The 52,500-nt window shown below is 36.8% G+C and carries 50 protein-coding genes, 17 tRNA genes, 1 rRNA gene, 3 pseudogenes and 2 riboswitches (2 of these 73 only partly in view); of the genes and pseudogenes, 9 read left to right on the top strand and 62 right to left on the bottom strand.

Going from position 1 to position 52,500, the window contains the following annotated elements:
* The 15 genes and pseudogenes from Q5794_RS02525 to Q5794_RS02455 all read right to left on the bottom strand — a co-directional run.
* A protein-coding gene (locus Q5794_RS02525) for a C40 family peptidase (RefSeq protein WP_328246388.1) crosses the window boundary here: on the bottom strand, positions 1-535 show its 5' portion. It extends 479 nt beyond the left edge of the window; the window shows 535 of its 1,014 coding nt (coding positions 1-535); the start codon lies at positions 533-535; its stop codon lies beyond the left edge, outside the window.
* 32 nt (positions 536-567) lie between these two features.
* Positions 568-1,640, bottom strand: a pseudogene (locus Q5794_RS02520) (dipeptide epimerase).
* Positions 1,641-1,700: 60 nt separating this feature from the next.
* Positions 1,701-2,866 (bottom strand): annotated as a pseudogene (locus tag Q5794_RS02515) (DUF819 domain-containing protein).
* 93 nt (positions 2,867-2,959) lie between these two features.
* On the bottom strand, positions 2,960-3,283 hold the full coding sequence (locus Q5794_RS02510) for a DUF3870 domain-containing protein (protein ID WP_028410335.1): 324 nt from the start codon (positions 3,281-3,283) through the stop codon (positions 2,960-2,962).
* 263 nt (positions 3,284-3,546) lie between these two features.
* Complete coding sequence (locus Q5794_RS02505) at positions 3,547-3,681, bottom strand: hypothetical protein (protein WP_264295301.1); 135 nt, start codon at positions 3,679-3,681, stop codon at positions 3,547-3,549.
* Between the two features lie 130 nt (positions 3,682-3,811).
* Positions 3,812-4,549, bottom strand: coding sequence for a glycerophosphodiester phosphodiesterase (locus Q5794_RS02500; RefSeq protein ID WP_374988660.1), 738 nt, complete (start codon positions 4,547-4,549; stop codon positions 3,812-3,814).
* Positions 4,550-4,635: 86 nt separating this feature from the next.
* Entirely contained in the window at positions 4,636-5,976 is a 1,341-nt protein-coding gene (locus Q5794_RS02495; protein ID WP_374988659.1) for an ABC transporter substrate-binding protein, read from the bottom strand.
* Between the two features lie 13 nt (positions 5,977-5,989).
* On the bottom strand, positions 5,990-6,802 hold the full coding sequence (locus Q5794_RS02490; RefSeq protein WP_214987543.1) for a carbohydrate ABC transporter permease: 813 nt from the start codon (positions 6,800-6,802) through the stop codon (positions 5,990-5,992).
* Positions 6,799-7,734: a sugar ABC transporter permease gene (locus Q5794_RS02485; RefSeq protein ID WP_328246383.1), complete on the bottom strand. Its 936-nt coding sequence runs from the start codon at positions 7,732-7,734 to the stop codon at positions 6,799-6,801. Before Q5794_RS02485 ends, Q5794_RS02490 begins: the two co-directional genes overlap by 4 nt.
* Positions 7,731-8,846, bottom strand: a complete 1,116-nt coding sequence (locus Q5794_RS02480; protein WP_374988658.1) for an ABC transporter ATP-binding protein — start codon at positions 8,844-8,846, stop codon at positions 7,731-7,733. The genes Q5794_RS02485 and Q5794_RS02480 overlap by 4 nt, the downstream gene beginning before the upstream one ends.
* A 20-nt stretch (positions 8,847-8,866) precedes the next feature.
* Positions 8,867-9,445 carry a glycerol-3-phosphate responsive antiterminator gene (locus Q5794_RS02475; protein WP_214987546.1) on the bottom strand — a complete coding sequence of 193 codons (579 nt, stop codon included), beginning with the start codon at positions 9,443-9,445 and terminating at the stop codon, positions 8,867-8,869.
* A 242-nt stretch (positions 9,446-9,687) separates the two neighbouring features.
* Entirely contained in the window at positions 9,688-10,683 is a 996-nt protein-coding gene (bioB, locus tag Q5794_RS02470; RefSeq protein ID WP_082595722.1) for a biotin synthase BioB, read from the bottom strand.
* A 147-nt stretch (positions 10,684-10,830) separates the two neighbouring features.
* Positions 10,831-13,056, bottom strand: coding sequence for an alpha-galactosidase (locus Q5794_RS02465; protein ID WP_374988657.1), 2,226 nt, complete (start codon positions 13,054-13,056; stop codon positions 10,831-10,833).
* 19 nt (positions 13,057-13,075) lie between these two features.
* Positions 13,076-13,621, bottom strand: a complete 546-nt coding sequence (locus Q5794_RS02460) for a hypothetical protein (protein WP_235569124.1) — start codon at positions 13,619-13,621, stop codon at positions 13,076-13,078.
* A gap of 435 nt (positions 13,622-14,056) precedes the next feature.
* Positions 14,057-15,238 (bottom strand): IS256-like element ISBame1 family transposase, encoded by a 1,182-nt coding sequence (locus Q5794_RS02455; RefSeq protein WP_374988656.1) that lies wholly within the window; start codon positions 15,236-15,238, stop codon positions 14,057-14,059.
* Positions 15,239-15,302: 64 nt separating this feature from the next.
* Here Q5794_RS02455 and Q5794_RS02450 point away from each other — a divergent pair, with 64 nt between their 5' ends.
* Entirely contained in the window at positions 15,303-16,604 is a 1,302-nt protein-coding gene (locus Q5794_RS02450) for an APC family permease (RefSeq protein WP_374988655.1), read from the top strand.
* A 129-nt stretch (positions 16,605-16,733) separates the two neighbouring features.
* Here the strand turns inward: Q5794_RS02450 and Q5794_RS02445 are convergent, their stop codons facing one another.
* The 6 genes from Q5794_RS02445 to Q5794_RS02420 form a co-directional block, all read right to left on the bottom strand.
* Entirely contained in the window at positions 16,734-16,868 is a 135-nt protein-coding gene (locus tag Q5794_RS02445) for a hypothetical protein (RefSeq protein WP_268575901.1), read from the bottom strand.
* A gap of 136 nt (positions 16,869-17,004) precedes the next feature.
* On the bottom strand, positions 17,005-17,796 hold the full coding sequence (locus Q5794_RS02440; RefSeq protein ID WP_214987549.1) for an EcsC family protein: 792 nt from the start codon (positions 17,794-17,796) through the stop codon (positions 17,005-17,007).
* Positions 17,797-17,820: 24 nt separating this feature from the next.
* On the bottom strand, positions 17,821-18,426 hold the full coding sequence (locus tag Q5794_RS02435) for a DedA family protein (RefSeq protein WP_033580865.1): 606 nt from the start codon (positions 18,424-18,426) through the stop codon (positions 17,821-17,823).
* 160 nt (positions 18,427-18,586) lie between these two features.
* Positions 18,587-19,618 (bottom strand): sporulation integral membrane protein YtvI, encoded by a 1,032-nt coding sequence (ytvI, locus tag Q5794_RS02430; protein ID WP_013055188.1) that lies wholly within the window; start codon positions 19,616-19,618, stop codon positions 18,587-18,589.
* A 213-nt stretch (positions 19,619-19,831) separates the two neighbouring features.
* Positions 19,832-21,091, bottom strand: coding sequence for a cation:dicarboxylate symporter family transporter (locus tag Q5794_RS02425; RefSeq protein ID WP_025753247.1), 1,260 nt, complete (start codon positions 21,089-21,091; stop codon positions 19,832-19,834).
* Between the two features lie 106 nt (positions 21,092-21,197).
* Positions 21,198-21,337: riboswitch (cyclic di-AMP (ydaO/yuaA leader) on the bottom strand.
* Between the two features lie 273 nt (positions 21,338-21,610).
* Positions 21,611-22,435 carry an undecaprenyl-diphosphate phosphatase gene (locus Q5794_RS02420; RefSeq protein ID WP_013055186.1) on the bottom strand — a complete coding sequence of 275 codons (825 nt, stop codon included), beginning with the start codon at positions 22,433-22,435 and terminating at the stop codon, positions 21,611-21,613.
* Positions 22,436-22,892: 457 nt separating this feature from the next.
* Between Q5794_RS02420 and Q5794_RS02415 the strand changes: the two genes are divergently transcribed.
* The 4 genes from Q5794_RS02415 to Q5794_RS02400 all read left to right on the top strand — a co-directional run bounded on the left by Q5794_RS02415 (position 22,893) and on the right by Q5794_RS02400 (position 25,672).
* Entirely contained in the window at positions 22,893-23,183 is a 291-nt protein-coding gene (locus tag Q5794_RS02415) for a hypothetical protein (RefSeq protein ID WP_374988654.1), read from the top strand.
* A gap of 81 nt (positions 23,184-23,264) precedes the next feature.
* Positions 23,265-23,379: riboswitch (TPP riboswitch) on the top strand.
* Between the two features lie 113 nt (positions 23,380-23,492).
* Entirely contained in the window at positions 23,493-25,262 is a 1,770-nt protein-coding gene (gene thiC, locus Q5794_RS02410; protein ID WP_016762883.1) for a phosphomethylpyrimidine synthase ThiC, read from the top strand.
* Positions 25,240-25,428 (top strand): hypothetical protein, encoded by a 189-nt coding sequence (locus Q5794_RS02405; RefSeq protein ID WP_028410320.1) that lies wholly within the window; start codon positions 25,240-25,242, stop codon positions 25,426-25,428. The genes thiC and Q5794_RS02405 overlap by 23 nt, the downstream gene beginning before the upstream one ends.
* 109 nt (positions 25,429-25,537) lie before the next feature.
* Complete coding sequence (locus tag Q5794_RS02400) at positions 25,538-25,672, top strand: hypothetical protein (RefSeq protein ID WP_268575898.1); 135 nt, start codon at positions 25,538-25,540, stop codon at positions 25,670-25,672.
* 75 nt (positions 25,673-25,747) lie between these two features.
* Here Q5794_RS02400 and Q5794_RS02395 read toward each other — a convergent pair whose 3' ends face one another.
* The 8 genes from Q5794_RS02395 to queG all read right to left on the bottom strand — a co-directional run bounded on the left by Q5794_RS02395 (position 25,748) and on the right by queG (position 35,164).
* Positions 25,748-26,203, bottom strand: a complete 456-nt coding sequence (locus tag Q5794_RS02395; protein ID WP_235568873.1) for a VanZ family protein — start codon at positions 26,201-26,203, stop codon at positions 25,748-25,750.
* Positions 26,204-26,495: 292 nt separating this feature from the next.
* Positions 26,496-27,392, bottom strand: a complete 897-nt coding sequence (locus Q5794_RS02390) for a cation diffusion facilitator family transporter (RefSeq protein ID WP_057243342.1) — start codon at positions 27,390-27,392, stop codon at positions 26,496-26,498.
* 144 nt (positions 27,393-27,536) lie between these two features.
* Positions 27,537-28,568: a DUF3231 family protein gene (locus Q5794_RS02385; RefSeq protein ID WP_374988653.1), complete on the bottom strand. Its 1,032-nt coding sequence runs from the start codon at positions 28,566-28,568 to the stop codon at positions 27,537-27,539.
* Between the two features lie 104 nt (positions 28,569-28,672).
* Entirely contained in the window at positions 28,673-29,887 is a 1,215-nt protein-coding gene (gene yhbH / locus Q5794_RS02380) for a sporulation protein YhbH (RefSeq protein ID WP_374988652.1), read from the bottom strand.
* A gap of 288 nt (positions 29,888-30,175) precedes the next feature.
* Complete coding sequence (locus tag Q5794_RS02375) at positions 30,176-32,071, bottom strand: PrkA family serine protein kinase (protein ID WP_013055179.1); 1,896 nt, start codon at positions 32,069-32,071, stop codon at positions 30,176-30,178.
* A gap of 458 nt (positions 32,072-32,529) precedes the next feature.
* The gene (gene trmL / locus Q5794_RS02370; RefSeq protein ID WP_016762878.1) at positions 32,530-33,003 is read right to left on the bottom strand and encodes a tRNA (uridine(34)/cytosine(34)/5-carboxymethylaminomethyluridine(34)-2'-O)-methyltransferase TrmL; all 474 of its coding nucleotides are present in this window, start codon (positions 33,001-33,003) and stop codon (positions 32,530-32,532) included.
* Positions 33,004-33,067: 64 nt separating this feature from the next.
* On the bottom strand, positions 33,068-33,955 hold the full coding sequence (locus tag Q5794_RS02365; RefSeq protein ID WP_192998407.1) for an amidase domain-containing protein: 888 nt from the start codon (positions 33,953-33,955) through the stop codon (positions 33,068-33,070).
* A gap of 72 nt (positions 33,956-34,027) precedes the next feature.
* Complete coding sequence (queG, locus tag Q5794_RS02360) at positions 34,028-35,164, bottom strand: tRNA epoxyqueuosine(34) reductase QueG (protein ID WP_374988651.1); 1,137 nt, start codon at positions 35,162-35,164, stop codon at positions 34,028-34,030.
* Between the two features lie 129 nt (positions 35,165-35,293).
* Between queG and Q5794_RS02355 the strand changes: the two genes are divergently transcribed.
* A complete protein-coding gene (locus Q5794_RS02355; RefSeq protein ID WP_214987554.1) occupies positions 35,294-35,959 on the top strand; it encodes a B3/4 domain-containing protein in 666 nt (221 codons plus the stop codon).
* Between the two features lie 115 nt (positions 35,960-36,074).
* Here Q5794_RS02355 and Q5794_RS02350 read toward each other — a convergent pair.
* Positions 36,075-36,148: transfer RNA gene (locus Q5794_RS02350), tRNA-Gly, on the bottom strand.
* A 413-nt stretch (positions 36,149-36,561) separates the two neighbouring features.
* On the opposite strand from Q5794_RS02350, the gene Q5794_RS02345 reads away from it, so the two are divergent.
* Positions 36,562-37,368 (top strand): FRG domain-containing protein, encoded by an 807-nt coding sequence (locus Q5794_RS02345; protein WP_374988650.1) that lies wholly within the window; start codon positions 36,562-36,564, stop codon positions 37,366-37,368.
* Between the two features lie 115 nt (positions 37,369-37,483).
* Here the strand turns inward: Q5794_RS02345 and Q5794_RS02340 are convergent, their stop codons facing one another.
* The 4 genes from Q5794_RS02340 to Q5794_RS02325 all read right to left on the bottom strand — a co-directional run bounded on the left by Q5794_RS02340 (position 37,484) and on the right by Q5794_RS02325 (position 39,885).
* Entirely contained in the window at positions 37,484-38,068 is a 585-nt protein-coding gene (locus tag Q5794_RS02340) for a toll/interleukin-1 receptor domain-containing protein (protein ID WP_374988649.1), read from the bottom strand.
* A gap of 4 nt (positions 38,069-38,072) precedes the next feature.
* Positions 38,073-38,480, bottom strand: a complete 408-nt coding sequence (locus tag Q5794_RS02335) for a hypothetical protein (RefSeq protein WP_374988648.1) — start codon at positions 38,478-38,480, stop codon at positions 38,073-38,075.
* Positions 38,481-38,586: 106 nt separating this feature from the next.
* The gene (locus tag Q5794_RS02330) at positions 38,587-39,249 is read right to left on the bottom strand and encodes a sigma-70 family RNA polymerase sigma factor (protein ID WP_374988647.1); all 663 of its coding nucleotides are present in this window, start codon (positions 39,247-39,249) and stop codon (positions 38,587-38,589) included.
* Positions 39,250-39,465: 216 nt separating this feature from the next.
* Positions 39,466-39,885, bottom strand: coding sequence for a hypothetical protein (locus tag Q5794_RS02325; RefSeq protein ID WP_374988646.1), 420 nt, complete (start codon positions 39,883-39,885; stop codon positions 39,466-39,468).
* A gap of 492 nt (positions 39,886-40,377) precedes the next feature.
* On the opposite strand from Q5794_RS02325, the gene Q5794_RS02320 reads away from it, so the two are divergent.
* Both Q5794_RS02320 and Q5794_RS02315 read left to right on the top strand, forming a co-directional pair.
* Complete coding sequence (locus tag Q5794_RS02320) at positions 40,378-40,929, top strand: site-specific integrase (protein ID WP_102814059.1); 552 nt, start codon at positions 40,378-40,380, stop codon at positions 40,927-40,929.
* Between the two features lie 1,319 nt (positions 40,930-42,248).
* Positions 42,249-42,473 carry a hypothetical protein gene (locus Q5794_RS02315; protein WP_374988645.1) on the top strand — a complete coding sequence of 75 codons (225 nt, stop codon included), beginning with the start codon at positions 42,249-42,251 and terminating at the stop codon, positions 42,471-42,473.
* 740 nt (positions 42,474-43,213) lie between these two features.
* Here Q5794_RS02315 and Q5794_RS02310 read toward each other — a convergent pair.
* The 28 genes and pseudogenes from Q5794_RS02310 to rrf form a co-directional block, all read right to left on the bottom strand.
* Complete coding sequence (locus Q5794_RS02310; protein WP_374988644.1) at positions 43,214-43,591, bottom strand: hypothetical protein; 378 nt, start codon at positions 43,589-43,591, stop codon at positions 43,214-43,216.
* Entirely contained in the window at positions 43,591-43,734 is a 144-nt protein-coding gene (locus tag Q5794_RS02305) for a hypothetical protein (RefSeq protein WP_374988643.1), read from the bottom strand. Before Q5794_RS02305 ends, Q5794_RS02310 begins: the two co-directional genes overlap by 1 nt.
* Positions 43,735-43,757: 23 nt before the next feature.
* A complete protein-coding gene (locus tag Q5794_RS02300) occupies positions 43,758-44,396 on the bottom strand; it encodes a hypothetical protein (RefSeq protein WP_374988642.1) in 639 nt (212 codons plus the stop codon).
* Positions 44,397-44,511: 115 nt separating this feature from the next.
* On the bottom strand, positions 44,512-44,904 hold the full coding sequence (locus Q5794_RS02295) for a phBC6A51 family helix-turn-helix protein (protein ID WP_374988641.1): 393 nt from the start codon (positions 44,902-44,904) through the stop codon (positions 44,512-44,514).
* Complete coding sequence (locus tag Q5794_RS02290; protein ID WP_374988640.1) at positions 44,901-45,158, bottom strand: helix-turn-helix domain-containing protein; 258 nt, start codon at positions 45,156-45,158, stop codon at positions 44,901-44,903. The genes Q5794_RS02295 and Q5794_RS02290 overlap by 4 nt, the downstream gene beginning before the upstream one ends.
* A 682-nt stretch (positions 45,159-45,840) precedes the next feature.
* Entirely contained in the window at positions 45,841-46,221 is a 381-nt protein-coding gene (locus Q5794_RS02285) for a GIY-YIG nuclease family protein (protein WP_102814066.1), read from the bottom strand.
* An 83-nt stretch (positions 46,222-46,304) separates the two neighbouring features.
* Positions 46,305-47,132: an abortive infection family protein gene (locus Q5794_RS02280; RefSeq protein ID WP_374988639.1), complete on the bottom strand. Its 828-nt coding sequence runs from the start codon at positions 47,130-47,132 to the stop codon at positions 46,305-46,307.
* A 103-nt stretch (positions 47,133-47,235) separates the two neighbouring features.
* Positions 47,236-47,571: a hypothetical protein gene (locus Q5794_RS02275; RefSeq protein ID WP_374988638.1), complete on the bottom strand. Its 336-nt coding sequence runs from the start codon at positions 47,569-47,571 to the stop codon at positions 47,236-47,238.
* A 36-nt stretch (positions 47,572-47,607) separates the two neighbouring features.
* Complete coding sequence (locus Q5794_RS02270; protein WP_374988637.1) at positions 47,608-48,390, bottom strand: hypothetical protein; 783 nt, start codon at positions 48,388-48,390, stop codon at positions 47,608-47,610.
* Between the two features lie 15 nt (positions 48,391-48,405).
* Positions 48,406-49,047, bottom strand: a complete 642-nt coding sequence (locus Q5794_RS02265; RefSeq protein WP_374988636.1) for an HNH endonuclease — start codon at positions 49,045-49,047, stop codon at positions 48,406-48,408.
* A gap of 676 nt (positions 49,048-49,723) precedes the next feature.
* A pseudogene (locus Q5794_RS02260) lies at positions 49,724-50,712 on the bottom strand (tyrosine-type recombinase/integrase).
* Positions 50,713-50,887: 175 nt separating this feature from the next.
* Positions 50,888-50,969: transfer RNA gene (locus tag Q5794_RS02255), tRNA-Leu, on the bottom strand.
* 30 nt (positions 50,970-50,999) lie between these two features.
* Positions 51,000-51,088: transfer RNA gene (locus tag Q5794_RS02250), tRNA-Leu, on the bottom strand.
* Positions 51,089-51,102: 14 nt separating this feature from the next.
* Positions 51,103-51,176, bottom strand: a tRNA-Cys gene (locus Q5794_RS02245).
* A gap of 32 nt (positions 51,177-51,208) precedes the next feature.
* A tRNA-Gly gene (locus tag Q5794_RS02240) sits at positions 51,209-51,283 on the bottom strand.
* 5 nt (positions 51,284-51,288) lie between these two features.
* Positions 51,289-51,363, bottom strand: a tRNA-Gln gene (locus Q5794_RS02235).
* A gap of 28 nt (positions 51,364-51,391) precedes the next feature.
* Positions 51,392-51,467: transfer RNA gene (locus tag Q5794_RS02230), tRNA-His, on the bottom strand.
* 30 nt (positions 51,468-51,497) lie between these two features.
* Positions 51,498-51,571: transfer RNA gene (locus Q5794_RS02225), tRNA-Trp, on the bottom strand.
* 5 nt (positions 51,572-51,576) lie between these two features.
* Positions 51,577-51,660 (bottom strand) — tRNA-Tyr (locus Q5794_RS02220).
* Between the two features lie 10 nt (positions 51,661-51,670).
* Positions 51,671-51,746, bottom strand: a tRNA-Thr gene (locus tag Q5794_RS02215).
* Positions 51,747-51,771: 25 nt separating this feature from the next.
* Positions 51,772-51,847, bottom strand: a tRNA-Phe gene (locus tag Q5794_RS02210).
* A gap of 15 nt (positions 51,848-51,862) precedes the next feature.
* Positions 51,863-51,938: transfer RNA gene (locus Q5794_RS02205), tRNA-Asp, on the bottom strand.
* Between the two features lie 3 nt (positions 51,939-51,941).
* Positions 51,942-52,018, bottom strand: a tRNA-Met gene (locus Q5794_RS02200).
* Positions 52,019-52,029: 11 nt separating this feature from the next.
* Positions 52,030-52,105 (bottom strand) — tRNA-Val (locus Q5794_RS02195).
* Between the two features lie 23 nt (positions 52,106-52,128).
* Positions 52,129-52,203, bottom strand: a tRNA-Glu gene (locus tag Q5794_RS02190).
* A gap of 21 nt (positions 52,204-52,224) precedes the next feature.
* Positions 52,225-52,316: transfer RNA gene (locus Q5794_RS02185), tRNA-Ser, on the bottom strand.
* 3 nt (positions 52,317-52,319) lie between these two features.
* Positions 52,320-52,394, bottom strand: a tRNA-Asn gene (locus tag Q5794_RS02180).
* 9 nt (positions 52,395-52,403) lie between these two features.
* Positions 52,404-52,500, bottom strand: a 5S ribosomal RNA gene (gene rrf / locus Q5794_RS02175) (it continues 19 nt past the right edge of the window).

The following is a 52,500-nucleotide window of genomic DNA, read 5'->3' as shown; positions in this document are numbered from 1 at the left end:
TTGCCAAAAGAGGTAAGCGCGTATTATAGCTAACTTCAATACCTTTCTTTTTCAAAGAAGGCGAATGATATAAATAAGTAGTCGCAGCCGTCACCATTACAAAAGGCTTCTTTGCATACTGTTCGTACCTTTTGCTATAGGTTAATTGTTTAGTAGGCATCCATCCGGGATATCCTAATTCATTTCGAGAAGTAGGCTGTCCGTCTACAGCTACTTTGACCCAGTCTCCTTGTTCGTCTAAAACCGTTACTTTGTTTCCATATAACGCTTGTGTCTCAAGCATCCCATCGCTAGATAACTGCTGCTTCTGTTTCAAATTCATCGATGTGGTCCACTTTTTCATATCTACAGGATTAGTAGCTGACGGAGCGTCCACTTCACGCAAGATGTTTGGTGCTGTCCACAGAGTAGCTGCTGCGACATCTATATAAGCAGTTTCTTTTTCTTCAGAAGCATGAACAGAAGGAACTGCACTGACCCCAAATGTAGCTAAAATAACTGTTGTTGCCGTCAAAAGCCAACGTTTTATATTCATCGTCTCTCTCCTTCTACTATATTACTATCCTTTTATTTTGAGATAGGAACGGTGATTTCTCCTATTCCAGGAAGATCTGATAAGAAAACCTCTTGACCGCTGTACTTTAACACATCCAGTTCAGTTGAAAGCCAAAGAGGAGCATCTAAGTCAAAATACGTGATATTCGGATGAGCGGCTGCCAGATGAGCAGCTGCTCCCACAGAAAGTGATGGTTCCATCATGCTTCCAATCATACATGCAACACCGTTCGCCTCAGCAATACTTGCGATTTTTCTTGCTTCATTAATTCCTCCGCACTTCATTAGCTTAATATTCAAAAGATCCACGTACCGCCCGCTTACAAGCCTTAATGCATCTTTGGCAGAAAATAGACTCTCATCTGCCATAACGGGTACGTTTACTCGTTCAGTCACAAACTTTAACCCTTCCCAATCATGAGCAGGGACAGGTTGTTCTACCAATTCAATACCAAAGTTGAGAGTTTCCATTTTATTAATTAATTGCACTGCTTGTTTTGGAGTCCATCCTTGATTTGCATCCAAACGAAGTTTTACATGATCCGGAATGACAGATCGAATATGTTTAATACGCTCAAGGTCTAGCTCAGGAATTGAACCTACCTTTACTTTTAAAATGTCAAATCCGTCCGCTGCACTTTTTTGTGCGTCTTCAGCCATTTTCTCAGGTGTATCAACACTTATCGTCATACACGTAGAGATAGGCTGCTTATCGCCCAAGAAAGCATATAAAGGAATGTTGAGAAACTTTGTATAAGCATCATGCAAAGCGATATCAGCAGCTGCTTTAGCACTTGAATTGTGAATACAGCAGCTTTGAATTTTTTTAAGAGTTTTTGAAACTGACGTATATCCTCCCCTATTAGCGCTAGTTTAATAGGTCCTTGAAGTGCAGCTTGCATGCCTTCTAAAGAATCTCCTGTAATAACATATGTTGGCGAAGCCGCTCCTTTTCCTTTTATTCCGTTTTCTAACTGAATCTCTACACTTATGCTGTCTATCTCTGTTGCTGTTCGAAGCGCTGTTTTAAACGGAACGAGCAGTGGAACGGTTTGATGCTTTACAGTTATGTCTTTAATTATCATTTCAATCGCTTCCTTTCGATTCAGCACAAATATTCTTTCATACGTACTTTTGGTTTATTCTTAGATCGCCCCTAAAATTTTGGCGATCATCATACCAAAATAAGTACCTAAGAAGGAACCCATCAGAGCCATAATAACTCCTACCGGAATCAGTGCACGGTTATAAGCAGCTGCAAGCATTGGAGCAGACGCCATTCCACCAATATTAGCTAAACTTGCTACTCCGAGCGTAAATAAATCATACTTAAATAGTTTAGCTAGCAACAGCATGATCACTAAGTGCACGAACATAATGAGAAAACCAGATACTAAGTAAATAGGAGCCTGAGCTAAATTTGAAAAATCTGATTGAGAAGCAATTAACGCTACAACGATGTATAACATAACGTTTGATACATCGAGCGTACCTGGAATTTTTGCCGCTGGGGTTACAGCAAGCACTAGACCCACCACAGAAGCAATCATAATCGTCCAGCTCGTTGCATTAATAACCGCTCCCACTTCAGGCAAACACCCTCCGATAAATGTAGAAAATGCCGAAACGAACAAACCTAGACCAAGTAAATAAAGAAGATGCTGAAACTGAGGGCCTTCTTTTTCGCTTTCAGAAGTTGCTGCGACTTCATCTATACTATTCTCAATAAAGCTGACGTCTGCTTTTGTCCATTTATTAAATTTAGATGCAAATGGTACAAGCCAAAACATAAACATAACCCATACGGCATAGTTAATCGTATCCATCATAAGAGCGTAGCCAAATATATTTTCTGGAACATCCAAAATCCCTTGAGAGCAACCATGTTAGCTGATCCTCCGGTCCAACTTCCTGATAAAGCACCAAAAGCTTTCCACGTATCCTCTACATAGAAATTCTTAAAGATGGCATAGACGAGGATAAAACCTACCATTATGCTAAAAACCGCAACGATGAATCCTCCCAGCATTCTTGGACCAAGTTTAATTACACTTCGAACATCACACTTTAACAGCATAAGCATCAGCATGGCCGGAAGCAGTGCATTTTTAACACCCGTATACATGGCGACATTTGATTCGCTATCCCCAAATAACCCAGCCGTTTGCATAAGAGCAGCTCCTATATAAATAAGTACAATACCCGGGATAAATTTAAAAAATCGATTGGCTTTAAATCTTTTTTCAATCCCTACCATGAGCGCAGCAAAGGCAGTTAACACACTCACATACATAAATCCATCTTGAATCATTTATTCTTCCCCCTTCATCTCCACGAAAATATTTTTATACAAAACAAAATCCAGCCCAACGTTTGAAAACGTCAGGCTGGATTTCGTCTAGGTCTATGTAGACAAAGCAGCTGTTATTTGCTGATATTTTTTCTGTGCATCATGAAACGCTACCACCAGCGCTTTTTGGGAAGACCCGAAATAGCGGCTGTTAATTTCGTCTATAAGGGTGGGATCACTTATGTGACGTCCAATAAAAATCGATTGAACAAATCGAACGGTCAACTCAATCGTCGCTGAGCATTCCACATCAATAATTTTCCCATTTGTTTTATCAACTACCAACCCTAAAAAATACTGATTGAATTTTTTAGTAATCGGATTGCTTTGAGGAGCTTTGGCATCTCCAATAATATAGATAGTATCTTGATCATACATGATTTTTTATTCCTCCTAAAAGAGATAACAGACGATGCTAGGGACCGGCAAATGAACGTTTGCGGAGCTACGCAACATGTATTCGCTTTCATAAGGAACATTATAATCTATTCTCAATATATCATCTATAAAACAATTTCACAATATAAATTTTATACTATTCAGAATACAATAATATTTTTTGTAAAAAAAAGAGATTGAGACATAACGAACTTAATCCAACCTAAAGACGAACAAATGGGATACATGAGCTGAACCGCTTGTTACACCGCAGTTGATTTCCATGCAAGACTTCGCTTTCCGCGGGCGGCCGCTGAGCCTCCTCGTCGCTTCCGCTCCTGCGGGATCTCACCTGTTCCGCTTTTTCCGCAGGAGTCTTCGCCTTGCTCTCCAATCAACTGCTAGAAGGAACGAAACAGATGAAACTCACGTTCACCGCAACAAAAAACGAACCACTAATCAAACATGTTGATCAAGGGTTCGTTTTTCACTGTGGGTCAAGTACTTTTGTCCCGGCTTCTTTCTACGTCATCCTTTGAACATGGTAGAGGAAAAACGGTTAGGGTAATCTGTCATCACTACTTTTACTGAAGCCTGCTGGAGCTTCAAAAAGTCATTCATTTCATTAATTGTATATACCCGTAAGTCTAATCCCTCTTGCTTTGCTTTTTTCCCGTATGAAGAAAGAGCAAACGACATATCACAGTGTAGGTGCGCTCCTATCGATTTTGCTTTTCCAATCGCATCTTCGCTCACCCCTTCAAATAAAAAACCTGTTGGTATATATGAATGGAGAGATCTCACTTTAGCCAAGCTATCATAGTTAAAAGATGACAAAATAACTTGATCTTCTAAATCAAACTCATCGATTAGACGAAGAACTTTTTCTTCAAGTTTTGGATAGTAAATTCGGTCATTTTTTAATTCAATATTCACCGTTAATTTTGTCTTTTTGTCCATCATCCACTCAAACACTTCTACTAATGTCGGAATCGATTGTTTAGAAAAACGAGAGTCATACCAACTGCCAGCATCGAATAAACGCAGCTGTTTGTATGAAAATTCTTGAACATACCCCATTCCATTCGTCGTTCTGTCAATTCGTTCATCGTGAATAACTACTATTTCCCCGTCTTTTGTTAATTGTACATCTAATTCAATACCTGCAACTTGCATTTTCCTAGCTTCTTCAAATGCAATCATTGTATTTTCAGGATATCGTCCGCTAAAGCCGCGATGTGCATAAAGATCAATTGAAGTATTCATTGTCCTCTATCTCCCCTAACTAGTCATTCACTAAGTAAAAAGCTCGTCCTCAAAATAACTTGAAAGACGAGCTTCGTAATCATACGTTATTTTTGATTGGCTACTTCTAATGCTCTATTTGTTTCTTTTGCTGCTTGATCAAGCGCTTTTTTTGGCTTTACTCCTTGATATAGGCTTTCCATCCCTGTTACTACTTTTTGACGCGATTCAGGAAACACAGAAATTAAAGCACCTTGCGTAGCTGGAGTAGGCTTTGTTTCACGAAGCTGATCAACCGTTACTTTTAACTGCGGATATTTCTCCCACTCTTTTTTCACAATATCTTGTTCATACGCTTTTGGGTTAACTGCAAAGTATCCACTTTCTACGTGCCATTTTGCTTGAACTTCTGGTGTTGCTAAATATTTCATGAAGTCCCAGGCTGCTTTTGATGTTTCATCACTGATTCCTTTAGACATCCATAAAGATGCTCCGCCAATAGCTACTCCTTGGCGATCCTCTTCTTTTGGGACAGGAATATAAGATACGCCTACATCAAATGAAGCATTGTCTACTAGTGTTTTAATACCTGCTGATGAGTCCAGGAACATTGCAATTTTTTTAGATTGAAATGCTGCGCGCATATCATCCCAGTTTTGTCCTACATTGTAGAATGTACCTTCTTTATACATATCATTGATTAAATTAAATGCGTTTTGTCCTTCTTTTCCATTAAATACTGCCTTCTCAGCATCACCTTTACGGCCGTTTTCTTGATCTACATACAAGCCGCCTTGAGAAGCAACTAGCTCTTCAAAGAACCATCCGTAATTTAGAATTGAAAAACCGTATTGCAATGTTTTATTTCCTTGTTTTTCCGTTAATTTCTTTGCAGCTGCCTTTAATTCATCATACGTTTTTGGAGGATTTTCAGGATCTAACCCTGCTTTTTTTAAAGCATCTTTATTATAAACAAGAACAGGTGTTGAAGAGTTGAACGGCATTGAATATTGCTTTCCATCTACTTGGTAATAGCTCGAAATGTTTTTCTCCCACTGTGAAGTATCATAGTGGTCTTCATCAATAAATTTTTGAACAGGCTGAACCTTGCCACTGTCTATCATGAATTTTGTTCCTACTTCGAACGTTTGCATAATAGCAGGTGCATCCTTTGTTCCTGCTACCGTATTAAACTTTGTTTGTGCTTCCTCATACGTTCCTTGGAAAACAGGCTTTACTTCAACTTTATCCTGAGATTTATTGTACTCATCGACAATTTTATTGAGTGATTTTTCAAGGTCACCGCTCATAGCGTGCCAAAATACGACTTCTGTTTTACCTGATGCTGTTTTTTTTGTTTCTTGCGCTTCCGAAGAACCAGTTGAATTTGAGCAAGCACCTAGAATAACTAGCAAGCATGCCGTTACGATAGCCAATATCTTTTTCATCACATTCACTCTCCTATTTAATTGCACCTTGGGTTAATCCTTTTTGAAGACGTTTTTGACCTAGGAATAATAGTAATAATGTCGGTAAGATTACAACAACGACAGCGGCCATAACCACTCCCCAATCAGTTGAAATCTCCTGTGTTTGCATTTGCTTTAAACCAATCTGAACGGTACGAATATCCTCTGTATTTGTCACTAATAGTGGCCATAAATACATATTCCATGTTGTTAAAAAGCTATATACACCAAGCGTAACTAGACTTGTTTTAGACACAGGGAGCACGACGTTCCAAAAGAAACGAAAGCGGCTGATCCCTGCAACTTGAGAAGCTTCATATAACTCATTCGGAATGGTTTTAAACTGTTGACGCAATAAAAATGTCCCAAACGCTAAAGCAAAAAAAGGAATCGTTAATCCTAAATAATTGTTAATCCATCCTAGCTTTTGTGCTGTTAAAAAGTTAGGAACCATCGTTGCTTCCCATGGAATCATCATCGTAGAAATAAAGAGAAAGAAAATAGCATCTCTTCCTTTAAATTTAATAAATACAAATGCAAAAGCGGCCAAACTCGAAACTAACAGCTGCCCGGCCATGACAAAGATAGATACAGCAAAACTGTTAATTAAATAATGAAGCAACGGAACTTTTTCAAAAGCGTCCCGATAGTTTTCAAATGAAAAAGATGACGGCCAAATCTTCCCTTCTAACACTTCCGCTCCACTCATAAAACTAATGGAAAAAGCGTATAGGATAGGAAACATCAATACTAAAGTAGCTGCAATGAGTAGCAAGTAAGTTGTCCATTTTCTCGTGAAGCTCATTGATAATGTACCTTCCTTTCTCCAAGCTTAAATTGAAGAGCCGTAACCAGTAGAATACAGAAAAACAAAATTGTAGCTTGAGCGCTTGCAGAACCAACATTGTAGTTTACAAATGCATCTTTGTAGATTGAATAAACAATGACGTTCGTAGAATCTGTAGGTCCGCCTTTTGTTAAAATATCAATTTGTCCAAACGTTTGAAACGCGTTAATAAACGAAACGGTGATAATAAAAAACAGCGTTGGCGAAAGCATAGGAAGCGTAATTTTACGGAGCTGATACCAATAGCTAACTCCAGCAATACGCGCATTCTCATACAGCTTTTCATCAATATTTTGTAACCCGCCAAGTAAAATTAAAAAGGTAAACCCAATGTTCATCCAAATTGTAGAGATAGACACAGCAACCAATGCATACTTGGGATCTAATAACCACTGCACGTCATGAATCCCTACAAGGTTTAATACTTTATTGATAACCCCGATTGTCGGATTATACATAAACATCCAAATCACAGAAGAAGCCGCTACGCTCATTCCCATCGTAGATGAAAACATTGTTCTGAAAAAACCAATTCCTTTCAGCTTTTCATTTGCGATTAGCGCTAGGAATAAGGCAATAATTAAGCCAATAGGCACTGTGTAGAGTACAAATAGAAAAGTAGCTTTCATACTTTGTAAAAAGTTCGGATCTGTAAATAGATATAAGAAATTTTGCAGTCCTACAAAATTTAAGGGATTTCCCTGTGTGTCCGTAATAAAAAGACTTAAATACAATGTCTTAATCATTGGGTAGAAAAGAAATACACTAAATAACAGTAATGATGGCAGTAAATAAAATAGTCCAACAATGATAGTAGGCATTGATTTTTTTTCTTTTGGGTTTGCTGAAACAGAAACAGGTGAGTCTGCTGTTTTGGTAACAGCACTCATACAAATGCCCCCTTTACAGTTAAATCTTCTGTTGATGGTTCGTAGTGCAAGCATGAACCTGTATCACCATCAAATAAAAACAGGTGTTTTGGATCGATAAAAATAGGAACTCGCTCTCCCACCTTTATAGTCCATTGACCGTTCCACTTAGCCATCCACTGCTTGTCACCCATATGAAATGTAAGCAGTGTTTCCGTGCCTAGAATTTCTACATTATCTACTTCCACAATAAAACTCGTATTATCGTTTGTCGCAAGCTGTATATGCTCAGGTCTCACTCCAAGCACAACTTCTTTTTTACCGTTAAGGTTACCGTGTGGTGTACTCATAGAAATAGCTCTTCTATCTTCAAAAACTAGTAAGTTATTTTCTATAGAAACGTTTGATAAACTCATAGGGGGAGAACCTATAAAAGATGCTACAAACGTGTTCTTTGGTGCATTGTAAATATCAAGCGGACGTCCAACTTGTTGAATATTTCCTCCATTTAAAATCATCATTCGATCTGCCATCGTCATCGCCTCTGTTTGATCGTGCGTGACATAAATCATCGTAATACCTAACTTACGCTGAATCTGGCGAATTTCTGACCTCATCTTCGCGCGCAGCTTCGCATCTAAGTTTGATAACGGCTCATCCATCAAGCAAATAGGCGAATGAGTAACAATAGCACGTGCAAGTGCTACACGCTGACGCTGTCCTCCCGAAAGCTGTCTAGGCTTTCTCTTTAGATATTCACTTAAACCAAGCATCTCTGCTGCTTCCCTGCAGCGCTTTTGCTGTTCTTGCTTTGAAATTTTCTTTGTATGCAAACCAAAAAGAATATTTTGTTCTACTGTCAAATGCGGATATAAAGCATAGTTTTGAAACACCATGGACAGATCGCGCTGACTTGGAAGCAGTTTATTTGCTTTTACATCTCCAATTAATAATTCTCCCTGAGTGACTTCTTCTAATCCGGCAATCATTCTTAGCATTGTACTTTTCCCGCATCCTGAAGGACCTACTAATACGAAGAATTCTCCAGGTTCGATTGTGACGTTAATATCTTGAATGACATTTGTTTTTTGATCGTATGACTTTCCAACGTTAACTAACTCTACTTTTTTCATTAAAAACGCTCCTTTCTCTCTCATTCATATTTTTTCCACAGCCATGATTTCCCTGTAGAAACTGCCGTAGCCCCTGCTTTTAAAGCAGCTTGGATATGGCTTTCATTTTGAATGAGTCCACCTGTAATAATAGGGATACTTGTTTTTTTCACGATTTTCTCTATCATCTCCGGAATCAATCCTGGCATTAGTTCTAATGCATCCGGTTTAATATCTTGAACGGTTTTTAACCCTTGTGCTACTGCGTCTGTATCCACTAAAAACAGCCGCTGAATAGCAACCAGTCCTTCCTGTTTTGCGTAATTAATGAGTGAACTTTTAGTGGTTACGATACCTGTAGGTTTTACAAACTTAGCAAGGAATTTAAGCCCTTCTCGGTCATAGCTAATCCCTGGAATTTTTTCAACGTGTAAAAAAACCGTTCGATTATGCTGTTTGAGTAAATCTACATAGCGTTTAATCACACTAATATTGCCCGTTAATAAAAAGGCGGCCTGGATCTCTGTTTCTAAAAATTGCTCTAAATTTTTTGGGCTTTTAATGGATGCAATCAAACGGTCTTGACCAAGCTGTTGTAAGAAATCTGCTTCCTTATTCAAAACGATGCCTTCCTTTCATTCACAAAAAACCACAAAAAACGCATAGGGTATTGATATAGACCTATTGTTTTTTGTGGTTTCTCAATTTCATAACCTTAGTAACTATTCACTTATCGTTCACATGTTTTATAATAATGGTTATTTATGAAGGAAATATAAAGAAGCTGTTGAGTTTTGTAAAAAAACCGTATAGTTCCTGTAAATTGCCTGAAAATCAAAAAACCGTTGATTTCTCAACGGCTTTACAGTGCACATTCTTCAATTTCAAATCCTAAATCTTCAATTAAACCCCAGTCAGCTGTAGGTTCTTGACCTTGAGTCGTTAAATAGTCACCTACAAAAATTGAGTTTGCAGCAAACAAACCAAGCGGCTGAAGCGATCTGAGATTGACTTCTCTGCCTCCTGAAATTCGAATTTCTTTCGTTGGATTTACAAAACGCATCATCGCTAACAGCTTTAAGCATTGCATTGGTTTCAACGCCTTCTTGTCTTCTAAAGGTGTTCCTGGAACAGCAACAAGAAAGTTGCACGGAATAGAATCCGCATCTAATTTTTTAATTTGAAAAGCTAATTCTACGGCTTGTTCATTTGTCTCGCCCATTCCAAAAATCGCACCGGAACAAGGTGATAGACCTGCTTTTTTAGATTTACTTACCGTATCGACTCGATCTTCATAGCCATGCGTAGAACAAATATTGTCGTAATTATCAGCGTGGGTATTTAAATTATGATTATAGCGATGAACACCCGCCTCGACTAGTTCGTGTGCTTGATCATCTGTTAAAAACCCTAGACAGGCACAGATTTTCAAGTCGGTCTTTTGACGAATTTCTTTTACTGCTCCCACTACGTGCGCTACTTCTTTATCAGTAGGGCGGCGGCCTGACGCCACGATACAATATGTACCTGCTTTTCTTTTTTGAGCTTCAAAAGCACCTTCTACAATTTTCTCTTTTGTTAACCACGCATACTTATCAATCGGCGCTTCTGATACAATCGACTGCGAACAATATCCACAGTCTTCTGGGCATAAACCTGATTTAGTATTAATAATCATATTAAGCTTTACTTTTTTTCCATAATGATGATGACGAATTAAGTACGCGGCATTCATGACCTCTAACACTTCTTCATCCGGTACATGAAGAAGTTGAAGCGCTTCGTTATATGTAATTTCTTTCCCTTTAATAATAGACTGAGCAAGTGCTTTCCAATCTCTTAAACTTGTGGTTTCCATCGATTCCCCTCCACTTTAGTAAACTAAAAAAATATAAAGTTAACAATTATAACTAAAAGTTACCATTACTTCTCCTTTTATGTCAACACTGTATAAATAATAGTTAACTCAAAAAGCCACTTCTATGATATAGAAGTGGCTTTTTGCTTATTGCGCTTGCAGTGTGTAAATAACCGATACAAAGTCTCCAGATTTTTCATCGTATGCTTCAACACCCGGATACTCATGAGTTAGAGCAATACCTGCGTACATGAGCTCATCTCCATAAGCTGTTTGATCTGTTTCCATCACTGTATATTCATAATCAGGATGAAGCCCTTTTAGCTCAACGCGTTCGTAAGAAGGATTTGGTCTAGACAATACTTGATAATAACCGATGATTGCCTGTTTTTGATCGGATGAAACAACCATCCAGCTCGTCACATTTCCATCTTGTTCAAACGGACTTTTTAAACGATAGAATATGCCATTTTGAATAAGAGATCGGTGTTTTTTATAATACTGAATTTGTTGTTTTACGGTTTCTTTTTGATCTTCTGTCATCAGCGTAACATCTAACTCATAACCAAATGCGCCAAAATACGCAACGTCTCCTCTTGTTTCTAGACTTGTTACTCTGCGTACTTGATGATTTGGTACGGCTGATACGTGTGCTCCCATTGAACTGATTGGATAGGCAAAAGACGTGCCGTACTGAATTTTTAGACGTTCAATCGCGTCCGTATTATCGCTCGTCCAAGCTTGAGGAGCATAATAAAGCATTCCCGGATCAAATCTAGCACCCCCGCTTGCACATGATTCAAATAAAATGTCCGGAAACTTCCTTGTTAGTCGCTCATACAAATCATACACCCCTAAAATATAACGATGTACTACTTCAAACTGACGGTTCGCGGGCAGCCCAACAGATCCAATCTCCGTTATATTTCGATTCATATCCCATTTTATATAAGAGATAGGTGCTTCACTTAAAATAGCTTCCATTCGTTCATAGATATAATTCACTACTTCTTCTCTTGAAAAATCAAGCACATATTGATTTCGTCCATGAGACTGATAACGATTTGGCACATGAATCAACCAATCTGGATGCTTTTCATACAAGTTGCTTTGCTTTGAAATCATTTCAGGTTCAAACCATAACCCAAAGTCCATACCTAAATCCGTTACTTTTTGAGCCAATGACTTCATACCGCCCGGAAGCTTATTTTCATCTACAAACCAATCTCCAAGAGAAGTTGTATCATCGTTACGTTTACCGAACCAGCCGTCATCCAATACAAAAAGTTCAACGCCTAGCTTTTGCGCTTCTTTGGCAATATGTACAATTTTCTCTTCGTTAAAATCAAAATATGTAGCTTCCCAGTTATTAATTAAAACTGGCCGCTCCAAATCCCGCCATTTTCCTCTAGCAAGACGCTTGCGATAAAGCTCATGATACTCTTGGCTAAGGCCATTTAGTCCATTAGTTGAATAAGCCAGTACTAGTTCTGGTGATTGAAAAGTTTGTCCCCTTTCTAGTCGCCACTGAAAATCAAAAGGATGAATGCCCATCGTTATTCTTGATACATCATAATGATCTACTTCCACTTGTCCAAGAAAGTTTCCGCTGTATACAAGACTAAAACCATACGCTTCTCCACTGTGTTCAGTTGCAGCTGGATTCTTTAAAATTAAAAATGGGTTTTGCTGACTGCTGCTTGTACCTCTCGCACTAGAAATACTTTGAATACCAGGCTGAAGCATTCGTGTTTTCACGTGTCTTTCTCGAATCCACGCACCGGAAAGCTGAACCATCTCATAATTTGATGTAGGCAAATCAATGCTGCCGCTCATGATACGCAAAATATCGACTGCTTCTTCTCCTCTATGCTCAAATCGTGCGTGACGTGTAATAATATTTCGGTCTTCGTAAACGGTATACGTTAAAATAAGTGATGCATTGAGCAATTTATCAATCAGTTCAACTTCTACACTTGTGGCTTCACTTTCTTCTTCTACATATGTAGCAGGTAAGCCGTTTAATGGCTTCTTGCCTTTGTAAATTTTATGGTTATCGTATTCAAAATTTGTGATTCGGCTTCCGTTTTGCTGAAGAAGTTGATAGGCTGGCTCTCTGAAGTCTGTTGTTCCATAAGAAGGATACTCTTGTTTGATTGTTTCAAGAGAAAATGCTAGTTCTCCTTCATATACCGAAGCGCTAGCTCCTCTTGTTTCTACACGTAAAAAATGCTGAAAAGATGAACGGTGCTTAAGCTTTTTTCCATAGTACAAGTGACCGAGCTGCCCGTTTCTCAACACTGAAAAGATATAACTTACATCGCGTCCCTGCAGGTGAAATTCCTTTGTACGTTCATTAAATAAGATTCCCACTTTATTCCTCTCCTTACCATCAAATATCTAACGAGACATTTCCTTTTTCATCTATTGCCGTTGCATGCTCAAAAGCAGATGCTAGATTAATCTCTTTTCTCTCATACCATTTCGCTAAATCTTTGAATAACTCTTCTGTTTCAACCATTCTTGTGTCTACTCGCAGTTCAGTTTCATAGCTATGAAGAGACCAAGTGCTTTCACTAAATAAAGTCATTTCTACATCTAAACACATTTCTTTCCAATTGGGGGCACACAGAATAGGATGACGTATGTCTGAACATGCAATGGTGTAGCGGTTAGAACCATTCTTATTCATAAAACAATGAACAAAAGAGGCACTCACATCGCCCTTACTAGTTTGTAAAGATTTATATAGTTGGATATCTAACAATGGAACGCTCCATTTTAATTTCATTTTTGGAAGAATTCTTTTTTTAACCGACTTGACCGTTAATTTAATAAAATAAACACCATCTTTTTTTGTTTCATCCAATACGACATGCACACCTGGTGCCTTGTTTATCTCCAAGTTTATATAGGGTGTAGCAATCACTTCCTTCATCTCCTTTACCATCATTCTTAACTTTGTATACCAACAAAAATGTAACCGCATTCAAAATTTGTTTTCGTATTTATTACAAGTAGATCACCCTAAACGAAGCTTTTTTACTTTCTTTCATTTTATGTAAAATACTTTCTAGACTCAATGGTAAAAATCAAAGTGAAAAAAAGCATTTTTTTGCTTTATCTAGTAATCAATTAAACGCTCTTTATCTCTTAGCGCGCAATTTTCTCTTCTTTTTCAAAAAAAGATGACAAACCTAACAATATAGTATAATAATAAATAATGCAGAATGATTATACATAGAAAGGATGACAAATATGAATCATGAACCTTCTCTTCTTAAACAACTAAAATTATGGCATATCGTCGTGATAGGGGACCGTCAATAATTTTGTGTAAATACGAATTTCCTTTTCTTATAGACGTTACTCACTAGTTTGTTTTAAACATCATTTGTAGCTCTGCGCGAGCTTGATCAAAACCAATGTGACATCTTGTGGCAAAGCGCTGATTATACTGGTCAAATTGAGAAACGAGGAAGCGTTCAAGTGACTCTTCGTTTGGGAATTGTTCCTTACGCTTACTATATTTCTTGATTTGTTTATTAAAAGATTCAATGAGATTGGTCGAATAAATACTGCGCCAAATAGACTTAGGAAAGTGATAAAACGTGAACAAATAAGGGTTATTGAGCAATGGTTTTGTCACTTTTGGATACTTAGATTTCCACTTTTCAATAAACGAATGCAGGGCCTGTTGGCCCATTTCAAGGCTTTCTGCACGGTACACAGATTTAAAGTCTTCACAGATTTCAGCTCGATCGGATACACGAACTTTATGAGCAATCGTCCGTGAAAGATGGACGCAGCATGTTTGATAAGAAGAAGCTGGATAGATAGAAAAAACACTGTCTGAGATTCCTTTTAACCCGTCGGAAATAAACAACAGAATCTCCTCTACGCCACGAGATTTGATGTCTTCTAAAAGTTCTTTCCAGACAAAGGCGGATTCGTTAGGAGCGATTGTATAGCCAAGCACTTCTTTTGAACCGTCTTCGCGAATGCCAACGGCAATATAGACAGCTTCTTTAGACACTGTATCCCGTTTTAAAGCAATATATGTAGCGTCTAAATAAACGCACGCATAGCGTGCACACAACGTTCGATCTCGGAATGCTTCTACCTGTTCAGACATCACCTTTGTCATATTTGAAATGGTTTGAGGTGTGTAATGGTGACCATACATGCGCTCCATCAAATGGGCAATTTCAGCAGTCGTTACGCCCTTTTGGAACATATGAATAACAAACGCTTCAAGCGTATCATTGGCTCTTTTATAAGGAGCCACCGTCTGTTGCTTAAAGTCGCCATTCCGATCACGAGGAATAACGAGATGAAGTTCTCCAAACTCTGTGTGCAGTGTGCGTTCGTACGAACCATTTCGTGAATTCCCGGTATTAAATCCAATACGGTCATATTTTTCGTAGTCCAAAAAAGCTGTCAATTCGCTCGCTAAGAGCGTATTAACCGCATTTTCTAAGTGAGAACGGAAAATTTCCGTCACATCTTCTTTTTGGACTAGAGCTTGAACAAGATCTGTTGTAAACTGATTCATAGGAAGACCTTCTTTCTTTGAATTGGTTGTGGTGACTTAATTCTACAAGAAAAGGTCTTCCTTTTTGTATTTATTCATTTACACAAGATATTTTACGCTCTCCGTGATAGGCTTAGGCTACATGGCACCTATGGCCGTTTTTGATACATTTGGCATTGTAACTGAATCAACAGATGGACATGTTTCAGGCGCTTATGCATTCACGTTGATTGCTATTTTATTTACAGCCATTAGTTACGGAAAAATGGTAAAAGCTTTTCCCGGAGCTGGTTCCTCTTATACATACGCACAGCAAGTAATGAATCCAAGCATTGGTTTTTTGGTAGGGTGGACGGCTCTTCTTGATTATCTATTTCTGCCAATGATCAATGCACTTTTGACAAATATTTACCTAAGCTCTCTGTTTCCAGGTGTTCCAAAGGCCGTGTGGATTATCAGCTTTGTTGTCATCATGACCATAATGAATATTTTTAGCGTTCATTTAACCGTTTCTTTTGGTACGCTATTAGTTGCTTTTCAAATTTTAGTCGCTATTATCTTTATTATTTTAAGTGCTACTACTCAAGGCCAAGAGCTATCATTTAAACCGTTTATAAGTGAATCGGCCTCTATATCTCTGTTATTAAACGGAGCAGCTATTTTATGCTTTTCTTTTTTAGGATTTGATGCTGTAACCACCATGGCCGAAGAAACATTTAAGCCTGAGAAAACCATTCCTAAAGGGATTCTCATTATTGCATGTACGGGAGGCGCCTTGTTTATCACAGTTTCTTACTTTGCTCAGCTTCTTTTCCCTTCAGCCTCTTTGTTTCATGATTTAGAAGGTGCATCAGCGGAAATTGCTTATAAAATTGGCGGCCAGCTTTTTCAATCTATTTTTGTAGCAGCAGCCTTGACTTCAACTATTGCTTCTGGACTTGTCTCACATATGAGTGCATCAAGACTTCTCTATGCAATTGGGAAAGATGGTTATCTGTCTCGGAGAATTTTTGGCTATATTCACCCTAAAACAAAGACGCCTATTTGGAACGTGGTGATTATTGGTGGCCTCTCTTTAATTTCACTAGGTCTGTCTCTTGAAAAAGCTACCTCTTTAATTAATTTTGGTGCTTTAATTGCGTTCAGTTCAGTGAACATAGCGGTTTTTATCCATTATTTTATTCATCAAAACAAACGATCTCTCAGTGGATATATTTCATATGTACTTATGCCTTTACTGGGCAGTTTATTTTTATTTTTTATGTGGCTTAACTTAGAAACAACATCCTTATTTATCGGTATTGTATGGAGTGTAATCGGAATTATTTATTTACTGATTGCTAGACGAAAAAATACTATTACCATTCCTACTTTTCATTTTGATTAAGGAAATAGACTTAGCACACCTCGACATATTTCCCCAGAAATAATGTCGAAAAAAAGTAATTGAGATATAAGCAAATCAATCCCATCTAAACACGAACAAAAAGGTAAACGATCTAGTATGAATCACTCGTTACACCGCTGTTGATTTCCGTGCAAGGCTTCGCTTTCCACGGGCGGCCGGTGAGCCTCCTCTTCGCTTGCGCTCCTGCGGGGTCTCATCTGTTCCGCTTTTTCCACAGGAGTCTTCGCCTTGCCCTCCAATCAACAGCTAGAAGCAACTAAACACATGAAAGCTACATTTACTATACCAATGAAAAAATCCGAACGTATTTGATTCTCAACCAAGAATCAAACTCGTTCGGATCTTTCTTCAACTAAAATACTTTCGTACCAGTCTCTTTTTATTTTTGCGATTGTGATACTTTTTCCAAAATACGTCTTTTACGGTAAAGCATCATTCCAACTTCGCCTATATCATTAATCGCTTGTTTGTTAATATAAGCCCCGAATACCATTCCTGCTATAGGAATCATTTGGAACAGCTTTTTCCAGCCAAAGTTGTCCCTGTAGGTTAGAAACACTTCTCTCCACCCTTGCAGCTGCTGCAAGCTCTGCGTTCGATTTCCGCTTGCTAATTCTTCTAAAATCGCACGTTTCCCTACAATGTCAGAAGACGAAAACTGCATGCATTTGACCATAAAAATTCGTTCCTCTTGCTCAGTGGGGTCGTAACCATAAGAAACAGCCACTTCTTGCAGTGTCTTAAGTGTAAGCCCTAATACAAAAGGAACATCAATCGCCAGTGTAAAAATCCCGCCTACCCCGGTTGTAGCTCCTTGCAGCTGTGCATTCTTTTTTCGGACTTCAATAAAATACTCTGCCAATTCATCCATTTCTTGCAGAGATAAATGCTGAATATCCTCTATAGAAAGCTGTTTCTTTTCTTGTAATTGTGCTGATGCTTTTTCTAGCGTGGCAGACGTATTAGCTAAATACTGGCCTCCATTATCAACATACTTAGCAATTTCATCTAATAATTTTACTATTTTTTGATGAATGAACTTTGGCGTTACTTTATCTAAAGCTGAAAAAGGCAAGCGAGCCAGCCGCTCCCAGAAAAAAAGTCCTTTTTGGTCTTTCTCCCACTTTTCAATTTTTCGTAACTCTACTCTTAACTGCTCATGCTCTGACATATCCTCACTCTTTTCCTCGATTTATCAGCTCTGCCCTACTTGTTTATTCCGCACATATTTAATGATAAAAAACAATGCAATTAAAACAACAATTCCGATTCCAATAGGCTGCATATATTGAGACACAATCGGCCCCACCTCTTTCCACTTAGGTCCTAACTTATATCCTAAATATACGTAAATAGCCGTTACTGGAAGCATCGCAACAAATGTATAAATAGAAAACAGCCATACATTCATTTTTGCCATCCCGCACGGAAAAGAGATAGCCGTGCGCACTCCTGGAATAAAGCGTCCAAAAAAAGCAACCCCGCTGCCGTACTTATTAAAAAAGCGATCGGCGGCGTCAATTTCTTTTTCTTTCACCAAAAAGTATTTTCCATATTTTAAAACCAGCGGTCGTCCACCGTAACGTCCCAGTGCATAAAGAGTCAACGGTCCACAAACACCGCCTACTGTACCTGCAAGGATAGCCAGATACAAGTTCATATCACCTTGGTACACCCAATACCCTACTAAAGGTAAAACAAGCTCTGCCGGGACAAATTCAAACGTTAATGCTAAAATTAAGCCAAAATAAGAGAGCTGTTTTAGCGCTTCAATTAAAGAAAGTAAAACCGACTCTAACAAAAATTCTCCTCCTCATGTCATTGAATCTAAGACTGCAAAACTATAGTTTAGCCGATTGATAGATAAAAACCAACGCGGCATAGTTTTTTCCTTTCCCTCTTTACGTATTACGTACTACAAAAGTTTCAATAAAAAAAAGCGCTAGTTTTATCCAGCGCTTTTATAGTTTAAAGTTAATTTGAATAATACCTACTTTACGAAGAGCATCGTATAAAATAACTAAAGCCGGTCCTAAAAATAATCCGACAAAGCCTAAAAGTTTAAATCCAATGTACAAACTAACTAGTGCAGCCAAAGGTGAAATACCCATATTTGTAGAAAATACTTTTGGTTCTACTACACGCCTTACTACTGTAATGACTCCAAATAGAATAAATAAGCCGATTGCTAATGAGTCATGCCCTTGAGTAAGAGCAAAAATCCCCCATGGAACGAGCACTGAGCCTGTCCCAAGGATTGGTAAGATATCGACAATCACAATTAATAAACTAAGAAGCGCGGTATACGGAACATCTAATAGCCAAAGCCCTACATAAGCCATTACAAACGTCATGACACTTAAGATAATTTGTGCCTTGATAAAACCAACCCCCGCTTGGATAAGCTGAGTAATGACAACTTGTAGCTTATATTTCGTTTCTTCTGTTAAAAATGACTTAATTTTATTTTTAATAGCAGGCAGCTCAAGGCTGATAAATACAAGCGCTACTAAATAAATAAGAAACTCTAATAGAAACCCAGGAACAGTAGCGGCAAAGCTAATGATGATTTCTACGGTACTTTTTAATAGAGAATCTAATGAATTTACGGTTTTTTCAAGCGTGCGCTCGATAGAAGAAATCACTTCTGTAGGAAGAGCGTTTGAATAGTATTTCCACTTAATAATAGTTGGATAAATCGCGGTTTCATAGATTTCTTTTACAAAGGAAGGCGCTATTTTTGAAAGAGCAACCACTTGCGTAACGATTGTTCGAACAATAAAAAATCCAATAAGTATAAGCGAAACAACATATAAAATGAAGGTCATAAGCACTGCATAGACTCTCTTCATTTTAAAAGATTGATGCAATTTCTGAACAATACCCTCAAGCGCTAATGCTGTTAATAAAGCAAACACAATCGGTAAACTGTAAGGGATTAACAAACATACGATTACTATCGAGGCGATGACCCATATTCGCTTTTTCCACATACTCTACTATCCCCCAACTAGCTAAGCTATCTCTATATTTATTGATAAAGAAAGGAACCAGTGACTGCTTTTATGTAAGAATAAAATTTGGATATATTTATACCTGATGTTACATATTATAGGGTCAATTTCCATAATAATAAAGGAATTATTATGAAAAAAGCTACTTATTCTAATTTTTTGAATAGAATAAGTAGCTTTTTAATTTATAAATTAGCCGGCTCTCATGACCTCTGTACCTTTTTTAGGGTCAAATTTGCCTTCAGATTTAGACATCACAATTGCTGCTAGTGTGTTTCCTACTAAGTTAACAACCGTACGTGCCATATCCATGATTCTGTCTACTCCAGCAATGAAGGCTAATCCTTCTGCCGGAACGCCGATTGTTCCAAGAGTAGCCAGTAATACAACAAATGATGTTCCTGGCACGGCAGCCATTCCTTTAGATGTAACCATCAATACAAGAATGAGCGTCAGCTGTTGAACGATCGTTAAATCAATACCGTACACCTGCGCTAAGAATAACGCTGCAATCGCTTGATAAAGAACGGAACCATCTAGGTTAAATGTATAACCAATTGGTACAACGAACGATACGATAGCTTTTGGACAGCCCATCTTTTCAAGTTTTTCCATAATACGCGGAAGAACTGTCTCAGAACTAGATGTACTGTATGCTAACAACAGTTCATCTTTCATATAGCGGAATAAGTGGAAAATGTTAATTCCTGCCCATTTCGCGATTCCTCCTAATACAACGAGTAGGAAGAAAATTAACGCTAAGTAAACTAAGATAACAAGCTTTCCTAATGAAAGGAGTGACTCTAAGCCGAATTTTGAAACTGTTACACCAATTAAAGCAAATACACCAATTGGAGCCACTTTCATTACAAGGTTTACCACGTGAAACATTGCGTGAGAAACGCCGTCGAAGAATTGTACAACTGGCTTTCCTCTTTCCCCAATTGCCGCTACTCCAAGTGCAAATAACACTGTAAAGAAGATAATTGCTAGCATGTCTCCTTCAACAATTGACTGGAAAAAGTTTGTTGGAACAATGTGTAAGAAAGTTTCAGCCACTGACTTTCCTTCTTGCTGTTTGGATGTTTCAACGTATTGTGAAATATCACTCTTCTGTGCTGAATGAATGTCTACACCTTGCCCAGGATGAAAAATATTAGCAACCAATACACCGATTATAATTGCAAAAGTCGTAATAATTTCAAAATAGAGAATTGTTTTAACGCCGAGCTTTCCAACCTGTTTACCGCTCCCTGCTCCTGCAACTCCAACGACTAAGCTTGAGATAACAATTGGAATAACAATCATCTTAATTAATCTTAAAAATAGGTCTCCTAGCGGCTGTAGGTATGTTACTACACGCGGATCGTTAAACCAAATTACCCCTACAAGAACACCGAGGATTAATCCGGTAAAAATCTGCGTAGCCAAACCAAAACGAATTTTTTTCATAGATGTACCTCCCCAAAGATGTATGACATTTGTATATATTTTTCTGAAAAAACAAAAAAAGACTATTCTTAAGAAAGAACAGCCTTTTACTTACGCTATTTTGGGCTCTTTCTCTCAATAAAGCAAACGGGGTTAACTGTCGGATTCGGAATTGAGAGTTTCCTACCTTTTGTAAGGATTCACCCCAAGGCAGCTTTACTGCCGATAATGATTCCCCCGCTCTATACGATTAAGCTTATTATTCAGTTTTTATAAAATTAAAACGATCTATACGTTGTCATACGTTTTTTACAGTCAATAAAACTAAACAGAAGTCTTACTTTTACTTAACTTTATACTGCACAAATATTAATTTACTATTTTTCGACACGTTTTGTCAATACCCATGTTTATAAAACGCTTTCAAAAGGCGACAATATATATTTATGTAAAAAAGCTATTGCAACATTGCAATAGCTTTTTCTTGCTCTTTGAGTCTCTATTAGAAGTTTAAGGGGCTAAAGAACACGCGTGTTTATTTTATAAAAATACAAAATATAGAATAGCTGCTAAAACAATTCGATATAGTGCAAATGGTACTAATTTGATACGATTAATTAATTTCAGGAAAAAGCGAATAGATACCAGCGCAAAAATAAAGGCGCTGATAAAACCAGCAATAAAAAACGGTAGTGCATCTGATGTGAAATACTGCCAGTTTTTAACCAATGAAAGTCCACTTGCTCCTGCCATGATTGGCACTGCCATAATAAATGTAAAATCTGCGGCTGCCTTATGGCTCATTCCAAGAAGAACCCCTCCTGAAATCGTTGAGCCTGAACGAGAAAAACCTGGCCAAAGAGCAATACATTGAAACAGCCCTATACCCAGTGCTTGTCCATAAGACATTTGGTCCACCGTTTCTACACGCGGACGTTTAGGTCCAAACAAATCTGCTAGAATCATTAATACAGCTCCGACCACTAAGCCAATTAGCACCGTATTTAAAGAAAACAAATGTTCATCAATGTAATCATCAAACAAAAGTCCTAACACTCCTGCGGGTAACAGACCAACAATTACCTGCATTAAATTCAAGCGATTTGTCGGTCCAATTGGAGCAGCTGGCTTTTTTCCCAATCCTAATAAATTAATAAAACGATCTTTAAAAATAACTACTACTGCTAAGATCGACCCTAGCTGAATAACAATTTTAAATGTATTAGCTACTGGAGATGAAAATAATTCTTTTGAATTTAACCACAGGTCATCCACAATAATCATATGCCCAGTTGACGAAACAGGAGCAAACTCTGTTAAACCTTCTACAATCCCTAAAATGATTGCTACAATAATTTCCCACATAAAGCTATGTACCTTGCCTTTCTTTCAAATTAATAAGCTTATCGCTTCGTTTTACATGCTCAACTATTTTCCTATTTTGACACTTGCTTTTTTATCATAATTGTTAAAACTATGAAATACAATGTGTATTTGCAAAAAGATAAGAATCTTTAATAATTTGTAATAAAAACCTTACATGCTATAATCAAAAAACACGATATCAGCTTTTATTTATTTTAGAAAGTAGTCACTATGTTCGGTATAAATTCCGGTCCCTTAGCTAAAAATGAATCATCTAGACTATTTTTCTTTAGTGTGAAAAAATGACTAAATCATTATGTTTTTTCCATCCCCTTTACTGTCATCTATCATTTTAATCAACTAGTGCTTGCTTATACGACATATCCCCTAAGTAATTTGAAACTTTTTTCTCTCTTTTCTCGTATATAGTAGTATCTTTTTTAGGAGGCTTTTTACTATGAATGGAAATGTACGTACAATGAAATGGGTCACTGCTGGGTATGAAGCCTTGCTGGGAATTCCTTTAATTGGCGCGGGGATTGTTATTGGCTTTAGTTATACTCCTCTTTTTATTGGATTTATTCTTCATGCTATCACACTCATTTTAGCTAATAGACGAGGGTTATCGGCGTATGGAAACATACTAGGGATTGTTACTTCACTGGTTGCTTGGATTCCATTTTTAGGGTTTATCATGCACATTATTACAGCTATTGTGATTGCAATCGATGTTGCTAGACAACGTTAATTGTCTAGCTTTTTTTATTTAAGGGTTGATTTTTTACCGAATGATGGTAAACTTAAGTCGTAAATTGAATAATTTGAATGTTATTTCTACTAGGGGTGTCTGATAGCTCAGACTGAGAGAAGAGTGCAATAAAACTCTTTAACCCTTTGAACCTGATTTGGGTTATACCAGCGGAGGGAAGTAGTCTTGAAAAGAATAGTATATGTTTATTCTTTTTTCGCCTATTCCATCGGGTTCTGTCTATCACAGAATCCGATTTTTTTATGGTTCGGTATAGCTACACTTTATGCGAAACCGGAGGAATATGTAATGTCAAAACAAAATGTATCAGTTTCTATGAAAAAGCCTTTTCCAAACAGTCACAAAGTATATGTCCAAGGATCCAGAGAAGACCTTAAAGTGCCTATGCGTGAAATTCATCAGTCTCCTACTACAGGATCTTTTGGTGAAGAAGAAAATAGTCCCGTACGTGTATACGACACGAGCGGTGTTTATACAGATCCCTGTTATGAAATTAATTTACAAAAAGGATTACCGGCTCTGCGCGAAAAGTGGATTGCAGAACGAAACGATGTAGAAACATATCAAGGCCGTACGGTTCAGCCACAGGATAACGGTTATTATGATGGTGATCCAAGAGATCAGTACGAGCGCTTTATCACTAATCGTTTACCTTTGCGCGCGAAAAAAAATCAAAATGTAACGCAAATGCACTATGCGAAAAAAGGAATCATCACACCCGAAATGGAATTTATCGCTATTCGTGAACAGATGGATCCTGAAGTCGTGCGTGAAGAAGTAGCAAGAGGACGTGCCATTATCCCTAATAATATCAATCACCCTGAGAGCGAACCGATGATTATCGGCCGCAAATTCCACGTGAAAATTAATGCTAATATCGGAAATTCAGCTATTCGTTCAGCTATTGAAGATGAAGTAGAAAAAATGACATGGGCAACGCGTTGGGGAGCCGATACAATTATGGATTTATCAACAGGAAAGGATATCCACACAACGCGCGAATGGATTATCCGCAACTCGCCTGTTCCTGTAGGGACCGTTCCTATTTACCAAGCGCTTGAAAAAGTAAAAGGCGTAGCAGAAGATCTAACGTGGGAAGCATATCGCGATACATTAATTGAACAAGCAGAACAAGGTGTTGATTACTTTACTATTCACGCAGGTGTTCTTTTACGCTATATTCCTCTGACAGCGAAACGTACGACAGGTATTGTTTCACGCGGAGGATCCATCTTGGCGCAGTGGTGTTTAGCTCATCATGAAGAGAACTTTTTATATACTCGCTTTGAAGAAATCTGTGAAATCTGTAAAGCATACGATATTTCTATTTCGCTTGGCGATGGGCTACGTCCTGGTTCCATTGCAGATGCTAATGATGAGGCACAGTTCGGTGAATTAGAAACGCTTGGTGAATTAACTAAAATTGCTTGGAAACACGATGTTCAAGTTATGATTGAAGGTCCTGGACATGTCCCTATGCACCTCATCAAAGAAAACGTAGATAAACAAATGGAAATATGCCAAGAAGCTCCCTTCTATACTCTTGGACCGCTTACAACCGACATCGCTCCAGGCTATGACCATATTACATCAGGTATTGGAGCTGCAATGATTGGCTGGTTTGGGACAGCTATGCTTTGCTACGTAACCCCAAAAGAACATTTAGGTCTGCCGAATAAAGAAGACGTTCGAGAAGGGGTTATCACCTATAAAATTGCTGCGCATGCCGCTGACCTAGCAAAAGGCCATCCAGGAGCACAAAAACGCGATAACGCGCTGTCTAAAGCAAGATTTGAATTTAGATGGAATGATCAATTTAACCTGTCACTAGATCCAGAGCGCGCAAAAGAATATCATGATGAAACACTTCCCGCTGAAGGTGCTAAAACAGCCCATTTCTGTTCAATGTGTGGACCTAAATTCTGTTCGATGCGTATTTCTCAAGATATTCGTAACATGGCTCAAGAAAATGAAAAAGATGTAAACGAAGTAAGAAAAGAAGGAATGAAAGAAAAAGCTAAAGAGTTTGTTAACAGTGGTTCAAATATCTATCAATAATGAAGTAGAACAGCTTAAAGAACAAATTAAGCAGCTTGAAAGAAAGTTATTATTTGTTCAGCAAAATTGTCAGCACATTATCGTTGAATCCTCACATTCTTCCGTAAGACGCTGCATTAAGTGTTTCTATCAACAAGAAGCAGAGGCTGAGCCAAAAGTATTTTAGTTGAAGAAAAATCCGAACGAGTTGAATTCTTGATTAAGAATCCAGCTCGCTCGGATTTTTTCATTGGTAGGGTGAACGTAGATTTCATGCATGTAGTTATTTCTAGCGGTTGATTGGAAGGCAAGGCGAAGACTCTTGCGGGAAAAGCGGAATAAGTGAGACCTCGCAGGAGCGTAAGCGACGAGGAGACTCACCGGCCGCCCGCAGAAAGCGAAATCTTGCACGGAAATCAACCGCGATGTAACAAGCTATCCATACTAGCTCATTTATCCCATTTGTTCGTCTTTATATTGGATTGATTTCGTTACGTCTCTCAATTTCATCTTTTTTTGAAACGTGCTTTCAGCATGTTCTTAATCCAATATAGTATTTTAATAATAACCCAGCCTATAAATGTACCTAGCGTATTCAAAAAGATATCATCAATATCAAATACTCGTTCCGTTAGCTTGTACTGTAAAATTTCAATCAGAAAACTGATTAAGAAACCCGTCGTAAACACTTGAATAAAACCGTCAAACCACTTCATAAACAAAGGAATAAACATTCCAAGCGGCGCAAACATCACGATATTCCCCAGTATATTTGTCAGAGTGAGCATTATATTCCCGCTGTCCCACATCAGACGGATCGTGCTAAATAAATCCAAGTTCATTGCTTTTCCGTAAACATGTTCGTTTTCCCGTATGAGAGTAGCATAAATGACCACTGCCGTATACGCAATAAATAGAACGAACATGACTTTTTTAACGATTGACCTGATGCTTACATTCACTTCAACATCACCTTCTTTGACTCCCAAAACCATTTATTATTATCTATATGTACCCGTCCACTGCTTTCATTCGTAGTGAATGCATTTACATGCTTTTTTATCCTATCACATCAATAAATAAATACAATTCCCTTTTATACAATTTTATTAAACTTGATTCTTTATAAGTAAAAAATAAGAATCCTTATACATTTTTGATTATAAAACCTCATTATTTTATTATACTTATTTCACTAATTTTTACATCTATAAATAATAAGAAGCAGCGATATAACAATTCGCTGCTTCTTATTTAGTCTGGATAATAAGGATTCAAATGGATTAATACTTCCTGAATATTATCATGCTTTTTCATAAGTGTTGCTTTTATTTCTCGTCCTAAATCATGACCTTCCTTAATTGTTTTAAAGTGGTCAATTGAAATACGTACATCTACTAATATGTAATGGCCATGTTCTCTTGCTCGAACGCGATCAATCCGCTTCACATCTTCAAATTCATAAATGCTTTCTTCAAGTTCTTTCAGTAGCTCTTCATCAATATTGCCTTCCATTAAGATTTGAAAAGACTCTCCCATCATTTGTCTGGCAATGTTAAAAATTAAACAAGCAACAAAGATACTTGCTATTTTATCTCCGTATAACAGCAGTTGAACATCCATTTTATCACCAATAATCGATAATAAAACACCAATTGCCGCTGCAATAGAAGCAACAATATCTGCTTTATGATCAAAGGCAATTGCCTCAATTGCCTTACTGTGGTGCTGCTTCGCTACGTTTAAAGAATAACGGTACAACAATACCTTTGCTATGTATGAAATAACAGCAATCCACATGGCTAAAATATTTGGAGATTCGACCGGATGGAATAAACCAACGACTCCTTCAAATACCACATAAAATGATACAAGCAATAAAATAATTCCTACGATTCCTGAGACAATCACTTCTGCTTTTCCATGTCCATATGGATGGTCATCATCTGCTGGTTTATTTGCTACTCGTATAACCAACAAGACAATAATAGAGGCAAATACGTCCGCTGCAGAGTGAATACCATCAGCAAATACAGCATCACTATTTCCAATCCATCCTACTATTACTTTTCCTAGCGTAAGGGCAATGTTGCTCCATACGCTAATCCATGCTACTTTTTTCGCAATGGACTCCCTTATACTGTTGTTCATTTGCACACCTCGACTTACTTCTTGAAAAATCAGCTTTTTTATCTTATCACTGCTCATTCAAGTGGGTCTAGAGCAATCTATTTTCACTTAGCTATATATGTTTCGGTACCGCAAAATTAATGATAATCTACAACATACTCCTTATTATTTCTCCGCCAACTTCTTACGGTCTGTTGCCATTGGAGGTTCTTCCATCCAACCTTGCTCAATCATAATCCGAATTCCATCTTTTCCATACTTCCCTATACGCCCGATTAGCTGAGAAAATTCTACTGCGACATCCGAACGGAACGACATAGACAAGCCAGCACCACAGTTATCAATAGCGATTGTCACCGCTGTGGAAGTATAATACATCATCAGTTTATCTGAAAACGGTGAAATCGTTGAGTTGGTTACATATGCATCAAGCAGACGCGGACTTGGTAGGTCAGCTTCAGACAATAACTCAGTGAATTGCTTGATTTGCTTACTCGCAAGTTTAACTCCATCAAAAAAATAAGAGCGTAATTTTTGTGTGGTAGCTACTTGACTAAATGCCAGCATCAGCGTTTTACCTAATACATTTGTATTAACAATTTCTTGAATAGCCGTAACCTCCAAAGAAGTTAGAGGATGCATTTGAGAGAAAAATGGTGATATAAACGTTTTCTGGTCCACAAAATTCACTTTTACCGGATAAGGAATAACCGGAGGTCTCATCAGCATGCTTTTTCTTAAAATAACGTGGTTAGAATCCTCTAAAAGACTGTCGCTTTCTTTTACACATCGAGACAGGTGATCATAAATATCTTGCCTTCTCACTGCGCTTAGGGCTCTGGCATATTTCTTCATACCTCCAATTGCCATTTCATTTACATAAATAGCCATAAAAATATCATCAAATAAAGCAGGAACTCCTTTGTTCACATCTTGTTCCCCAAAACCTACTGGTATTGGAATTTTTTCCGAACTGAATAATTCCGTCAATTCGTCTACATGAGTTTGTGAAATCTGATGGGCTTTTTTTAAGAGCTCCTTAATCTCGGCATCTTTTACAACAGATAGAAAATACCCAAGAACACATACATACAGCGTATCGCCTAAATATTGCGCCCATAAGTAACCTAACTCAGCTGCGTTCAACCGCTGATTTTGTTGATGTTTTTGCATTTCGCTCTTTATATTTTCGTTCATTCACTTATTCTCCTTTTGGATAAAGTCGTACTTTTACTATCTCCAAAGAAGCGCTGAATAAACCGCATAAAAAAGACCTAGATAACAAGTCTAGGCCTTTTAGGTTAAGCATATTTCTGGTCTTCTGTTTCTTTTCTAAAAAAGCTTTTCATCGCGTGAAAAACGTCTGATTTTTGTTTTAAAATAAAGTGTCTAAAACTTTCGTCTTGAATATTTTTGTAAGCAGACATTAAAGTGGAATGTCGATTGTACTGATTCACTTCCCCATATCCAAACATATTTGACACTTTCATTAATTCATTTACTAACTTTACACACCTTGCGTTATCTGAAGTTAAGTTATCGCCATCTGAAAAATGAAACGGGTAAATATTATAGCGGCTCGGATCATACTTTTGGTTAATTAATTCAAGCGCTTTTCGGTAAGCAGATGAACAGATGGTTCCTCCGCTTTCTCCTTTAGAGAAAAAGTCTTCTTCTGATACTACTTTCGCCTCTGTATGATGCGCAATAAATTCAATTTCCACTGTTTCATATTTCGTACGTAAAAAGCGTGTCATCCAAAAGAAAAAGCTTCTTGCCATATACTTTTCCCATATGCCCATCGAACCGCTCGTATCCATCATAGCTAAGACGACTGCTTTCGATTCTGGCTTTATAACTTCATTCCACGTTTTGAATTTTAAATCCTCCGGATAAATAGGATGAAAAGCAGCCTTTCCTGTCATTGCATTTCGCTTATAAGCGCTCATCATCGTTCGTTTTTTATCAATATTCCCCATCAAACCTGTACGTCGTATATCATTAAATTCAATGTGTTCCACAACAATTTGATCAGATTCTTTTCGCTGAAGATTAGGCAGTTCTAATTGAGCAAATAAGGCCTCTTGAAGCTCCATAAGAGACACTTCTGCTTCAAAGTAGTCTTCTCCAGCCTGGTCACCTGCTCCTTGACCTTTCCCTGCTCCTTTTTGACCATCTCCAGCAGATCCATCACGTGCTACTACATCCCCAACTTTACTGTCTCCATCACCTTGACCCACATGTTTGTTTTTATCATAATTGTACCGAATTCGATATTCATCCAATGATTTGATCGGAATTTTAACAACTTCTCTTCCATTGGACATCACGATATTTTCTTCTGTAATTAAATCCGGTAAATTATTTCTAATTGCTTCTTTAATTTTTTCTTGATGTCTTTTTTGATCATCGTGGCCTTTACGATGGAGGGACCAGTCTTCTTTTGAGACAGCAAAACTTTTATCTACTTCTTTTCCCACGCTATTCCCCTCCTTATTTAAAAAACACCTGCACATTTTTACTCGGCATGCATAAGCTATACCGAAAGTTTCTGACAAATACCTTTAGTTCAAAGGTTGGTTACTCTTATCCTATGCGCAAGAATGGTATACTTGCTAACTAATTCTTTCACTATTAACTATTCATTTTATAGTGTCTAGTGTCATGTATATGTTTATGACTTATCATATGATGGTTAAGTGCAATGCGTACTACACATTAGCCTAATTATGCAGAGTTTATTTTAAGAGATAAGAAAAACATGGCACAGATCGGAAGTGCCATGTTTTCTTGTTAGTACTGAGTTATCGATTTAACAAACTTCCTACATAGCGCAGCAGTTCATTAGCAGATACTGAATTGTATCCATGCTCATCAATCAATCGAGCCACTACTTCATTTACTTTCTTCAGCTGCTGCTCATCTGGTGTTTTAGTGGACGTTGTAATTTTCACTACGTCTTTTAAATCCGCAAACAATTTTTTCTGAATCGCTTCGCGTAAGCGCTCATGGGAATTATAATCAAATCGTTTTCCTTTACGTGCATAAGCCGAAATACGAATTAAGATTTCTTCGCGGAATGCTTTTTTTGCATTTTCTGAAATACCAATTTGTTCTTCAATTGAACGCATTAATTTGTCATCTGGATTTAACTCTTCTCCTGTTAGCGGATCACGAAGCTTATTTTTGTTGCAGTATGCTTCGACATTATCTAAATAATTATCCATTAATGTTTTAGCGGACTCTTCATACGAATAAACGAAAGCTTTTTGCACTTCTTTTTTAGCAATTTCATCATATTCTTTACGCGCCAGAGAAATATAATTCAGGTAACGCTCTCGATCCTCAGCAGAAATAGACGCATGCTGTGCTAACCCTTCTTTCAATGAACGCAGTACATCTAATGCATTGATTGATTTAATATCTTTTCGAATGATGGTAGATGAAATGCGATTAATGACATAACGAGGATCAATACCGCTCATTCCTTCATCCGTATACTCTTTTTGTAACTCTTCTACGTCTGCATCGTTATAGCCTTCTACAGATTGACCGTCGTATAGGCGCATTTTCTTTAATAAATCGATATCGCCTTTTTTAGGCTCTTTTAATCTCGTTAATGTAGTAAAGATAGACGCAATACGTAACGTATGAGGGGCAATATGAACATCTGATACGTCACTTTCACGAATCATTTTGTCATAAATTTTTTCCTCATCACTCACTTTTAAGTTATATGGAACAGGCATTACAATAATTCGCGAATGCAAAGCTTCATTTTTCTTATTGGAAATAAACGAGCGATACTCTGTTTCATTTGTATGCGCTACGATTAATTCATCTGCACTAATTAAAGCAAATCTTCCTGCTTTAAAGTTTCCTTCTTGGGTTAAAGAGAGTAAATGCCATAAAAATTTCTCATCACATTTTAACATCTCCTGGAACTCCATCATTCCCCGGTTTGCTTTATTAAGCTCTCCGTCAAAGCGGTAAGCACGCGGATCTGACTCAGATCCATACTCTGCAATTGTTGAAAAGTCAATGCTTCCTGTTAGGTCGGCAATGTCTTGAGATTTCGGATCAGAAGGACTGAACGTTCCAATTCCAGTTCGTTTGTCCTCTGAGAAGAAAATGCGTTCGATAATGACGTCTTCAATTCTGCCGCCATACTCTTCCTCTAATCGCATTGTATTTAAAGGAGATAAGTTTCCTTCGATTCGGATACCATACTCTTCAAAGAAGTCTTTACGTAAATGATGTGGAATTAAATGCAGCGGATCTTCATGCATTGGGCATCCTTTAATAGCGTAAACAGCTCCTCGATCAGTAAGCGAATAAGCTTCAAGCCCTCTTTTTAACATGGTCACTAGCGTCGATTTACCACCACTTACTGGACCCATTAAAAGTAAAATACGTTTACGAACATCTAAACGCTTTGCAGCTGGATGAAAATATTCTTCCACCAAGCGTTCTAGCGAATCTTCAAGTCCAAACATTTGTCCACTGAAAAATTTATAATGTCTTTTACCATTTACCTCTTCAATTCCTGCATCCTTTATCATGTTGTATACTCTAGAGTGTGCAGGCTGAGCAATTAAAGGCTCATCTTTAATCAGCTTTAGGTACTCTTCAAATGTCCCTTCCCACTTAAGACGATTCTCTTCTTCGCGGTATCTTTCAACTTTCTTTAATATATCCATTAAAGGACCTCCCCTACTAGTTATGGTGCTAGTGAACAAGATTAATACAATCTATGCAGCAAAATGTTTGAACATGCTTTTTAAATTGTAAAATTCAGAAATTTGTCCTTGCTAAGCATTCACAGTGAAGTATTTATTAGCTATAATAAAAGAGTAAGAAGGAACGGTTAAACTTTGTTAGAGAACTTATGTCTCTAGAAGAGTTATTTTGTCATTATTATCATCATGAGATATCGGAAGTCGGTTTTAACTGCAGTAGCTGTATAATCCTTTTAATTAGATTGAGGAGGAAAATCAATGCGCTTACTTTTAGTATTAGGAGTAACAATTGCTTTTTTAGCATCCATCTTCAGAGCGGGATACAATGATAAACCGGGCGTTAAAAAATAACCACTACATATCATCGTCGACATAAATAAAAAAGCGAGGTTCAATAAAATTTGAACCTCGCTTTTTACTTAAGATAAACCAGCATAATTTTGTTGACGCAGCGCTTCATAGATTAAAATAGCGGCTGTATTAGATAAATTTAAAGAACGAACATTTTCTGTCATCGGTAAACGAAGACATCTTTCCATGTTCTCTTCAATAATGTGCTTTGGCAGACCCTTTGTTTCTCTTCCAAATACGAAGAAATGATCCTGCTCTAAGTCACTATAATCAAATGTTGTATGTGGCTGCTGACCAAATTTTGTGATGAAGTAGAAACCTGCTTCAGGATACTTTTCGAATACTTCTTCTAATGAATCATGATACACCACATTTACAAATTCCCAGTAATCCAATCCAGCTCGCTTTAACATTTTATCATCTGTTGAAAAGCCTAACGGCCGAACTAAATGCAGCGTCGTATTTGTTGCTGCACATGTTCGCGCAATATTTCCTGTATTTGCTGGAATTTCTGGTTGAAATAACACTACGTGTACTCCCACAAATTTTCACCTCTGCTAACAAATCTATTCATCATTATACCACTAACTTGCTAAAACGAAAGTGTTACCGATCAACGATATGGAAAAAATCATACTTAATCTTTGGCGTGTAAGCCGTTGAATCTTCATAAGCCCAATATCTCATTCGACTATTATACGTGTTTGCATTCACAAGAGGCATAGCGTGACCGTCTTTTGCTACAACAATCGTCGTATGATTCCATCTTCCATCTCCTTCAAAATCGTAGCAGATAACGTCTCCCGGGACAAGTTCGCTTGCTGAAGATTTCCTCACAGCCCGAAGTCCTGATTTGGAGTTACTTAAATAGCTGTGCATGGAATGAGCAACTGCCCAGCTATAGCTCCAGGCGTTCCCTCTCATCCACCATCCGTTTGCTTTTTTAGGATATCCCCGCATCGGCGCCTTTCCTGCATGCAAACACTGTGAAATATAGTTGGTGCAGTTTACCTCAAACTGCTTATAACTTTCATTAGGTTTATCCCAATATTTTTCTGCATACTGAACAGCCGCAAGACGATCATAATAAGAGGCTCTTTCTTCGTCTTCCTCTACTTCTTCTACATCCATTTCAACCTCATCTTCAGAAAAGTCCTTTACCAGCAGCTCATCTTGAATAAGCGTATCTTTATAAAAAAGAGCTAAACGATCTTCAATTTCTTCTTCTATATAGAAAAAATCGTTTTGTTTTAAAAATGCTTGAATGTGCACCTTATATAATACTCTAGTTTCTTCCTGATCCGTATGAGCAGATTGAATAGAACCTTTCATATTACATTTTAAAACATCAACTTCTCTTTTTTTTATAAGAGACCGCTTTAGCTCACACTGCTGTTCAATGAAAGGCTTGAAGTCTTCATGCAGCTCACCTTTTACATAGCTGTCCGCACGTGCTTTAACTAAAGTATATAATACATTCCTTTTTGTTAGCATAATGTCACCACTTTTCTAAGCGTTTATTATACGCTATGACTCATTAGCTAACTTTATCAATAAAAATACGGTTTAGATCTCTTGAAGCATCTCTATACCTTTTGACATTTCTTCAATTACTTCTTGGTCCTTTTCTTGTTCTCTTAAGTTCATAAGTGTATCTAACGCTTCTTTATCGCCAATTTTGCCTAACGCCCATGCCGCTGTTCCTCGAATGACAGGGCGAACGTCATTTTTAATTAACTCAATTAAATCTGGAACGGCGGTTTGATCTTTAAAATGGGCCAGTGCAATAATGGCATTACGCTGAATTGGCTTTTTCCCTCTCCAAGACCCTGAAACATGTCCAAATTTCTCTTTGAACTCACGATTACTCATCGTTAAGAGCGGTTTTAATTTAGGCTTCGCAAGTTCTGGGTCAGGCTCCATCTCAGGGTGATAATGAAAGTCTTTTCCTTTATTTTCAGGGCACACAGTTTGACATGTATCACAGCCATATAAACGATTGCCTAATTTACTTCGAAATTCTTCAGCTAAAAATCCTTTTGTTTGGGTTAAAAAGGCGATGCATCGCTGCGAATTCAGCTGACCGCCTGTTACAAGCGCACCTGTAGGACACGCATCAACGCACTTATTACAAGTACCACAACCTTCCTCTATCGGTTTATCAGGAGGAAACGGGATATCTGTAATCATTTCTCCTAAATACACGTAGGAACCGAATTCAGGTGTAATAATGGCACAGTTCTTACCGCTCCAGCCAATACCAGCTCTTTCTGCTACAGCTCGGTCCGACAGCTCGCCTGTGTCTACCATCGATTGAAGGATAGCTGCAGGTACTTTTTCTTTTATGAAGGTTTCAAGCTTTTGAAGCCTATCACGTAGAACCGTATGATAATCTTGCCCCCAAGAAGCACGGCAAAAGATTCCTCGGCGATCTTCCTTTGTGCTCTTTGGTGCATCCTTTAATTTAGAAGGATATGCAAGTGCAATTGAAATAATAGATCTAGCTTTTGGAACAACTAATGTGGGATCTATTCTCTTTTTAATATCAGGTTCTTCAAAGCCTGAAGCATAACCTAACTCTTGCTGTGCTAACAATCGATTCTTTAACTCATCAAACATAGAAGCACTCGCAAATCCAATCTTATCGATTCCAATCTCTTTGCTGTATGAAATAATTTCTTCCTTCAACTGATACGCATTCATAGTGAGTAATGGCCTCCTTTCTAAGAAATTCTATATATTCATGCATTGAACTGTTTTCTCACTCAATGAAATGATAGGATGGTATCTATAAACGAACAAATACTAATTATAATAGAAAGGATCAAAAAAATGAACTTTACATTATCGCCCGCTATTAAACAGCTTTGCCCTTCTTTTAAAATGGGAATCATTCAGTATAAAAATATTGAAGTTGGTGATTCTCCTCAAATGCTAAAAGGACGTTTGCGCCTCTTTCAAGAATCCATTTATTTCGACCTTGAGTCAAAAAAAGTAACAGAATTCGAAGGTGTTAGCGAGTGGAGAAAGCTTTTCAAAACATTTGGAACTGATCCAAGTAAATACCGTCCTTCTATAGAAGCTTTAATTAGAAGAATAGGAAAACAAACGTATTTGCCTTCTATCAATTCTGCTGTGGACATTAATAACTTTTTTTCATTGCAATATGAAGTCCCAATTGGAATTTATGATTCCTCTAATTTAGAAGACCCCATCGAATTTACTATCGGTAAAAAAGAAGAGTCTTATGAAGCTCTAAATGAACGTAATATTTCTTTAGAAAATAAAATCATTTCAAAAGATGCCCTAGGAGCTTTCGGAAGCCCTTATGTCGATTCTAACCGAGCGTACGTAACTGAAAAGACAACACAAGCTGTACAGTTCATTTATTTAAAGCCTTCACTTTCAGAAGAACAGGCTTATAAACTAACTAAATCCCTAAGTGACATGTTCATTCAAATTCACGGCGGCGAAGCAACCTATCAAGTCATTAACTGATGTACGTAAATATAGCGTCTATCTTGAAAAGATAGACGCTATATTTACGCTAAAAATAAAAAACGCAACATCTCGGCTTTGAAAGCGAGACACTGCGTTGTGATAACAATATGTATGGAGCGGGTGATGAGAATCGAACTCACGACATCAGCTTGGAAGGCTGAGGTTTTACCACTAAACTACACCCGCAAATATTATCAAAATTTGTCGACCGATAAGTAAAAATAAAAACAGGAATCATCCTGTCAAGTAAAGCTAAAGTACCGATGGTCGGGGTCGAACCGACACTCCCGAAGGAACACGATTTTGAGTCGAATAGTTCCTCTTTAACCACAAGTAGTTACCGTTTATTACAACAATACTAAGTAATTCTACAGTAAATATATCTTGTACTTAAAAGCTGTTCACACGATTGACTAACAAAATCTATTATATACCCGCTTGTCGAACTTTGCAACCCTCTTTTTTAATTTTCGATTAAATTTTTTTAGCTTTTGTAAAGTTAATTTAACTAATAAAACGTCAGCTACATTTTCGTTCCATTTAATACAAGTATTAGTTAAAATTTCATTATAATAATCAATTTATTGGGGGTCATATTGATGTGGAAAGAAGTACGAATAGATAATTGGCAACATTATAATCAAATTATATCTCAACTTAATCCTAATGACTGGATATTTAGGGGACAAAGTTGGGTCGAATGGAAAATACAAACTTCCCTTCATCGAGAACTTTTAAAATTTATTGAAACTAATAATGAAGTAGGTGTAGAAATAGAAAGAAAAATGAGAAATGAATTTTTATCTTCCTTCCATCTTTACTCTTCTTACCTATTTAAAGAACCTTTAGATGAGGACATTGACAAATGGATAGAATACCGTCTAGAAGTTTTAGCAACGATGCAACATTATGGAAGTCCTACTAGGCTGTTAGATTGGACTCATTCACCTTATATAGCTACTTTTTTTGCATTAGACGGTGCTACTGGCGACTTTTGTATTTATGCCCTCAATACACGTATCCTTGAAAAGTGTAATAAAGAAATGTTTGGTTCTGCGTATAATCATCGTAAAAACTTGGCCTTTTATAGACGTGGGACAAAAGATGATTTTGTTTTCCCATATGAACCTCGTCAAAAAAATGAAAGACTTAGAAAACAACAAGGGTTATTTTTAGTCCCTAGTGTAACGGATAAAAGTCTAGATGAACTACTTGAGAATTACCGAATAAAGGATGGAATGCTTCAGGAAGAAGAAGTTGCATTTAAATACATTTTTAGTAAAGAACATATTCTAGATTATTGGATAAAGTTAAAACAAATGAACATTACTCACGAAACAATCTATCCAGGTTTCGAAGGTTTTTGCAAATCACTAAAGCTTAATATTTTAAATTTTAAAAAATAATACCAAATAACAAAAGGACGCTATACCTTCTTAAATTGGTACAACGTCCCTTTATTTACTTAAGGCCACCATTAAGTCTTATTTCAATATGTTTTTATTTTCTTTACTATTATGGCTATTTACTGGATTTCTTGTGAATTTTATTTAACGATTTAATAAGTTCATTTACCGATTCCTTGTAATTTTGTTTATTAAATCTTAGATAAAGAACACCGTCTAGCTGTTTTGGCATTTCTGCCTCATCAATAACTATTGGCACAATCTTCTTTTTTTGACTTATAGCTGCATCTAATTCTATATTACAATATTCAGAGGAATTATATTCGTTGGAAATAAGCACTATAACGTAATCTGCATCCTTTATACCTTTTATCATACCTGTGGCGATGTTTTCTCCGACCGATACTAAATCCTCAACTAACTTGATATTTAAATTAGATAATTCCTGTTTAAGCTGATACACAAATTCTTTATCAACAAAGTTATAGCTGATATACACGTTTGGTTTTTTCTTTATAAAATTTCGAAATAATGTAGAAAAAACAACTCCAAATATCACACCTGCCACTATTCCACTTACCATAGAAAATATATCTTTCCAAGATAACGAGTCAATAATAGAGGAGGAGTCTATTAACTTAATAAAAATTAAACCCAATGCAATTACCTGAATAACAAGTAAAAAATGTCTTTTATTCACTATTTTAACCCCCTATTATGTGAAAAACAAAGAATAAAACTATAAGTCCATAAATATTAGGGATTATAATTCCTATCCAATTTAGTTTACCTTGATTATCCCATCCATAACTTCGAATTATGTGTGAAATTATCCACAATCCTACGATTAAGAGGACTATTGTCCAATTATTCATTTCATATTCTATATGGGGTTTTTCTACACTCATCCTATATTGCTTTGCACTCTCAACTGCATAAATAAGAACTGATGAAACTGATAAATCTATACCTATAGCCCAGTCTTCCTTGTTATATCTTTGCAGATGAGTATCATTTTTACTTACTCTTTTTACAAAAACTACAAAAAAAGTAGTAAGAAGTGGGATACAAAAGTTAAAGAAAAAGGGAGAGGCTAAAATTTCACTATCCATGCAAAGTATTCCTCCAATTACCATATTTAGCTTAATAGAATTATTTTTTCATATTTTTAAAAATTTGTATACATTTACTTATAATATAGACAATAACTTTATCTCATTAAAGTAAACAATTGCATGTGAAATTTAACTTTATTTTCTCCAATCCACTTTTCAAAATCCGCTTCACCTTCGTATGATGATTTATTTCATGTATTCTTCCAAGTTCTGTGTAAGATAGATTTGGACATTCTAAGTATGTTAACAGTACGTCTTGTTCCTGTTTACTACAAACTTGTTCAATCACTATTTTTGTCTCTACCTTGTTTTCGAATCTGTACGGACTCATATCCTTGTAGCTAACTGTGCCATAATTGGCTTTTCTCTTATCAGTTCTTAGATTGTCTCTAATAAAATTCAATCCTTTTTGCTTAAAAGCATTCGGCAATTTCTCAAACAGATAATATTCGTCACTCCAAGAATGAGACATAGTTACCTCCCAAGACTTCTGAACAAAGATTGATTCAAAGTCCTCTCGACTAAAACCGTGCCTCCCCCAATCTTTCATGAACTGGTTCACACTGTACCTTATTAATTCCTTCATTACAGAGTGCATATAGAGAACACGGAAAGCATCTTCCCCTTCATCTAGTTTTAACATCGAGTATTGTTCCCACTTCTTTTCTAACGCTAAAATCTTGTTAACCTTAGCTTCAGTTCGATAGATACGATGAATACGTTTCAATTTAGCTTCTTGTTCTTGTTTTAGTATTGTCTTTCCCATAGTTGTCTCTCCCAAAGAAATAATTTATATTTATTTAATTTTTTTCAGTTATTTGTGCGATTTCCGATTAAAACCGTGTATTGAGTGAATGTAAGTGAACGAAAGAAGTCCCTTAACTAACGTCCAACTAATTAATGGTTGTGGTAAATATGTAAGAATAGTGACTAAAAAGCACAAAAAAAGAACGGCTTATTTGCCGTCCTGAGTTAAACCGTTCTATTTCCAATGTAATGTTTCTAACACTTCACCTGTATGTTCATTAATTATATGTCCGATGTTACAAGGCTTAACTAGCCAGCTATTGACTAACTTATTTTTATTACGTATTACTTTATTTTGATGCACTCCAAGAAAATCTCCAGCCTCAGTATATTTTTCAAAGTACACTATTTTATCACCTTTAATAAGACTAACGATGTATAAAATCTCTTTAGAAATTAATCTATTTAAAACATCTAGTACTCTAAGTTCTCCCTTCATTTCCTTCTGTAGAAGCCATGTGTTGAAATAAAATTTTTCATATGCATCAAACCCTCTATAAGTTTTCCAATCAACATTAGCAAATTTGTCTTCGAATAATGATAAGTCTTGTACCTGTAACATATCAGTAAAAGCTTTTAACTGGTTATATTCCATTACATACACACTTCCTTCCTATTTATCAGTACTCCTTTACCTCCAGTAGTAAGTTACATTCAAGGTTAGAAATTTTTTCGAAGAAAATTTTTTCACTTTTTTAATATTTTGTCAGAGGGATTTACTTTTAAGCGAATGAATCAATTTTATATGTAACATTCGGCAGTACATTTTTGTTATCCTTCTGCTTTCCACCTCTGGGATGATTGGCGTAGTACCCACCTCACCATATCCCCACCTAAAGACTTTCATGTATAACTAAATAAGTAAAAGATATATTTATCTTTGTAGTCTAAGCTTCTTTTCGTAAAAACAAATATAAAAAACATCATTAATAAATGTACAAACAATGTATGAATTTAGATAAAAACATACATTCATTTCATTTTTTTTATTGACTTTAACAATGATTAGATGTTACTCTGAGTTCATCAAATAAAAACGTACATTCAAAACATTGAATTCACTAACTTTAAGGAGTGCTATAACATAATGAATCAAATTAAAGATGTTCAGCCAATTCGAGATAAGCAATTAATAGAAGATATGAAATGGAGTTTAAAGCGTCACTGTTCAGAACGTGATTACATACTATTTTTGATTGGAATAAATACGGGACTACGAGTTGGAGATTTGTTAAAGCTAAAAGTTAGCGATGTACGTCGTAAGAAGAGAATCGTTATACACGAAGGAAAGACAAAAAAGCCTAGAACAATAAATCTAAGCAACATATATGAAGAAATTCAGGATTACATTAAGACAGTTGATAGCGAGTACATGTTTCCTTCTCGTAAAGGGGATAAACCTATTACCACTACCCAAGCATATAGACAGTTAAATAAGGCAGGGAACATGGTTGATATAGAAGACGGCATAGGCACTCATACAATGCGAAAAACTTTTGGATATTGGTTCTATAAGCAAACTAAAGACGTAGCAAAATTACAAATGATATTGAATCATTCACATCCAGAAATCACGTTAAGATACATAGGAATTACAGATGAAGAAATTGAAGATAGCTTGAATACATTTGTACTGTAAGAGATGTTGGGGACTTCCCCTGCATCTTTTTATTTTGGCGATTTTTCTATATAGCCATTGCTTCATCAATAGTAATGTAATGTATCATGTTACGCATTTACTTATGCCGCAAAATGTCGTTATCCCTTACGTAGCAATACTTTAGCATACTAATGTAACAAATGGAGGTATTGCAGTGCGTTACACGTCGAGTCCATTTCTTGGGTTTTACTACCTGTCACCCACCCTATCGCTAATTCATTGCTAATGACCTCTTTACTGGTTGTGCGGGTTCATATATTAATGACCTGATGATACTTTTTTGATACTTGAGGGTAACACATCTTCAAGCTACTAACTCGCATTCACGTTATATTTACAGACACCTTCATCGTATTGCCCTTTTTATTGGTTATTACGAAGTATACATATCAACGGATGGTGCTTTTCTCACTCTTGGGGACAACTCATCTTCAAGTCATTGTAGTGAACCCTCCATGTAATCAAATCCCTTTTTAACGGTCATCTATCGCCTATCTAATGATTTTACCTAACGTCTATCTAGCATTTTTTCTATCTGACTATACGTTTGGGTTTCTAATTTCAATTCACCTAATAAAGTAAAATAATAAATAACACGTTAACGTTGTTCTATTAGTAATATATATCACGAAATTTCGCATTTAGATGTATGGTTAGTATTTCATTAGCTTCTAGGGCGTTTCTCTGTATAAAACTTTTCTGTATTTTCGTCTGATTATCTTAATTATGTTGTTGGAGGGTTGTGAGGGAGTAAATATGATGAAAACATCGGGTAAACAGTACATCTTCTATATTAATAAAGAGAGGCTAAATACACTTATTAAATGAACAAGCATATATCTTATTGGCAAAAAATGCGGATACTGAACTTGTGGGGGAATACATTTGATTTAGTTTAGTAATTCGCGTGTGAACACTTATACAAATGGAGAGGAACAAAACTAAAATCATTTGGCACTTCTCTTATATTAAAGATATAGGGGCAAATTTGTAGCTAAACATTCATCGGAAAATTTCTTCACCAAGCAACAAGGACAGTTTACTTTTTTTATCAATTAAATAAATAGACCAAAGAGAAAGGAGGACACTTCCCAATGGAATTTAACTATACTAAAAAAGACAACGAACAATCATTCAGCTTTAAAATGACATCCGCATACTTAATAGCACTCGGAACAATTATCATCAATTTCTTTTAATATACTATATGCCCCTGTCTCTAAACTCATTGATGAATAGATAGTATGCTAAAATAAAAGAATGTAATACAATATTTTGAAAGGATGGTAATAATACCTATGAACAATGAAAAAGAAACTATCAAAGAAGCAAAACAAAGCGAATTGGCAGTTAGTTCATTTACTGTTGAGGAACTAAGCTACCTGCACAACCTCTTAATGGAACGTGAAAAGGTCATTCTTAATCAAAATGGAAAAGGTATGACAGAAGAAGAAGTAGACCATGAAGGACAATTTCTAATGGAAGTTGCTGAAAAAATCTTTACTGTGCTTCCTAAAGAATAAACTATACGAATTACTCTTTGTTTTACACTTTCCCCACCTTTATTGGTGGGGAACTATTATTAGACATAAAAAAAGAGACAAACAATCAACCAAGATTATCTCTCTATGATGTAGCTTATTGTATTTTGATTTATGTATCGCTGCTAAACACTTATCAATATTAAGACCAATGGAAGTACATTTATGACTTATACCCTTCAATCGTTATTTTTATTAAAATAAACGCTGTAATGACGGGCATTCAACATACTGTCATTAGTCTTAATAAAGGTGTTTTACTTGTTATTCATGTAGTATTTATTATTCGTTCTTCGACGTGCTACCTTTTTGCAACGGTCTGAACAATACTTACTAACGCTTGATTTCGGTTTGAACTGCCTTTCACATATCGCACAATCTTTATAGCTATACACAGTTCCATCTGTTTCTATGTTCTCTTGTATACCAGGTGCGACGAATTTATTAAAATAACTGCATTCCACTTCTTCACAGAGAAACTCTTTACCACGATATTCAAATGGTGTTACCAATGGACATTTAACATTCCTAATTAAACACGTACCATTTTTATAGTTTGCACATTGCCTTTTTACTACTTGCTTACGATTTGCCTTATAATTCATCTTAATTACCCCTTTGTTTTAATAATACAAAAAGGCAGAAATCTAGTAGACCTCATGCCTTTTTTCTTGAAGAATATTTTTCAAAAATCAATATCTATATACAGAAGAGAAGCTTCTTTACCGGCCTTTTTCTTCAAATTTAGCTTGTCGATTAGCCAATGACTTCCTATAGTCACGACGCTTAGCCTTGTATTCGGCTAGTGCTTCTGCACGTTGACCATAACCATAAGCAATTTTGGTAGCTGGATTAGCTTTCATAATGTCTTCACGCGTTAATTCTCTAGGCTTACTAGTAAATAAATCGTCCCCACGTTGTTGTGCCGCTTCTTCATAGCCGGCTGTCATCATTGAAAGTGTTTCTACTGTAGATTTAAATTGTTGTTTTGATGCAATTCGTGGTGCTTCACCTCTATCCACGTACTGATTATATAAGTCTAATGCTTCTGTATCTCCGTTCATTGCCTTTTCTTGTAGTTCTCGTACTTGATAATCCATTATTTGATAACCCCTTTAGCTAGTTTTTGTTTAATATTTTCTAGGGCGTCTATATCCCCCATATTCCGTACTTTATTGATAAACAGGTCTATATTAATTCTCGCTAATTTACCACGTCTAAACGCTTCTAAAGCTTTGTCCATTTATTTATGTCTCCTTTTGAAATTCACTTCTTAAAGATGTCTTTATTCTTGTTTGTAACAAAGGTTAATTTGCCATCCATTAGTGCATCGCGTAATTCATCGTTGTACATCATTGGAGAATAATGCCCGTCCATCTGATAACGTTGGTTAAGGTTTAATTTGAAGTCGTCCCGTGGGTCACGTCTTGTAAGCCCTACACGATTTTCAATGTCTCGGAATGTTCGTGAATAATTACTGTTATAAGCTTTCTTCTTTTCTGTGTACTCGATAACCTTATTTAGATACGCTAATTTAAGGTCGTTCATTTCGTCGAATAACCCGAGGAATTCTTCGCCCTTATCCTTTACATAGTCCTTACGTTCTTCGTCGATAGCGTCCTTTTGCTTCTCCATCTCAGACTGAATAACCGCGTCAATTTGTGATAGCTGAAATTGTGCCGTTTGTAATTCTCCGCGAACCTTGTCTAAGTCACTTTGTAGCTTCTTATTAGGTTCCTTGTCCTCTAAAATAGCTTCGTTAAAATCGTCCTGTACTGCTTGATATAGTAGGTTAGCGTCTTCTTGCAGCTTCTCAATGTTTTCATGTAGTTTAGTACGACGTTTTTCCCCTTTGTCCAATAATTTGTTTACTCGCTTAATAGCGTCACCTTTGAATAATGCCATAATAAAAATACTCCTCCATTAATTTGATTTAATAATGACTTAGAACTATAGAGATTAACTACATTGTTATGTGCTAATCTCTATACTCTTTGTTGTTTCTTAGAGAAGAACCTGATTAGCCTTTTAATAATCTTTTCAATTCTTCTAACTCTTCTTCACTAACAGCCCTATCAGCAGGATTAATTTCCTGTTCTTCTATTACCATCTCTTTCTTATCAGCATATAGCCCATGAACTTTTGCATACAGTTCCATATGCTTATAAGAACCCGCTTGCATTTTTTCACTAAGCACTTGATAGAATCTTGGTAAATCATTCGTACTCATTTCTTTTTGAAATGTTGAATGTAGCTGTTTCCCATGATTACTGTTTTTCCATAATGACAATGTCTTACGAGAAATGCCGTGCGATTTAGCGATTTCCTCCATTGTTTCTCCATCTAAGACCCTTGAAAAAGTATCATTTAGAATTTCAATTTGTTTTTGGGTTAAGCGTGAATCTTTTTTCATTCATCAAATTTCCCTTCTTCCCACTCAACAATAAGTGTTATTCCGACTAGTTGGCTATTTGTCACTCCAACCTTTCTTAATTCACGTAACAATCTAATTTCACTCAACTTCGATATACTATGAACCTCCCGTTCTAATTTAGATAAATGACGGTTAGAAATCCCCGCCCCTTTTGCCAAATCCATGGCAGAAACACCTTTCAAGTTACGTGCCATTTGAATAACTTTTCCACGCAGCTTAAACTCATCTTTCATAATCGAACCCCCTTTTTCGATACTGTTTTAGCGATTAATCAATATTTTGTTACACCCTTATATAAATTTTTTAAGACGGCTATACACCGCCTTACCAAAAAGGATGTCATTTATGGCATAGAAAACACGTAAGCATTTCCTACTCTTTATGTCTTTCTAAACGATAAAAATACAAGGGTAATATAAAATATTTTTATTACTATTAAGGCATAAGAAAGAGACCCTTCGCGAAAGATTCGAGGGCCTGTTACATAATTCGGTATACACAAAAACGACGGGAACTATTTTCCCGCCTAATCTCTATTATATCTTTAGAATATAAATAATAATTTAATTCTATATTGTATTACAAAAGAGTTCTGAACGAAGTGAAAGAACACGCCGATAGGCGTAATATCTTTTGATTACTTTTGCTAAAAGAATATACCTGTGCTTAAATCCTAAAGAATTTGGCTAACGCCTTGTTTTTAAACGGTTTATTTAACGTTTTACTAACACTTCTTTCTAATACTTAATACATTCAAATAAGGCTTTTTACAAGCAAATTAAATATTAAATTTTTGTGACAAATTATAAACCTCGCCATATCAACGTTTCTAAATGTAACTTTTTTAGTGACAAGCTTGTATACAATTACTTCCATACATTCGTTAAGCACTAAAAATGGGATTCTAAACAATCTCTACAACTCTTCTTCCCTAAAGATAAGTTTAAATGAGACCTTTCTAAGATTATATGGTTCACGTTCATTATAAACCGGCTTTAAACGGTGAATAAGTGAATCTTCAAGATAAGTTCTAGCGTTTTCATTCTCTTCTATATAAAACTGAATATGAGTGATATCCTTCGCAAAACCTTTATAGTCATCTCTAAGGTGTTCTAAAAGTCTTCTCCTTAAATCGATACTCCTACCAACATAAAGGCATTCTTTCTCTTTCCACAACACGTAAACGGCTTTGGTACTACGTTTAATACCGTTAAGATAGAAATTGTAAAAAATCCCTTTATTATTTCTCTGCCTATTTGGAAACAATTTTTGGCTGTTCTGTGATTGTTTATACATGAGGCACCACCTTTGATTTTTATAAAATTATGCCCAAAATAATTGCCAGTATAAACTTTCAAGCGTACAAAGAATTTAAACTATTAATTAGGAGTTTGAGATGATACGACTTCTGAAAGATGAATTTTCCCTAACTTTCTTTGGTACTCATAAGTATCAAACAAAAAATTAACGACTGTTTTTGCTGAATTTACAACAAGTAAGGCGTGGTGTAAGCTTGGACTAACTTTTCTAGTATGTCCATCTCCTCCTATGTTTCGTACCTCGTTCAATCCCTGAACTACCTGTATTAAACCACTTATAACCTGTTGAAGAGACTGGTGAAGGGCTTCATTACTAGGGTCTAAATTTAGATGATTGCGTACTCTCTTAAACAGTTTAGGCAAGTTAGGAGACCCCTCCACATCCTGACCTTCGATATTATAGATAATCTCTTTACATACACCTTCTATTAGAGACCTGGCTGAAGTCAAAGCACCCGAATAATCTCCTGTTTCGACTCTATTTTCACATTTACTAATGTCCTCTAATATGTGGTTGTAGCTTAATTCTTCAGGTACTTCACATTTAATATGAACAATTTGAACATCAATACTTTTCATCTCTATATCATCAATGAATGAATTGAATAGAGTAGAAATAAGATTTAAAGCTTCAGCATAATCACTAGTGTCAAAATGAATAGTTAAAATTAACTCTTCCACATTTCTGGAGTTTATTAATTCCTGTGGCTTTTCTATTGACTTCTTTTCACAAAGCTTAAAAATTATTAGCCTTGCTTTACGAAAATCTTTATCATCTAAAAATAAATTAAAATCCACCGAATCATTGCGGGTACTCAAATAATTATCATATGTTCTTCTCAAATCATTTTTGCATTTTTCTAATAAGTCTACAGTTGGATTTCCCAACTAATTCCCCTCCCCCTTTATTTTCTAACTATATCTATATTTTACAATACTTTATATAAAAAAGGACACTCTTATAGAGGTGCCCTAAATCATGTAATTCTTTTTACTTATCTTCTTCCTTACAAATAGATTCAAAGATTTCAGAGGCAGGTGTACGGCTTTCTAGACGGTCATTGATACGGTTCAAAATCTCCATAATTTCAGCTTTTTGATTAACCTTCTTCAAAATTCCTTTGTCTATACTATCTATTTTTTTTTCCAATCGTGATAGACCTTTACTAGTCTCGTCCAGCATAGCAAGAATTTTTTCAGCTTTCTCAGCGTTATTTTCGACTAACTCAGCGATATTATCCAACCTAACATTGTCTTCTTTCATCATTTCAGATGTTTCTTTTACTGACGCTAGAATCTCTCTTATTTCTTTCTCATATGTTTCCATTTGTATCCCTCCATTATGAATCAATTGCTTAACAATTTATTTCGATTGATTACTCTCTTTTATTTTTATTTGCTTTACAAGAGTCTCATAAAATTCTTTAAAAAGTTCATTAACAGTGTCTAGGAATTCAAAAGAAGCCTTATCCGTAAGAACAAGATACCCATATTCAAGATTCACTATCCCATTTCCTAAATAATCAATAGCTTTTTGAAGACCTTCTCTTCTTCCAGGGCTGTCCATATATGAAAAGCCGTTAGTATTTCCAAGTTCATGCACAATACAGTTTCGTAATTTGTTAAATGCGTCTAATCTCTTCCATTTATCTGAAAAAGAAGTGATATCAATATTAGCACAATTTCTCAGATACTCTTTGGCTAAAAATATTCCTGTATTTCTACGTCCTGTTCTCCGTTTAACTCCTTCACGGTAATCAGTTAATGACATTGCATTCATTAGCACACCACTTCTACTACACGCATTTAAAAGCCTTTCTTCTGTAAAGCTATAAATACTAGTGATTAGTGATTGTCTTAAGAGGTTTGGATATTGCACCTTATATTTGGTAATTTCATCTAGCTTATCAATATAAGTTAACCTTACGCTTTCTCCATTGGGGTTCTTTCCATAATAGTACATTGATTCATCTTCGGATTTATTATATAGTTCATCTTCCATCGTTTCTGCATATTCCCTCAAGTTCTTTGTTACTCTCTGGATTAGAACTTCGTAATATACATCGGGTGTTAATTCCCTGTAGCCTCCTACTGTAACCCCATTGCTATCTTTTTCTTCATATCTATACTCTTCTTTAATAGTCATTAACATCACCTCATCCTAGAGTTTTATCAACTTCTGTAATTGTTCTTTTGTTAGCCACGGTCTTTTTCTATGCAACATCCTATGGCAATTCGAACAAACCATTGCTATATCTTCTACTTTTGTAGCATATTCTTCTTCACCTTCCGAAACAGGCATAGTATGATGTCCTTCTATAAAATCTTGTCCAATCTCACCATATGTTTTATAAAAGTCAAAACCACAAACTTCACAAAACAACTTTCCATCATGTTCTTTCTTGAACTTCTCTTTGGCTAATTGGATTACCCTTGGGTTTCTTTCTCTGATAACATGTTGAACTAACTTTTTTCTTCCTTCCCTAAATCCTAGGTCATCGTCTGTTAAAGATACGGTATTTTCCTTAGGTTCAAATATTCTTAAGCCCCAATAACCATTTCCCTTGCCTCTTACTGCATAGAAAATATCCTTTTCACTACCGACTTCTCCTGTATAAATATCACAGTCACTAGAGTAATGATATATCGTACTTCTTATCCTATCTCTCCAATGTTTATTTTGGCTAAAATCCATGAGATTTCTATCTTCTATCCTTTGTGCTATATCTGCTAAAGAAGCCTCTCCGCCTAATTCCTCAAGGGCTTCAATTATTTCATCTATCCATCTTCTTGGCTGCACCACTGTCTTGTCTACCTCCCCTTTATTTGAACTTCAGCTACCTCTTATGTATAGATAAACATACCAAACTTTAGCATTATTTTGTTAATAAATGTATTGACTTTAACCTTTTCTTTTCACTGAATTAATCCAGATTGTCTAGGAAACATTGGACAGGAGAATGACTACCTTTAAAGCACAAAAAAAATAAAGTGCAATAAAAGTAGCCGTTCTAATTACTGAATTGAACCGAGTTGTTGAGGGTTCCACCGTATCACCTTGTTTGAACGCTTGGATTTCTCCAACAACGAACTTTCTACATGCAAAGCTAGTCCTACATGCTTTTAAGTCTATTCGTCGCTACCTGCACCTTAATACACCTAGCTACCAAACCGAACCGTTTATGGGCGTTCTCCCCTAGACTAGTTGCGAGGTAAACAAGGAAATCACTCATAATGCAACTACGATTCCACTTTCCGACATTGGCTGAATCTCACCTGTTCAAGTTTAAATTACGTGTGTTAGGTCATTCCACGATGAATACCCACACTTCATTTCCTAAAAAAGACAATAGGAAACTAAACCCCTTGCATTATATTTTTTAAAATCCTATAATGAAGGTGCTAAATGTATGGGATATCCTGTATTTAGCTTTATGATGGTATTAGGTCACGCGGTGCGAACGCGTGGCTTTTTCATTTTAAATACGCTTATTTATTGCTTTTAAAGGTGAAAATTCTTTATGCCTTTCCCTTACATCAGTTCCAAAAAGATTTACATACGTTTTAACAATTTCCATGCTGGTATGTCCTAAAATAGCTTGTAACTCAAAAATATTAGCACCTTGCTGAACACTTAATTTAGCAAATGTATGTCTAAACGTGTGGCAGCTACAGCGAACACCTTTAAGTTTTGCTTTTTCCCCATACCTTTCTATTCTGGTCTGAACTCCACGCTTCGTTAAAGGGGTGCCATCCACTGTTACAAATAAGGCATCACTTTCTACATAGCCACGAATAGCAATGTATTTTTTAAGCTGGTTCTTCATTTCTTTTTGAATAGGAACTAAACGTTCGCGATAACTTTTAGCCTGACGGATACGCACAAGACTGTCCTCCCACCGAATATCAGCTAATGACAGTCCAACTAATTCATTTACACGTACTCCAGTTTCAAGAAAGAACATCATTACAGTATAGTCACGCACACCTGTAAATGTTCTTAAATCAGGTTGACGGAATAACTTATTAAGCTGTTCCTTTGAGAAGGTAGGAATAACTTTTTTCTATCCTTTAGCAGCTTGATATTCTCCATAGGGTTTTTAGGAATGTGTTTTTGCTTCTGCAAAAAATTATAAAAAGCACGTATGGCACGTAAACGGGTGTTAATAGTAACTACTCGAAGTCCTTTATAATTACGCATATACAAAATTACATTCTCTTTAATATGTTCTTCAGTAACGTTATAGGGTTTTAATACTGTAGTGTCGATGTCCTGTTCCCTTAATGAATTAAGAAAAGCATTTAACTCGTTTAAGTAATATTGAATAGTGAGTGGTCTAAGGTTTCTTAACTCACAGTCCTTTACGAACAAATCAACAGCTTCCTTAAACGTTTCAACATAGGATTTCGTTTTCTTCTCAATAATCGCTAGTTCATAATCATCTAAATTGTTACTCCTTCTGGACAATTAAAGACCACCTTTCCTAAGTATGAACACGATTTTAAGTACACGATTGAAAATTGTACTTAAGCGAAAAAAGACAAATAAAAAACGCCTCTACAAAACTGTAGAGACGTTGTATAAACGTTGATATTACTTAATTCTATTGTAATTACGGTATGTAATAAAAGTAAAGCTAAAGTACCGATGGTCGGGGTCGAACCGACACTCCCGAAGGAACACGATTTTGAGTCGTGCGCGTCTGCCAATTCCGCCACATCGGCAAAATAAAAAAGGCAAGTTAAAATTATAAATGGTGCCGAGGGCCGGACTTGAACCGGCACGGTAGTCACCTACCGCAGGATTTTAAGTCCTGTGTGTCTGCCAATTCCACCACCCCGGCAGCTTGTAAATAAATGGAGGCGGCAACCGGATTTGAACCGGTGATAAAGGTTTTGCAGACCTCTGCCTTACCACTTGGCTATGCCGCCATTTACTCAAGACTAAATAACTTTATTAAAATTGGAGCGGAAGACGAGGTTCGAACTCGCGACCCCCACCTTGGCAAGGTGGTGTTCTACCACTGAACTACTTCCGCAAATATGGCTGGGCTAGCTGGATTCGAACCAACGCATGACGGAATCAAAATCCGTTGCCTTACCGCTTGGCGATAGCCCAATATTGGAATATGCATATCGTTTATAAATGGGGCGACTGATGGGAATCGAACCCACGAATGCCGGAACCACAATCCGGTGCGTTAACCACTTCGCCACAATCGCCACGTATATATGCAATGTTATCTTTATAATTGGCAGGGGCAGTAGGAATCGAACCCACACTGACGGTTTTGGAGACCGTAGTTCTACCTTTAAACTATGCCCCTGTAAATGGTGGAGGGGGGCAGATTCGAACTGCCGAACCCGAAGGAGCGGATTTACAGTCCGCCGCGTTTAGCCACTTCGCTACCCCTCCACAATAACTGTGGTGCCGGCAAGAGGACTTGAACCCCCAACCTACTGATTACAAGTCAGTTGCTCTACCAGTTGAGCTACACCGGCATTTTAAAAACATTTGTTTTTAAAATGGTGGCTCGGGACGGAATCGAACCGCCGACACAAGGATTTTCAGTCCTTTGCTCTACCAACTGAGCTACCGAGCCTTATTAAATTTAAAATGGCGGTCCCGACGGGAATCGAACCCGCGATCTCCTGCGTGACAGGCAGGCATGTTAACCGCTACACCACGGGACCACTTGGTTGCGGGGACAGGATTTGAACCTGCGACCTTCGGGTTATGAGCCCGACGAGCTACCGAACTGCTCCACCCCGCGATGATAATATATGGTGGAGGATGACGGGATCGAACCGCCGACCCCCTGCTTGTAAGGCAGGTGCTCTCCCAGCTGAGCTAATCCTCCACTATTATGTAGATAAAAATAAATGGTGACCCGTACGGGATTCGAACCCGTGTTACCGCCGTGAAAGGGCGGTGTCTTAACCGCTTGACCAACGGGCCACTGTGCTAATCAAATAAAAATGGCGGAGAGCAAGGGATTTGAACCCTTGAGACAGCGTTAACCGCCTACACGATTTCCAATCGTGCTCCTTCGGCCACTCGGACAGCTCTCCAAATGGCTCCACAGGTAGGACTCGAACCTACGACCGATCGGTTAACAGCCGATAGCTCTACCACTGAGCTACTGTGGAATAATAACAGCCTGGCAACGTCCTACTCTCACAGGGACAAAGTCCCAACTACCATTGGCGCTAAAGAGCTTAACTTCCGTGTTCGGTATGGGAACGGGTGTGACCT

Source organism: Priestia megaterium (genome assembly GCF_041941685.1).
GTDB lineage: Bacteria > Bacillota > Bacilli > Bacillales > Bacillaceae_H > Priestia > Priestia megaterium_C.
The sequence above is the reverse complement of the archived record's forward strand: the minus strand, read 5'-3'. Positions and strand labels throughout refer to the sequence as shown.

Bases quoted from the DNA above. Each gene is read 5' to 3' on its own strand.
- Q5794_RS02510 (WP_028410335.1), bottom strand. From the start codon at position 3,283: ATGTATGATCAAGATACTATCTATATTATTGGAGATGCCAAAGCTCCT.
- Q5794_RS02500 (WP_374988660.1), bottom strand. From the start codon at position 4,549: ATGAATACTTCAATTGATCTTTATGCACATCGCGGCTTTAGCGGACGA.
- Q5794_RS02495 (WP_374988659.1), bottom strand. From the start codon at position 5,976: ATGAAAAAGATATTGGCTATCGTAACGGCATGCTTGCTAGTTATTCTA.
- Q5794_RS02490 (WP_214987543.1), bottom strand. From the start codon at position 6,802: ATGAGCTTCACGAGAAAATGGACAACTTACTTGCTACTCATTGCAGCT.
- Q5794_RS02485 (WP_328246383.1), bottom strand. From the start codon at position 7,734: ATGAGTGCTGTTACCAAAACAGCAGACTCACCTGTTTCTGTTTCAGCA.
- Q5794_RS02480 (WP_374988658.1), bottom strand. From the start codon at position 8,846: ATGAAAAAAGTAGAGTTAGTTAACGTTGGAAAGTCATACGATCAAAAA.
- bioB (WP_082595722.1), bottom strand. From the start codon at position 10,683: ATGGAAACCACAAGTTTAAGAGATTGGAAAGCACTTGCTCAGTCTATT.
- Q5794_RS02460 (WP_235569124.1), bottom strand. From the start codon at position 13,621: ATGAAGGAAGTGATTGCTACACCCTATATAAACTTGGAGATAAACAAG.
- Q5794_RS02455 (WP_374988656.1), bottom strand. From the start codon at position 15,238: ATGAATCAGTTTACAACAGATCTTGTTCAAGCTCTAGTCCAAAAAGAA.
- Q5794_RS02440 (WP_214987549.1), bottom strand. From the start codon at position 17,796: ATGTCAGAGCATGAGCAGTTAAGAGTAGAGTTACGAAAAATTGAAAAG.
- ytvI (WP_013055188.1), bottom strand. From the start codon at position 19,618: ATGTGGAAAAAGCGAATATGGGTCATCGCCTCGATAGTAATCGTATGT.
- Q5794_RS02425 (WP_025753247.1), bottom strand. From the start codon at position 21,091: ATGAAAAAAATTCGTTTTGGTTTGGCTACGCAGATTTTTACCGGATTA.
- Q5794_RS02420 (WP_013055186.1), bottom strand. From the start codon at position 22,435: ATGTGGGAAATTATTGTAGCAATCATTTTAGGGATTGTAGAAGGTTTA.
- Q5794_RS02415 (WP_374988654.1), top strand. From the start codon at position 22,893: ATGAATGGAAATGTACGTACAATGAAATGGGTCACTGCTGGGTATGAA.
- thiC (WP_016762883.1), top strand. From the start codon at position 23,493: ATGTCAAAACAAAATGTATCAGTTTCTATGAAAAAGCCTTTTCCAAAC.
- Q5794_RS02390 (WP_057243342.1), bottom strand. From the start codon at position 27,392: ATGAACAACAGTATAAGGGAGTCCATTGCGAAAAAAGTAGCATGGATT.
- Q5794_RS02385 (WP_374988653.1), bottom strand. From the start codon at position 28,568: ATGAACGAAAATATAAAGAGCGAAATGCAAAAACATCAACAAAATCAG.
- yhbH (WP_374988652.1), bottom strand. From the start codon at position 29,887: ATGTGCAGGTGTTTTTTAAATAAGGAGGGGAATAGCGTGGGAAAAGAA.
- Q5794_RS02375 (WP_013055179.1), bottom strand. From the start codon at position 32,071: ATGGATATATTAAAGAAAGTTGAAAGATACCGCGAAGAAGAGAATCGT.
- Q5794_RS02365 (WP_192998407.1), bottom strand. From the start codon at position 33,955: ATGCTAACAAAAAGGAATGTATTATATACTTTAGTTAAAGCACGTGCG.
- queG (WP_374988651.1), bottom strand. From the start codon at position 35,164: ATGAATGCGTATCAGTTGAAGGAAGAAATTATTTCATACAGCAAAGAG.
- Q5794_RS02355 (WP_214987554.1), top strand. From the start codon at position 35,294: ATGAACTTTACATTATCGCCCGCTATTAAACAGCTTTGCCCTTCTTTT.
- Q5794_RS02345 (WP_374988650.1), top strand. From the start codon at position 36,562: ATGTGGAAAGAAGTACGAATAGATAATTGGCAACATTATAATCAAATT.
- Q5794_RS02335 (WP_374988648.1), bottom strand. From the start codon at position 38,480: ATGGATAGTGAAATTTTAGCCTCTCCCTTTTTCTTTAACTTTTGTATC.
- Q5794_RS02330 (WP_374988647.1), bottom strand. From the start codon at position 39,249: ATGGGAAAGACAATACTAAAACAAGAACAAGAAGCTAAATTGAAACGT.
- Q5794_RS02325 (WP_374988646.1), bottom strand. From the start codon at position 39,885: ATGGAATATAACCAGTTAAAAGCTTTTACTGATATGTTACAGGTACAA.
- Q5794_RS02320 (WP_102814059.1), top strand. From the start codon at position 40,378: ATGAATCAAATTAAAGATGTTCAGCCAATTCGAGATAAGCAATTAATA.
- Q5794_RS02315 (WP_374988645.1), top strand. From the start codon at position 42,249: ATGAACAATGAAAAAGAAACTATCAAAGAAGCAAAACAAAGCGAATTG.
- Q5794_RS02310 (WP_374988644.1), bottom strand. From the start codon at position 43,591: ATGGATTATCAAGTACGAGAACTACAAGAAAAGGCAATGAACGGAGAT.
- Q5794_RS02305 (WP_374988643.1), bottom strand. From the start codon at position 43,734: ATGGACAAAGCTTTAGAAGCGTTTAGACGTGGTAAATTAGCGAGAATT.
- Q5794_RS02300 (WP_374988642.1), bottom strand. From the start codon at position 44,396: ATGGCATTATTCAAAGGTGACGCTATTAAGCGAGTAAACAAATTATTG.
- Q5794_RS02295 (WP_374988641.1), bottom strand. From the start codon at position 44,904: ATGAAAAAAGATTCACGCTTAACCCAAAAACAAATTGAAATTCTAAAT.
- Q5794_RS02290 (WP_374988640.1), bottom strand. From the start codon at position 45,158: ATGAAAGATGAGTTTAAGCTGCGTGGAAAAGTTATTCAAATGGCACGT.
- Q5794_RS02285 (WP_102814066.1), bottom strand. From the start codon at position 46,221: ATGTATAAACAATCACAGAACAGCCAAAAATTGTTTCCAAATAGGCAG.
- Q5794_RS02275 (WP_374988638.1), bottom strand. From the start codon at position 47,571: ATGGAAACATATGAGAAAGAAATAAGAGAGATTCTAGCGTCAGTAAAA.
- Q5794_RS02270 (WP_374988637.1), bottom strand. From the start codon at position 48,390: ATGACTATTAAAGAAGAGTATAGATATGAAGAAAAAGATAGCAATGGG.